The 44,311-nt window shown below is 65.9% G+C and carries 32 protein-coding genes; 30 read left to right on the top strand and 2 right to left on the bottom strand.

The genetic code is table 11. From position 1 onward, the window contains the following. Positions 1-236: 236 nt before the first annotated feature. Both DK254_RS08775 and DK254_RS08770 read right to left on the bottom strand, forming a co-directional pair. Entirely contained in the window at positions 237-1,637 is a 1,401-nt protein-coding gene (locus DK254_RS08775; RefSeq protein ID WP_109933470.1) for an amino acid permease, read from the bottom strand. A 119-nt stretch (positions 1,638-1,756) separates the two neighbouring features. Further along, positions 1,757-3,223 (bottom strand): glyceraldehyde-3-phosphate dehydrogenase, encoded by a 1,467-nt coding sequence (locus DK254_RS08770; protein WP_109933469.1) that lies wholly within the window; start codon positions 3,221-3,223, stop codon positions 1,757-1,759. A 139-nt stretch (positions 3,224-3,362) separates the two neighbouring features. Here DK254_RS08770 and mfd point away from each other — a divergent pair, with 139 nt between their 5' ends. From mfd to fleR, 30 genes are all read left to right on the top strand, one after another. Continuing rightward, the gene (gene mfd, locus DK254_RS08765) at positions 3,363-6,821 is read left to right on the top strand and encodes a transcription-repair coupling factor (RefSeq protein WP_109933468.1); all 3,459 of its coding nucleotides are present in this window, start codon (positions 3,363-3,365) and stop codon (positions 6,819-6,821) included. Between the two features lie 9 nt (positions 6,822-6,830). Continuing rightward, the gene (locus DK254_RS08760) at positions 6,831-7,484 is read left to right on the top strand and encodes a CsiV family protein (RefSeq protein ID WP_109933467.1); all 654 of its coding nucleotides are present in this window, start codon (positions 6,831-6,833) and stop codon (positions 7,482-7,484) included. Positions 7,485-7,505: 21 nt separating this feature from the next. Then, positions 7,506-10,796 (top strand): DEAD/DEAH box helicase, encoded by a 3,291-nt coding sequence (locus tag DK254_RS08755; RefSeq protein ID WP_109933466.1) that lies wholly within the window; start codon positions 7,506-7,508, stop codon positions 10,794-10,796. Positions 10,797-11,505: 709 nt separating this feature from the next. Next, positions 11,506-11,913: a flagellar basal body rod protein FlgB gene (flgB, locus tag DK254_RS08750; RefSeq protein WP_089391803.1), complete on the top strand. Its 408-nt coding sequence runs from the start codon at positions 11,506-11,508 to the stop codon at positions 11,911-11,913. A gap of 5 nt (positions 11,914-11,918) precedes the next feature. Next, the gene (gene flgC, locus DK254_RS08745; protein WP_089391802.1) at positions 11,919-12,359 is read left to right on the top strand and encodes a flagellar basal body rod protein FlgC; all 441 of its coding nucleotides are present in this window, start codon (positions 11,919-11,921) and stop codon (positions 12,357-12,359) included. 16 nt (positions 12,360-12,375) lie between these two features. Next, positions 12,376-13,077 carry a flagellar hook assembly protein FlgD gene (gene flgD, locus DK254_RS08740; protein ID WP_089391801.1) on the top strand — a complete coding sequence of 234 codons (702 nt, stop codon included), beginning with the start codon at positions 12,376-12,378 and terminating at the stop codon, positions 13,075-13,077. 27 nt (positions 13,078-13,104) lie between these two features. Further along, positions 13,105-14,412, top strand: coding sequence for a flagellar hook protein FlgE (flgE, locus tag DK254_RS08735; protein WP_109933465.1), 1,308 nt, complete (start codon positions 13,105-13,107; stop codon positions 14,410-14,412). A gap of 193 nt (positions 14,413-14,605) precedes the next feature. Next, positions 14,606-15,349, top strand: a complete 744-nt coding sequence (flgF, locus tag DK254_RS08730) for a flagellar basal-body rod protein FlgF (RefSeq protein ID WP_089391799.1) — start codon at positions 14,606-14,608, stop codon at positions 15,347-15,349. Between the two features lie 46 nt (positions 15,350-15,395). Beyond that, the gene (flgG, locus tag DK254_RS08725) at positions 15,396-16,181 is read left to right on the top strand and encodes a flagellar basal-body rod protein FlgG (protein WP_074976357.1); all 786 of its coding nucleotides are present in this window, start codon (positions 15,396-15,398) and stop codon (positions 16,179-16,181) included. Positions 16,182-16,239: 58 nt separating this feature from the next. Continuing rightward, positions 16,240-16,932, top strand: coding sequence for a flagellar basal body L-ring protein FlgH (gene flgH, locus DK254_RS08720; protein WP_109933464.1), 693 nt, complete (start codon positions 16,240-16,242; stop codon positions 16,930-16,932). Positions 16,933-16,946: 14 nt separating this feature from the next. Further along, the gene (locus DK254_RS08715; protein WP_109933463.1) at positions 16,947-18,056 is read left to right on the top strand and encodes a flagellar basal body P-ring protein FlgI; all 1,110 of its coding nucleotides are present in this window, start codon (positions 16,947-16,949) and stop codon (positions 18,054-18,056) included. Between the two features lie 10 nt (positions 18,057-18,066). Next, positions 18,067-19,287 carry a flagellar assembly peptidoglycan hydrolase FlgJ gene (gene flgJ / locus DK254_RS08710; RefSeq protein WP_109933462.1) on the top strand — a complete coding sequence of 407 codons (1,221 nt, stop codon included), beginning with the start codon at positions 18,067-18,069 and terminating at the stop codon, positions 19,285-19,287. A 23-nt stretch (positions 19,288-19,310) separates the two neighbouring features. Beyond that, entirely contained in the window at positions 19,311-21,317 is a 2,007-nt protein-coding gene (gene flgK / locus DK254_RS08705; protein ID WP_109933461.1) for a flagellar hook-associated protein FlgK, read from the top strand. Between the two features lie 10 nt (positions 21,318-21,327). Next, the gene (locus tag DK254_RS08700) at positions 21,328-22,917 is read left to right on the top strand and encodes a flagellar hook-associated protein 3 (protein WP_109933460.1); all 1,590 of its coding nucleotides are present in this window, start codon (positions 21,328-21,330) and stop codon (positions 22,915-22,917) included. A gap of 469 nt (positions 22,918-23,386) precedes the next feature. Next, on the top strand, positions 23,387-24,505 hold the full coding sequence (locus DK254_RS08695) for a DegT/DnrJ/EryC1/StrS aminotransferase family protein (protein ID WP_109933459.1): 1,119 nt from the start codon (positions 23,387-23,389) through the stop codon (positions 24,503-24,505). Then, the gene (locus DK254_RS08690) at positions 24,502-25,197 is read left to right on the top strand and encodes a WbqC family protein (protein WP_089391793.1); all 696 of its coding nucleotides are present in this window, start codon (positions 24,502-24,504) and stop codon (positions 25,195-25,197) included. Before DK254_RS08695 ends, DK254_RS08690 begins: the two co-directional genes overlap by 4 nt. After that, positions 25,194-26,585, top strand: a complete 1,392-nt coding sequence (locus DK254_RS08685; RefSeq protein WP_109933458.1) for a bifunctional cytidylyltransferase/SDR family oxidoreductase — start codon at positions 25,194-25,196, stop codon at positions 26,583-26,585. Before DK254_RS08690 ends, DK254_RS08685 begins: the two co-directional genes overlap by 4 nt. Before the next feature lie 13 nt (positions 26,586-26,598). Continuing rightward, positions 26,599-27,441, top strand: a complete 843-nt coding sequence (locus tag DK254_RS08680) for a phosphorylcholine transferase LicD (protein ID WP_158546411.1) — start codon at positions 26,599-26,601, stop codon at positions 27,439-27,441. 15 nt (positions 27,442-27,456) lie between these two features. After that, positions 27,457-30,537 (top strand): CDP-glycerol glycerophosphotransferase family protein, encoded by a 3,081-nt coding sequence (locus tag DK254_RS08675; RefSeq protein ID WP_158546410.1) that lies wholly within the window; start codon positions 27,457-27,459, stop codon positions 30,535-30,537. A gap of 36 nt (positions 30,538-30,573) precedes the next feature. Further along, entirely contained in the window at positions 30,574-31,380 is an 807-nt protein-coding gene (locus tag DK254_RS08670) for a methyltransferase domain-containing protein (RefSeq protein WP_109933455.1), read from the top strand. Further along, positions 31,377-32,645: an ATP-grasp domain-containing protein gene (locus DK254_RS08665; protein ID WP_109933454.1), complete on the top strand. Its 1,269-nt coding sequence runs from the start codon at positions 31,377-31,379 to the stop codon at positions 32,643-32,645. Before DK254_RS08670 ends, DK254_RS08665 begins: the two co-directional genes overlap by 4 nt. 64 nt (positions 32,646-32,709) lie before the next feature. Then, the gene (locus DK254_RS08660) at positions 32,710-36,240 is read left to right on the top strand and encodes a glycosyltransferase (RefSeq protein WP_109933453.1); all 3,531 of its coding nucleotides are present in this window, start codon (positions 32,710-32,712) and stop codon (positions 36,238-36,240) included. A 227-nt stretch (positions 36,241-36,467) separates the two neighbouring features. Next, the gene (locus DK254_RS08655) at positions 36,468-37,586 is read left to right on the top strand and encodes a flagellin (RefSeq protein WP_109933452.1); all 1,119 of its coding nucleotides are present in this window, start codon (positions 36,468-36,470) and stop codon (positions 37,584-37,586) included. Positions 37,587-37,662: 76 nt separating this feature from the next. Then, the gene (locus tag DK254_RS08650; RefSeq protein WP_158546409.1) at positions 37,663-38,034 is read left to right on the top strand and encodes a flagellar protein FlaG; all 372 of its coding nucleotides are present in this window, start codon (positions 37,663-37,665) and stop codon (positions 38,032-38,034) included. 75 nt (positions 38,035-38,109) lie between these two features. Then, positions 38,110-39,522: a flagellar filament capping protein FliD gene (gene fliD / locus DK254_RS08645; RefSeq protein ID WP_109933450.1), complete on the top strand. Its 1,413-nt coding sequence runs from the start codon at positions 38,110-38,112 to the stop codon at positions 39,520-39,522. A 124-nt stretch (positions 39,523-39,646) separates the two neighbouring features. Next, positions 39,647-40,027: a flagellar export chaperone FliS gene (gene fliS, locus DK254_RS08640; protein WP_109933449.1), complete on the top strand. Its 381-nt coding sequence runs from the start codon at positions 39,647-39,649 to the stop codon at positions 40,025-40,027. Positions 40,028-40,053: 26 nt separating this feature from the next. After that, a complete protein-coding gene (locus tag DK254_RS08635) occupies positions 40,054-40,350 on the top strand; it encodes a flagellar protein FliT (protein ID WP_109933448.1) in 297 nt (98 codons plus the stop codon). 221 nt (positions 40,351-40,571) lie between these two features. Further along, complete coding sequence (locus DK254_RS08630; RefSeq protein WP_089391784.1) at positions 40,572-42,047, top strand: sigma-54 dependent transcriptional regulator; 1,476 nt, start codon at positions 40,572-40,574, stop codon at positions 42,045-42,047. Positions 42,048-42,166: 119 nt separating this feature from the next. Next, positions 42,167-43,375 carry a PAS domain-containing sensor histidine kinase gene (locus DK254_RS08625; protein WP_371921110.1) on the top strand — a complete coding sequence of 403 codons (1,209 nt, stop codon included), beginning with the start codon at positions 42,167-42,169 and terminating at the stop codon, positions 43,373-43,375. A gap of 4 nt (positions 43,376-43,379) precedes the next feature. After that, the coding region (gene fleR, locus DK254_RS08620; RefSeq protein WP_109933961.1) for a sigma-54-dependent response regulator transcription factor FleR at positions 43,380-44,311 on the top strand (932 nt) is incomplete at its 3' end.

Here is a 44,311-nt window from a genome sequence, read left to right as displayed (position 1 = left end):
CGTAGGAGCGGACTCTGTCCGCGATTTGACGGATAACGCCGTAGGCGTTATGCGCCCTACGAACTATCGCGAACGCGGAAACCCAGGGTTCGCGAGCAAGCTCGCGCCTACAAGAGCGTTTTCCAGCGAAACATCGGTGCGTAGGGCGCATAACCGTTCGCGGTTATCCGCCGTTGCAAACAAAAAGGCCGCACCCCGGTAGGAGTGCGGCCCTTTCTCGTCCAGCGCCGGCGGCATCAGGCGGTAGCCCGGGCCTCGCCCTTGCGCTTGACCAGGTAGCACAGGCCCATCAGCACCACCCACACCGGGATGGCATACACCGACACGTCGATGCCCGGGATCTGCAGCATGATGCCGAGGATGAACACCACGAAGGCCAGGCACAGCCAGTTGCTGAACGGATAGAACAGCGAACGGAACGAGGTCTTCACGCCCTCACGGTCCTTGGCGCGGCGGAACATCAGGTGGGCCAGGCTGATCATCGCCCAGTTGATCACCAGCGCCGCCACCACCAGGGACATCAGCAGCTCCAGCGCCTGGTGCGGGATCACGTAGTTGACCACCACGCAGGCCAGGGTGATGAAGGCCGAGACGCCGATGGCCAGCAGCGGCACGCCGCGGTCGTCGACCTTGGCGAAGGCGCGCGGGGCGTCGCCCTGCTCGGCCAGGCCGAAGAGCATGCGGCTGTTGCAGTACACGCAGCTGTTGTAGACCGACAGCGCCGCGGTCAGCACCACGAAGTTCAGCACGTTGGCCGCCACGTCGCTGCCCAGTAGCGAGAACACCTTCACGAAGGGGCTGCCGCTGTAGGGGTCGCCGGAGCTGTTGATACTCTGCAGCAGCGCGTCCCACGGGTACAGCGAGAGCAGCACGGCCAGGGCGCCGATGTAGAAGATCAGGATGCGGTAGATCACCTGGTTGATCGCCTTGGGGATCACCTTCTTCGGTTCCGCGGCCTCGGCCGCGGTGATGCCCACCAGCTCCAGGCCGCCGAAGGAGAACATGATGATCGCCAGGACCATCACCAGGCCGGAAATGCCGTTGGGGAAGAAGCCGCCGTGGCTCCACAGGTTGCTCACCGAGGCCTGCGGGCCGCCGTGGCCGCTGGCCAGCAGCCAGATGCCGAGCAGGATCATGCCGATGATGGCGGCGACCTTGATGATGGCGAACCAGAACTCGGTCTCGCCGAAGGCCTTCACGTTGAACAGGTTGATGGCGTTGATCAGCACGAAGAAGATCGCCGCGGTGGCCCAGGTGGGGAAGTCCGGCCACCAGAACTGGATGTACTTGCCGACCGCCGTCAGTTCCGACATGCCGACCAGGATGTACAGCACCCAGTAGTTCCAGCCGGACATGAAGCCGGCGAAGCCGCCCCAGTACTTGTGGGCGAAGTGGCTGAAGGAGCCGGCGACCGGCTCCTCGACGATCATCTCGCCGAGCTGGCGCATGATCAGGAAGGCGATGAAACCGCCGATGGCGTAGCCGAGGATCATCGACGGGCCGGCGGATTGCAGGACACCGGCCGAGCCCAGGAACAGGCCGGTACCGATGGCGCCACCCAGGGCGATCAGCTGGATGTGGCGGTTCTTCAGGCCGCGCTTGAGCGAGCCTTCGTGCAGATGGGGGTGTCCATCCATTGCGGGGTTCCTCGGTAGAGGGGTTGGCTTTCTTTTTATGCTTATGGGTCGCGGGGTACGCGGAAGACTAACGAAAAACGGGAGCCCGAGAGCTCCCGTTTTCCATTTTCAGACCTGGCTTAGCGCGGGAAGGCCGGCGGGTTGACCCCTGCCATCTCTTCCATCACGCGGATCACCTGGCAGCTGTAGCCGAACTCGTTGTCGTACCACACGTACAGCACGACGCGGTTGTCGTTGCAGATGGTGGCTTCGGCATCGACCACGCCGGCGTGGCGGGAGCCGACGAAGTCGGTGGAGACCACTTCCTGGGAGCTGACGAAGTCGATCTGCTTCTGCAGGTCCGAGTGCATGGCCATCTGGCGCAGGTACTCGTTGATCTCCTCGCGGGAGGTCGACTTGTTCAGGTTCAGGTTGAGGATGGCCATGGACACGTTCGGGGTGGGAACGCGGATGGCGTTGCCGGTCAGCTTGCCCTTCAGTACCGGCAGGGCCTTGGCGGCGGCGGTGGCGGCACCGGTCTCGGTGATCACCATGTTCAGCGGAGCGCTGCGGCCGCGGCGGCTGCCCTTGTGGAAGTTGTCGATCAGGTTCTGGTCGTTGGTGTACGAGTGAACGGTCTCGACGTGGCCGTTGACGATGCCGTACTGGTCATCGACAGCCTTCAGCACCGGCACGATGGCGTTGGTGGTGCAGGAGGCGGCGGAGACGATCTTGTCGTCGGCGGTGATGTCGCCATGGTTGATGCCATGGACGATGTTCTTCAGCGCGCCCTTGCCCGGGGCGGTGAGGATCACGCGGTCGACGCCCGGGCACTTCAGGTGCTGGCCCAGGCCCTCGGCGTCGCGCCACTTGCCGGTGTTGTCGACCAGCAGGGCGTTCTTGATGCCGTACTGGGTGTAGTCCACCGAGGACGGATCGTTGGAGTAGATCACCTGGATCAGGTTGCCGTTGGCGGTGATGGTGTTGTTGGCCTCATCGATGGTGATGGTGCCGTTGAACTTGCCATGCACGGAATCGCGGCGCAGCAGGCTGGCGCGCTTGACCAGGTCGTTCTCGGCGCCCTTGCGCACGACGATGGCGCGCAGGCGCAGGCCGTCGCCGCCACCGGTCTTCTCGATCAGGATGCGCGCCAGCAGGCGGCCGATGCGGCCGAAGCCGTACAGCACGACGTCGGTGCCTTCGCGGGCGGCGCCGTTCTGCTTGCCGACCACGTCGGCCAGCTCGTCCTTGGTGAACTGCTCGATGCTGCGGCCGTTACCCTCGGACTTGAACTTGGCGACCATCTTGCCCAGGTCGACGGAAGCTGCGCCGAGCTTCAGGTCGCTCATGGCCTTGAGGATGGGGAAGGTGTCGTGGACCGACAGCTCGGCTTCGCCGGCCAGGCGGTGGCGGGCGAAACGGTGAGCCTTGAGGATGTCGATCACCGAACGGTTGATCAGGCCACGGCCGTAGATCGAGGTCACCACGTTGTTGTTGCGGTAGAGCTGGCCGATCAGCGGAATCATGGCTTCCGCGAGGGCTTCACGATCGATCCACTCACCGAGACACTGGTCGGGCTTCTGATTCACGGGCATTACCTTCCACATGTAGGAGAAGAAAAAAGGGGCTACATTATGACGGTGCAGGCCATCGTCGGCAATCTGCAGCGCTGCAAAGACTGACAGCCGTCAATCGGGATAGTTACAATCCACCCGGTCAAATTTCCGACCGGAGCCCGCTACGCCCGTGTCCGTATTGCGTATTCCCGCCCTGCCGGCCGCGGCCGGCAAGCAAGCCTGGGGCAACCTGCCCGGCGCCGCCCTGAGCCTGGCGATCGCCGAAGCCGCCGCCCCGGCGAAACGATTCACCCTGTTGCTCACCGCCGACAGCCAGAGCGCCGAACGGCTGGAGCAGGAGCTGCATTTCTTCGCCCCGGATTTGCCGGTGCTGCAGCTGCCGGACTGGGAAACCCTGCCCTACGACGTGTTTTCACCGCACCAGGACATCATTTCCCAGCGCGTCGCCGCCCTCTACCAACTGCCCGGCCTCAAGCACGGCGTGCTGGTGGTGCCGATCAGCACCGCCCTGCACCGCCTGGCGCCGGCCAGGTTCCTGCTCGGCAGCAGCCTGGTGCTGGACGTCGGCCAGAAGCTCGACGTCGAGCAGATGCGCCTGCGCCTGGAAGCCGCCGGCTACCGCTGCGTGGACACCGTCTACGAACACGGCGAGTTCGCCGTGCGCGGCGCGCTCATCGACCTGTTCCCGATGGGCAGCGAGCTGCCCTACCGCATCGACCTGTTCGACGACGAGATCGAGACGCTGCGCACCTTCGACCCGGAGAACCAGCGCTCCATCGACAAGGTGCAGAGCATCCGCCTGCTGCCGGCGCGCGAGTTCCCGCTGCGCAAGGAAGCGGTCACCGGCTTCCGCAACCGCTTCCGCGAGCGCTTCGACGTCGACTACCGGCGCTGCCCGGTCTACCAGGACCTGGCCAGCGGCCTGACCCCGGCCGGCATCGAGTACTACCTGCCGCTGTTCTTCGAGGACGGCGAGACCTCGACCCTGTTCGACTACCTGCCGCAAGACACCCAGGTGTTCTCCCTGCCGGGCATCGAGCAGGCCGCCGAGCAGTTCTGGAACGACGTGCGCAGCCGCTACGAGGACCGCCGCTACGACCCCGAGCGGCCGCTGCTGCCACCGGCCGAGGTGTTCCTGCCGGTGGAAGACTGCTTCGCCCGGCTGAAGCACTGGCCGCGCGTGGTGGTCAGCGCCGAGGCCATCGAACCGGGCGTCGGCCGCGAGAGCTTCCCCGCCGAACCGCTGCCGGACCTGGCCATCGAGGCCAAGGCCAGCGAACCGCTGGCGCGCCTGCGCCGCTTCATCGAGGAATTTCCCGGGCGCATCCTGTTCAGCGCCGAATCCGCCGGGCGCCGCGAGGTGCTGCTGGAACTGCTGGCGCGGCTGAAGCTGCGGCCCAGCGAGGTCGACGGCTGGCCGGCCTTCCTCGAACACCCGGAACGCCTGGCCATCACCATCGCCCCGCTGGACGACGGCCTGCTGCTGCAGGACGGCGCCCAGGGCGTGGCGCTGATCGCCGAGAGCCCGCTGTTCGGCCAGCGCGTGATGCAGCGCCGGCGCCGCGAGAAGACCCGCGACGGCGGCGAGAACGTCATCAAGAACCTCACCGAGCTGCGCGAAGGCGCGCCGGTGGTGCACATCGACCACGGCGTCGGCCGCTACATGGGCCTGATCACCCTGGAGATCGACGGGCAGAGCGCCGAGTTCCTGGCCCTGGAGTACGCCGACGAGGCCAAGCTCTACGTGCCGGTGGCCAACCTGCACCTGATCGCCCGCTACACCGGCAGCGACGACGCCCTGGCGCCGCTGCACAAGCTCGGCTCCGAGGCCTGGCAGAAGGCCAAGCGCAAGGCCGCCGAGCAGGTCCGCGACGTCGCCGCCGAGCTGCTCGACATCTACGCCCGCCGCGCCGCGCGCAAGGGCTACGCGTTCAAGGACCCGCAGGCCGACTACGCGACCTTCTCCGCCGGCTTCCCCTTCGAGGAAACCCCGGACCAGCAATCGGCCATCGACGCGGTGGTCGCCGACATGCTCGCCGACAAGCCGATGGACCGCCTGGTCTGCGGCGACGTCGGCTTCGGCAAGACCGAGGTGGCCATGCGCGCCGCCTTCGTCGCGGTGCACAGCGGCAAGCAGGTGGCGGTGCTGGTGCCCACCACCCTGCTCGCCCAGCAGCACTACAACAGCTTCCGCGACCGCTTCGCCGACTGGCCGGTGAACGTCGAGGTGATGAGCCGCTTCAAGTCCGCCAAGGAAGTCGAAGGCGCGGTCGGGCAACTGGCCGAGGGCAAGCTGGACATCGTCATCGGCACCCACAAGCTGCTGCAGGGCGACGTCAAGTTCCAGAACCTCGGCCTGGTGATCATCGACGAGGAGCACCGCTTCGGCGTGCGCCAGAAGGAACAGCTCAAGGCCCTGCGCAGCGAGGTGGACATCCTCACCCTCACCGCCACGCCGATCCCGCGTACCCTGAACATGGCGGTGGCCGGCATGCGCGACCTGTCGATCATCGCCACGCCGCCGGCGCGCCGCCTGTCGGTGCGCACCTTCGTCATGGAAGAGCAGAACGCGGTGATCAAGGAAGCGCTGCTGCGCGAGCTGCTGCGCGGCGGCCAGGTCTACTACCTGCACAACGAGGTGAAGACCATCGAGAAGTGCGCCCGCGACCTGGCCGAACTGGTCCCCGAGGCGCGCATCGGCATCGGCCACGGGCAGATGCACGAGCGCGACCTGGAACGGGTGATGAGCGACTTCTACCACAAGCGCTTCAACGTGCTGGTGGCCTCGACCATCATCGAGACCGGCATCGACGTGCCCAGCGCCAATACCATCCTCATCGAGCGCGCCGACAAGTTCGGCCTGGCCCAGCTGCACCAGCTGCGTGGCCGCGTCGGCCGCAGCCACCACCAGGCCTACGCCTACCTGCTCACCCCGCCGCGCAAGCAGATGACGCCCGACGCCGAGAAGCGCCTGGAAGCCATCGCCAACGCCCAGGACCTCGGCGCCGGCTTCGTCCTGGCCACCCACGACCTGGAAATCCGCGGCGCCGGCGAGCTGCTCGGCGAAGGCCAGAGCGGGCAGATCCAGGCGGTCGGCTTCATCCTCTACATGGAAATGCTCGAACGCGCGGTCAAGGCCATCCGCAAGGGCGAGCAGCCGAACCTGGAGCAGCCGCTGGGCGGCGGCCCGGAGATCAACCTGCGGGTGCCGGCGCTGATCCCCGAGGACTACCTGCCCGACGTGCACGCCCGGCTGATCCTCTACAAGCGCATCGCCAACCAGGTGGACGAAGACGGCCTGCGCGAACTGCAGGTGGAAATGATCGACCGTTTCGGCCTGCTGCCGGAGCCGGTGAAGAACCTGGTGCGTCTGACACTCCTGAAACTGCAGGCGGAGAAGCTCGGTATCGTCAAGGTGGATGCCGGACCGCAGGGCGGCCGGGTAGAATTCGCCGCCGATACCTGCGTCGACCCGCTGGTGCTGATCAAGCTGATCCAGAGCCAGCCGAACCGCTACAGGTTCGAAGGCGCGACCCTGTTCAAGTTCCAGGTGCCCATGGAGCGCCCGGAAGAACGCTTCAACACCCTCGAGGCGCTGTTCGAGCGCCTCGCGCCCAACGCATCCTAAAGGACCAGTATGTTCCGCTACCTGCCGCTGCTGCTTGCCCTTATCGCCCCGGCGAGCTTCGCCGACGACCTCTACCAGGTCGAACTGATCCTGTTCCAGCAGGAAGGCGACGTCGTCTATTCCAGCCAGCCGGCCCCCGACGACTGGGCCAAGGGCGCCCAGCCGCTGGACGAGGACGCCCGCCGCCCGACGGCGATGGACGCCCAGGCCAACAAGCTGGCCCAGGCCCAGGGCTACCACGTGCTGATGCACAAGGCCTGGAAACAGGCCATCGGCGATGCGCCGGTGAAGATCGCCCTCGACGAGGGCCGCCAGCAGGACGGCCACTTCCCGGTGGAAGGCACCCTGACCCTGCGCCAGCAGCGTTTCGTCGACACCCAGGTGGACTTCTGGATCAACCAGTTCGGCGGCGACGGCCTGCTCGCCGGCAGCCAGCACATGGTCCAGGACGTCAGCCTGAAGAACGACGTGCTGGCCTACCTCGACCATCCCAGCCTGGGCATGCTGATCCGCGTCAGCCCGCTCAACGCCAAGCCCACCACCCCGCCGCCGGCGGAGATGCAGGAAGAGGCGCCGGCCGGCCAGCCGCAGCAGGGCGCGCCGGAAGCCCCGGCCAACGGCGGCTTCGACGCCCCGCCGGCGAGCGAGCCCGACCAGCAGTAACCCCGCCACGAAGGCCGCGCCATGGTCCCCTTTGCCGAGCACCTGCGACGCATCCCCTGGCGCCGCCTGTTCCCCGCCATCACCCTGGTCCGCGGCGAAGCCTATGCCCGCGAGGGCCGGGTGCAGATCATCCGCCTGACCGAGCGCACGCTGGATAGCCTGTGCGATGGCTCGGGCAGCAATCGCTACCGCCAGCACATCAGCCTTTCCGCCAGCGGCGATACCCTCGACTGCAACTGCGATTGCCCGGTCGGCTTCGACTGCAAGCATTGCGCGGCGGCGCTGTCGCACCTGCTGGAAGGAGCGAATGCCCCGACCTCCCCGGCGCCTGAGCCAGCCGTCCGCCCGCCCCACAGGGTAGCCACCGAGCTGTCCCCCGACCTGCAGCACTGGCTGAGGAAGCTGCCCAGCGCCCTCAAGGAGCAGCCGCCCAGCGCAGCGAAGCACCAGTCCCCCCTGTACTACCGCCTGACCAAGAGCGGCCGGATAATGATCCACACGGCCGCCCACACGGCAGACGGCAAGTTCCAGGGCTACCTGCGCATCGCCTCGATAGCCCTGAGCCTGCCCCACGTGGATGCCGTGGACCAGCAGATCCTGGCCCTCGCGCTGGATACCTCGGGCACCCAGCCCCACGTCAACGAAGTAGCGCCCAAGGGCCGCAAGGGCGCCGAACTGCTGGAGCTGATCCTGCGCAGCGGGCGCCTGTTCCTCGAACTGGGCCCACCGGCCAGCCAACTGCTCCCAGGCCCGGAGTTGCCCGCACGGCTCGCCTGGCGCAGGGACGAGTACGGTGACTACAGGGTCGCCTGGGATACCGACGCCGAACCCCGGCCGCAACTGCTGACGCAACTGGCGCCACCCTGGTACCTCGACCGCAGGAACCTGCGCGTGGGCCCGCTGCACCACGGCCTGCCCGAGGCCCTGGCCAGCTACCTGCCGAGCGCCCCGCCGGTGAGCGAGGAAGAAGCCACGCTGTTCGCCCTGCAACTGAAGGAACTGGCGCCCCAGGCGCCCCTGCCGGTGAGCCACGAGGAACGGCGCCTGGAAGACGTCCACCCCGTTCCCCACTTGTACCTGACCAGCCGGACGCAGCGTTCCTACAACATGGAACGCTATGGATTCGTCGACGAACTGCACCACCTGGCTGCGCTGAACTTCGTCTACCAGGGGCAGCAGGTGCACGGCCCGGCGCGCAAGGGCGAACCGATCCGCTACCACGCCGATGGCACCTTCGTCACCATCGAGCGCCAACCCAAGGTCGAGCAGGCCTTGCGCAAGGCCCTGCAGAAGCTGGGCCTGGAGAAACTCGGCAAATACGACGCCCCCGGCACACTGAACCACAAGCACGAAGTCTTCTCGGCGGATGCCGATCTCTGGCCCACCATCTTGCGCGGCCTGCCCAAGCTGCGCGAACAGGGCTGGGTGGTCGAGATGGCCGACGACTTCCTCCTCGACTTCAGCGAGGTCGAGGACTGGTACGTCCACATAGAGGAAGAGCCCGGCAACGCCTGGTTCGACCTGGAGCTGGGCATCCGCGTCGACGGCCAGGAGGTCAGCCTGCTGCAACCGCTGCTGGAACTGCTCCGCCAGCGCCCCGAGGCGCTGCGTAACGGCACCGCCACCGAGTTGCCCCTACAGCTCGACGCGCACCGCCAGGCCGACGGCAAGCCGCTGAAGGTCAGCCTGCCGCTGGAGCGGGTCAAGGCGATACTGCAGGTCCTGGAAGGGTTGTTCCTCGCCAGCCCGGAAAACAACGGCAACAGCCTGCGCCTGTCGAGCGCCGATGCCGGCCTGCTCGCCCAGCTCGACGAACATCCCCTGCACTGGCAGGGCGGCGAACGCCTGCTGCGCTTCGCCCGCCGCCTGCGCGAACACCCGCAGCAGCCATGCCGGGCCCCCGAGGGCCTGCGCGCCGAGCTGCGCCCCTACCAGCTGCAGGGCCTGGCCTGGATGCAGGCGCTGCGCGAACTGGAAGTGGGCGGCATCCTCGGCGACGACATGGGCCTGGGCAAGACGCTGCAGGTACTGGCGCACATCCTCGCGGAAAAGCGCGCCGGGCGCCTGGACCGCCCGGCCCTGGTGCTGATGCCCACCAGCCTGGTGGCCAACTGGCAGGACGAGGCCGCGCGCTTCGCCCCGGAGCTGCGCGTGCTCACCCTGCACGGCAGCGACCGCCACAAGGGCTTCGACGAACTCGGCCGCTACGACCTGCTGCTCAGCACCTACGCCCTGCTGCCGCGGGACATCGGGGCCCTGGGTCGGCAGCCGCTGCACCTGGCGGTGTTCGACGAGGCGCAGTACCTGAAGAACGCCAGCAGCAAGTCGGCCCAGGCCGCGGCGAAGCTCGACGCCCGGCAGCGCCTGTGCCTGACCGGCACGCCCCTGGAGAACCACCTGGGCGAGCTCTGGGCGCTGTTCGACCTGGTGATGCCCGGCTGGCTGGGCGATGCGCGCAGCTTCACCCGCCTGTACCGCAACCCCATCGAAAAGGCCGGCGACAGCCAGCGCCTGGCCCACCTCAATGCCCGCATCCGGCCCTTCCTGCTGCGCCGCCGGAAGGACCAGGTGGCCGGCGAACTGCCGCCCAAGAGCGAGATCACCCACTGGGTGGAACTCAGCGACGCCCAGCGCGACCTCTACGAGACCGTGCGCCTGGCCATGGACAGCAAGGTCCGCGCGGAAATCCGGCGCAAGGGCCTGGCGCGCAGCCATATCGTCGTGCTGGAGGCCCTGCTCAAGCTGCGCCAGGTCTGCTGCGACCCGCGCCTGCTGGGCGAGGCCGTGCCGACGGCGGCCTCGGGCAAGCTCGGCGGCCTGCTGGAGATGCTCGACGAACTGCTCGACGAAGGCCGCCGGGTGCTGCTGTTCTCGCAGTTCACCTCGATGCTCGAACTGATCCAGGCGGAACTGGACGCGCGCGGCATCCGCTACGCCCTGCTCACCGGCGACACCCGCGACCGCCGCGGGCCGGTGGAGGACTTCCAGCAGGGCCGCGTGCCGCTGTTCCTGATCAGCCTGAAAGCCGGCGGCACGGGCCTCAACCTCACCGCCGCCGACACCGTGATCCACTACGACCCCTGGTGGAACCCGGCGGTGGAACAGCAGGCCACCGACCGCGCCTACCGCATCGGCCAGGACAAGCCGGTGTTCGTCTACAAGCTGATCGCCCGCGGCACCCTGGAAGAGAAGATCCAGCAGTTGCAGGCGAAGAAGGCGGCCCTGGCGGCCGGCGTGCTGGAGGAAGGCAAGGACAGCGGCCTGCAGCTGCAGGACAGCGACATAGACGCGCTCTTCGCGCCGCTGCCGTAGGAGCGCGCCCTGCGCGCGAAATCGCGGACGGAATCCTACGGTCGTACCCAACCGTAGGGCGAATAACCGTTCGCGGTTATCCGCCGCCATTCGTGCCGCCGGGGTGTCCGGTGTGGCCGGTGAGTCCAATCGCGGACGGAGTCCGCTCCTACGACCGTGCTTCCTGGAACCGTAGGAGCAACTGTCTTGCAGGCTGCGCCGCCTCTTTCCAACCCGTAGGGCGCATAACGCCTACGGCGTTATCCGCCGCGGCCGTCGGGCACCGGCGTTCCGGCCAACGGCGGATAACCGCGAACGGTTATTCGCCCTACGGTCGAGCACGGACCGTAGGAGCGGGCCCTGCCCGCGAATCGCGCGCAGGGCGCGCTCCTACAGGTGGGACAGCGGTGGCGGGGTAGGCGGACCTTGTCCGCGATTGGATTCACCGGCCACGCCGGACGCCCCGGTGGCGCGGACAGCCCCCTCTCCCGCTTGCGGGAGAGGGCCGGGGAGAGGGCGCTCTTGAGCCCAATACCTACGTCACCGGCAACCACTTCGAATGGGCAGAACGCTTTGCCGCCGGGCGGTAAGGCCTTGCCGCTTGCCGCGGTTTGCCGCTCTTTGCCGCTTGCGGATCATCGGCAATTCATTGATCTATAAGGATTTAACGTTTTGGCACGCACCTTGCTGAAGTGCTGGCAAGCCCACACCGGCAAACAGGTTCGTGACCATGAGCATCAGCTTCGACTCCGCCCTCGGCATCCACGCACAAGCCCTCAGCTTCCGCTCGCAGCGCGCCGAGGTGCTGGCCAATAACCTGGCCAACGCTGACACCCCCAACTACAAGGCGCGCGACCTGGACTTCGCTTCGGTGCTCGCGGCCCAGGCCGACAAGGCCAAGAGCGGCACCTTCAGCACCGCCGTCACCAACGCCCGGCACATCGAGGCCGATGGCGCGGCCATGGGCGACGACTCGCTGAAGTACCGCATCCCGACCCACCCCTCCATCGACCAGAACACTGTCGACGAGCAGGTCGAGCAGGCCAACTACGCGCAGAACGCCGTGCAGTTCCAGGCCAGCTTCACCTTCCTCAACAGCAAGTTCAAAGGCCTGATGGGCGCCCTGCGCGGAGAGTGATAGCCATGTCCCTTGCCAGTGTCTTCAACATCGCCGGTAGCGGCATGAGTGCCCAGACCACCCGTCTGAACACCACCGCCTCGAACATCGCCAACGCCGAGAGCGTGTCCTCGAGCATCGACCAGACCTACCGCGCCCGCCACCCGGTGTTCTCCGCCATGTTCCAGCAGGCGCAGAACGGCCAGGGCTCGCTGTTCCAGGACACCGACCAGGCCGGCACCGGCGTGCAGGTGCTGGGCGTGGTCGAGGACCAGAGCCCGCTGGTGCCGCGCTACGAGCCGAACCACCCGGCCGCCGACGCCAATGGCTACGTGTACTACCCCAACGTCAACGTGGTGGAGGAGATGGCCGACATGATGTCCGCCAGCCGCTCCTTCCAGAGCAACGCGGAAATGATGAACACCGCCAAGCAGATGATGCAGAAGGTCCTGACCCTGGGTCAGTAAGCGCAGAGGACGCCCCATGAGCATCGACAACACCAGCAGCACCTCGAACTCGATCCTCTCGTCGCTCAACGCCGGGTCGAGTTCCTCGTCTTCCACCTCGGAAACCGGCACCAGTGCGCTGGGCAAGGACTCGTTCCTGCAACTGCTGGTCACCCAGCTGAACAACCAGAACCCGCTGGACCCGCAGGACAACACCCAGTTCGTTTCCCAGCTCGCCCAGTTCAGCAGCCTGGAGAGCATGGAGAACCTGGATACCACCCTGGGCAACTTCTATTCCTCGTTCCAGTCGTCCCAGGCGCTGCAGGCCTCGTCCCTGGTCGGCCGCTCGGTGATCGTCAACTCGAGCAAGGTCCAGGTCGACGACCCCAGCGCCGGCGTGCAGGGCTCGCTGGTGATGCCGTCCAACGGCGATGGCGTGACCCTGAAAATCTATGACGACGACGGCGAGCTGGTGCGCACCATCGACATGGGCAGCCAGAAGAGCGGCAACATCGACTTCACCTGGGATGGCAAGGACGACAGCGGCGAGCAGGTGGCCTCCGGCACCTACACCGTCAAGGCCAGCGCCACCCTGGATGGCACCAGCACCGCGCTGACCACCTACCTGCCGGCCACGGTCAACAGCGTCACGCTGGGCCAGAGCGGCGGGGAAATGACCCTCAATCTCGCTGGCATCGGCAGTGTCTCCGCCTCCAGCATTCAGACCATCGGAAAATAACGCCGTCCTTCGGCACGGGAGCTGACCATGTCTTTCAATACCGCCCTGAGTGGTTTGAACGCCGCTAGCACGGACCTGAACGTGACCGGCAACAACATCGCCAACGTCGGGACCACCGGCTTCAAGTCGTCGCGCACCGAGTTCGCCGACCTGTACGCCGCCTCGATGCTCGGCACCGGGCGCAATGCCGTCGGCAGCGGCGTGATCACCCAGTCGGTCTCGCAACAGTTCACCCAGGGCAACCTGACCTCCACCGGCCGCAGCCTGGACCTCGCCATCAGCGGCAACGGCTTCTTCATGGTCAGCGACAACGGCAGCCGCCTGTACACCCGCAACGGCTCCTTCAACACCGATGCCAACGGCTTCATCGTCGATGGCTCGGGCAACCGTCTGCAGGGCTATGGCGTCAACGGCAACGGCTCGGTCGTCAACGGCGTGATCACCGACCTGAAGGTGGACACCTCCAACCAGCCGCCGAGCCCGACCTCGAAGATCACCTCGACCCTGAGCCTGAACTCGGCGGCCACCACGCCGACGAACGCCACCTTCGACCCCGCCGATTCCGACAGCTACAACTGGTCGACCTCGGTGGACATCTACGACTCCCAGGGCAACTCGCATACCATGACGAACTACTTCGTCAAGGACAGCAGCAACAACTGGACCATGCACACCCTGGTCGACGGCCGCTCGCCGACCGACCCGACCAGCACCACGCCGCTGGATAGCCAACTGAGCTTCAACAGCGCCGGCCAGTTGACCGGCATCACCTCCACCGGCATGACGGTCAATGCGGACAACACCATGACCCTCACCGGCTGGGTGCCGGCGGCGGTCGCCGACTCCACCACCGACCCGGTGACCTGGGGGCCCAATGGCGCGGCCGGGGCCGCCGCCGGCATCAACCTCGACCTGACCAAGACCACCCAGACCAACGCCGCCTTCGCGGTCACCGCGGTGACCCAGGACGGCTACGCCACCGGCCAGATGTCCGGCCTGGCGGTGGACGTGGACGGGCAGATGTACGCCACCTACACCAACGGCCAGTCGAAGGTGATCGGCCAGATGGTGCTGGCCAACTTCGCCAACACCCAGGGTCTGACCCCGGTGGGCAGCACCGCCTGGAAACAGTCGCTGGCCTCGGGCGAGGCGGTGATCGGCACGCCCACCTCGGGTACCCTGGGTTCGGTGGGTTCCGGCTCGCTGGAAGAGTCCAACGTCGACCTGACCGCGCAACTGGTCAACCTGATAGTCGCCCAGCGCAACTACCAGGCCAACGCCAAGACCGTGCAGACCGAAAGCACCATCTCCGACACCATCATCAACCTGCGTTGATGGCGGCAAAGGCCGCTTGCCGCAGGCGGCAGTCCGTCGCCGCCTGACGGCCACCAAGGCTCCTCCGGGAGCCTTTTCTTTTTGATTCCTCCTTTCGAATCAGCGCCTTGCGCTGATTTTTCAATTCTGGCACAGCCCTTGCTGAGGTCCCTTCAGCACCGCCGGGAATCCGACCCGGCACTGGAGGAATGCCTTGGACAGAATGCTGTATGTCGCCATGAGCGGCGCGAGCCAGAACACGCAGGCCATGCAGGCTCACGCCAACAACCTGGCGAACATTTCCACGACCGGTTTCCGTCGCGACTTCGAACAGGCGCGGGCCATGCCGGTCTTCGGCGACAGCTTTCCGGCGCGCGTATTCGCCATGAGCGAACGCCCGGCCACCGATTTCACCGCCGGCGCCCTGCAGGAAACCGGGCGTGACCTGGACGTCGCCGCCAAGGGCGACGCCTGGATCGCCGTGCAGGCCCCGGATGGCGGCGAAGCCTACGTGCGCACCGGCAGCCTGGAAATCGACGCCCTCGGCCAACTGCGCACCGGCGACGGCTTGCCGGTGCTCGGCAATGGCGGGCCCATCGCCATTCCGCCGGAAGAGAAGGTCGAGATCGGCGAGGACGGCACCATCACCGTCCGCGGCCAGGGCAACAATCCCAACGCGCTGGCCACCGTCGACCGCATCAGGCTGGTCACCCCGGACCCGAAGCAGCTGGAGAAGGGCACCGACGGCATGATCCGCATGAAGCAGGGCCAGCCGGCGCCGCAGGCTGACGCCAACGCCAGCGTGCAGTCGGGTTTCCTGGAGGCGAGCAACGTCAACGCGGTGGAAGAGATGACCTCGATCCTGGCGCTGTCCCGCCAGTTCGAGCTGCACGTGAAGATGATGCGTACCGCCGAGGACGATTCCCAGGCCATGGCGCGGGTTTTGCAATTTAGCTAATTACCAGATCGAGGCGTCATGAATCCGACGCCCGAGGAGAATCGATATGCTTCCGGCACTGTGGGTCAGCAAGACCGGCCTGTCCGCCCAGGACATGAACCTGACCACCATTTCCAACAACCTGGCGAACGTCTCGACCACCGGCTTCAAGCGCGACCGCGCGGAGTTCCAGGACCTGCTGTACCAGATCAAGCGCCAGCCCGGCGCCCAGTCGACCCAGGACAGCCAGCTGCCCTCGGGCCTGCAGCTGGGTACCGGCGTGCGTATCGTCGGCACCCAGAAGAACTTCACCGCCGGCAGCCTGCAGACCACCGACAACCCGCTGGACATGGCGGTCAACGGCCGTGGCTTCTTCCAGGTGCTGACCCCGGACGGCACCGTCGCCTACACCCGCGACGGCAGCTTCCACCTGAACTCCGACGGCCAGATCGTCACCTCCAACGGCAACGCCCTGGAGCCGGCCATCGTGGTCCCGGCGGAAACCCAGACCTTCACCGTCGGCAACGACGGCACCGTGTCGGTGACCGTGGCCGGCAACTCGCAGCCGCAGATCATCGGCAACATCCAGACCGCCGACTTCATCAACCCGGCGGGCCTGCAGGCGACCGGCAACAACCTGTTCCTGGAAACCGCCGCCAGCGGCGCCCCCCAGGTCGGCACCCCGGGCCTGAACGGCCTGGGCACCGTGCAGCAGAACACCCTGGAGAACTCCAACGTCAGCGTGGTGGAGGAGATGGTCAACATGATCACCACCCAGCGCGCCTACGAGATGAACTCCAAGGTGATCTCCACCGCCGACCAGATGCTGTCCTTCATCACCCAGAACCTTTGATGCATGACGCGGGCCCCATGGCCCGCGAGTTAGTGGCTCTCCCCGAGAGGTAGTTGCAATGAACCGTTCCCATCTTCTCCCGCTGCTGGCGCTCGCCGCGCTGGCCGGTTGCGTCAGTCCTCCGCCCAAGCCGGATGACCCGTACTACGCGCCGGTCATGCCACGCACGCCCATGCCCGCGGCACAGAACAACGGTTCCATCTACCAGGCCGGGTTCGACAACAACCTCTACGGCGACCGCAAGGCCTTCCGTATCGGTGACATCATCACCATCACCCTCAACGAGAAGACCCAGGCGAGCAAGAAGGCCAACTCGGACATCTCCAAGGACAGCAGCAACAAGATGGGGCTGACCTCGCTGTTCGGCGGCAGCGCCACCACCAACAACCCCTTCGGTAGCGGCGACCTGAGTCTCAGCGCCGAGTACAGCGGCAACCGCGAGACCAAGGGCGACAGCGCGGCGGGGCAGAGCAACAGCCTGACCGGCTCGATCACCGTGACCGTGGCCGAAGTCATGCCCAACGGCATCCTCGCCGTGCGCGGCGAGAAATGGATGACGCTGAACACCGGCAACGAGCTGGTGCGCATCGCCGGGCTGATCCGCGCCGACGACATCGCCACCGACAACACCGTGTCCTCGACCCGCGTGGCGGATGCGCGCATCACCTACTCGGGCACCGGCGCCTTCGCCGACGCCAGCCAGCCCGGTTGGCTGGACCGCTTCTTCCTCAGCCCGCTGTGGCCGTTCTGAGCAGGTGAACTGAGATGTCGATCTTCTCCCGCCTGCTCATGGTGCTTGGCCTGTCCTGCGTGGCGCTCGCCGCCCAGGCCGAGCGCCTGAAGGACATCGCCAGCATCCAGGGCGTGCGCAGCAACCAGCTGATCGGCTACGGCCTGGTGGTCGGCCTCAACGGCACCGGCGACCAGACCACGCAGACGCCCTTCACCCTGCAGACCTTCAACAACATGCTGGCGCAGTTCGGCATCAAGGTGCCGGCCGGCAGCGGTAACGTGCAGTTGAAGAACGTCGCCGCGGTGTCGGTGCACGCCGACCTGCCGCCCTTCGCCAAGCCGGGCCAGGCCATCGACGTGACCATCTCCTCCATCGGCAACGCCAAGAGCCTGCGCGGCGGCAGCCTGCTGATGACCCAGCTCAAGGGCATCGACGGCCAGACCTACGCCATCGCCCAGGGCAACCTGGTGGTGGGCGGCTTCGACGCCGAGGGCCGCGACGGCTCGAAGATCACCGTCAACGTGCCCTCGGCCGGCCGCATCCCCTCCGGCGCCACTGTCGAGCGCGCGGTGCCGAGCGGCTTCGACCAGGGCAACAGCCTGACGCTGAACCTCAACCGCCCCGACTTCACCACCGCCAAGCACATCGTCGACCGCATCAACGACATGCTCGGCCCGGGCGTGGCCCAGGCCATCGATGGCGGCTCGGTGCGCGTCAGCGCGCCGCTGGACCCGAACCAGCGGGTGGACTACATGTCGGTGCTGGAGAATCTGGAGATCCAGTCCGGCGAGGCGGTGGCCAAGGTCATCATCAACTCGCGCACCGGCACCATCGTCATTGGCCAGAACGTCCGCGTGTCGCCGGCCGCCGTGACCCACGGCAGCCTCACCGTGACCATCACCGAGGACCCGATCGTCAGCCAGCCCGGCCCGTTCTCCAACGGCCAGACCGCGGTGGTGCCGCGCTCGCGGGTGAACGCCGAGCAGGAGGCCAAGCCGATGTTCAAGTTCGGCCCGGGCACCACCCTGGACGAGATCGTCCGCGCGGTGAACCAGGTGGGCGCGGCGCCCAGCGACCTGATGGCCATCCTCGAAGCCCTCAAGCAGGCCGGCGCGTTGCAGGCCGAGCTGATCGTCATCTGAGGACGCCGCCATGGACGCACGACTGCTCAATTCCGGCACCAGCGCCAGCGACAGCCAGGCCTACACCGACCTCAACCGCCTCAGCCAGCTGAAGAGCGGCGACCGCAACAGCCAGGGCAACATCCGCAAGGTGGCCCAGGAGTTCGAGTCGCTGTTCCTCAACGAGATGCTCAAGTCGATGCGCTCGGCCAACGAGGTGTTCGCCAAGGACAACCCGCTCAACAGCGAGACCGCCAAGCAGTACCAGGACATGTACGACCACCAGTTGTCGGTGTCCCTGGCGCGCGAGGGCCACGGCGTCGGCCTGGCCGACGTGCTGGTCAAGCAGATGGAGAAGATGCAGGGCGTGCGCCACACCGGCGACAACCCCTTCGCCCAGGTCCAGGCGCAGGCCGACACCCAGGCCACCCAGGCGGTGGCGGGGCAGGACCGGCAGCGGGCGAAGAGCCTGTGGTCCGCCAGCGGCAAGCCGCTGCCGCAGCCCGAGCCCGGCCGCGACGACCGCCAGGCGCTGAATGCGCGGCGCCTGGCCCTGCCGGGCAAGCTGGCCCAGCGCATCGCCGCCGGCATAGTGCCGGACGCCAATGCCACCAGCGCCAGCCAGCCGACGCAACTGGCCAGCAGCGACTGGCGCAACGGCAGGGGCTACACCCGCCAGGACGACAGCGCCACGAGCAGCGCTGCCGTCGCCGATGCCTCGGCCATTTCGACCAAGCCGGGCAAGTCCATGTTCGCCTCGGCCGACGACTTCGTCGCCACCATGCTGCCGATGGCCGAGCGCGCAGCCAGGCGCATCGGTGTCGACCCGCGCTACCTGGTGGCCCAGGCCGCGCTGGAAACCGGCTGGGGCAAGAAGATGATCGCCCAGCGCGACGGCAGCAGCAGCCACAACCTGTTCGGCATCAAGAGCGGTTCGAGCTGGAAGGGCGACTCGGCGCGCGCGGTCACCAGCGAGTACGAGAACGGCAGGCAGGTGAAGGAAGTGGCCTCGTTCCGTGCCTATAACTCCTTCGAGCAGAGCTTCCAGGACTACGTCAGCTTCCTGCAGAACAACGACCGCTACCAGGACGCCCTGGACTCCACCGCGCGCCCCGAGCAGTTCATGAAGGAACTGCAGCGCGCCGGCTACGCCACCGACCCGCAGTACGCGCGCAAGGTGTCGCAGATCGCCAGGCAGATGCAGGTCTACCAGACCGTGGCCATGGCCGACGGCCCGACCCGTACGCTTTGAATGGAACGCTCTAAGGAAAGCCCATGAGCCTGTTATCCATAGGACTGTCCGGCCTCAACGCCTCGCAAACGGCGCTGAGCACCACCGGCAACAACATCACCAACGTCGACACCGCCGGCTACACCCGCCAGCAGTCGATGCAGGTCAGTTCGGCCGCGCAGTTCTCCGGCCGCTACTACGTGGGCACCGGCACCACGGTGCAGGACGTGCGCCGGATGTACAGCGAGTTCCTGGCCAACCAGCTGCGCGGCGCGACGGCGGTGAACAGCGATGCGCAGACCTACCTGAGCCAGGTCAACCAGGTCGACTCGCTGCTGTCGGACAGCACCACCGGCCTGTCCTCGGTGATGCAGAACTTCTTCGCCTCGCTGCAGACCGCGGCCGGCACCCCGACCGACGCCGCCTCGCGTCAGCTGGTGCTGACCCAGGCGAGCAACCTGGCGCAGCGCTTCAACTCCATCTCCACCCAGCTGGGCACCCAGAACAGCTACGTCAACACCCAGATGAGCAGCCTGGCCGGGCAGGTCACCGACCTGGCCAAGACCATCGCCCAGTACAACCAGGCGATCACTGCTGCCGAGTCCGCCGGCGCCAGCGCCAACGACCTGCAGGACAAGCGCGACCAGGCGGTGGTGCAGCTGTCGGACATGATCGGCGTCAGCGTGGTCAAGCAGGGCAGCAGCTACAACCTCTACCTGGGCTCCGGCCAGCCGCTGGTGGTGGGCAGCAACGCCTCGACCCTGAGCGCCGCCCCCAGCGCCAGCAACCCGTCGCAGTACAGCCTGTCGCTGAACTCCAGCACCAGCGGCGTGGCCATGGACGTCACCTCGGTGGTCACCGGCGGCCAGATGGGCGGCCTGCTGCGCTACCGCAGCGAGGTGCTGAACACCACCCAGAACGAACTGGGGCGCATGGCCATCGTCCTCGCCGACACCTTCAACAGCCAGTTGGCCCAGGGCCTGGACCTCAACGGCAACTTCGGTGCCCAGCTGTTCAAGGACATCAACGACGCCAGCGTGATCGGCAACCGCAGCCTGGCCAACGGCCACAACACCGGCACCGGCAACCTCAACGTCAGCATCGACGACAGCAGCGCGCTGACCACCAGCGACTACGAGGTGACCTTCACCTCGGCCACCGGCTACACCGTCAGGCGCCTGTCCGATGGCGAGGTGATGGGCAGCGGCGATCTCACGGACGACCCGCCCAAGGAATTCGACGGCTTCAGCCTCAGCCAGCAGAGCGTCGGCACCATCCAGGCCGGCGACCGCTTCACGGTGATCCCGACGCGCACCGCCGCGGCGGACATCTCCGTGGCGATGACCGACTCCAACCGCCTGGCGCTGGCTTCGCCGCTGGTCTCCACCGCCACCACCGGCAACATCGGCAGCGGCACCATCAGCGGCACCAGCCTGACCACCCAGCTCGACGCCAGCAACAGCGCCGACCTGTCGGCGGCGATCAAGGCCGGCACGCCGGTCAAGCTGGTGTTCGACGCCGCCGCCAGCGACGGCACCCAGGGCTACACCCTCTACGATTCCGCCGGCAATTCGCTGGGCACCGGCAGCATAGTGCCGGGGCAGAGCAACGACATCAGCATCACCGTGCCCGGCACACCGTCGTTCAGCTTCCAGACCAGCATCGGCGGTTACCCCGGCAAGGGCGACAGCTTCACTGTCGGCTTCAATTCCGATGGCGATGCCGACAACGGCAACGCGCAGAAGCTCATCGACCTGCAGAGCGCCAAGACCGTCGGCAGCGGTATCGGCAGTGGCAGCGGCATGAGCCTCACCGGCGCCTACAGCAGCCTGACCGAGACCGTCGGCGCCCAGGCCAACCAGGCCAAGCTGGACGCCACCGCCACCGACGCGGTGCTGACCCAGGCGCAGAACACCCGCGACTCGCTGTCGGCGGTCAACCTCGACGAAGAGGCGGCCAACCTGGTGAAGTTCCAGCAGTACTACACGGCCTCCGCGCAGATCATCAAGACCGCGCAGACGCTCTTCGACACCCTGATCAACAACATCTGAGGCGGCCGTGATGCGTATTTCCACCCCGCAGATCTTCAGTTCCAATATCGACAACTACAACCGCGGCTACGCCAGCCTGGCCAAGACCCAGGAGCAGATCTCCAGCGGCGTGCGCATCCAGACCCCCGCCGACGACCCCGTCGGCGCTGCGCGCCTGCTGCAGTTGCAACAGCAGCAGGCGTTGCTGACCCAGTACAGCAGCAACATGACCACCGCACAGAACGCCCTGAACCAGGAAGAGAGCGTGCTGTCCTCCATCACCAACGTGCTGCAGCAGGCTCGCGAGGTCGCGGTACGGGCCGGTGACGGCTCCCTCACCGACGATGACCGCAAGGCCCTGGCCGACCAGCTCGGGCAGATCCAGCAGCAGCTGCTGACGCTGATGAACAGCAAGGACGCCAGCGGCAACTACCTGTTCTCCGGCAGCAAGAGCACGGTGCAGCCGTTCATCCAGAACGCCGACGGCACCTACAGCTACCAGGGCGACCAGAGTTCGCTGAACCTGCAGATCGCCGACAACCTGTTGCTGCCGACCAGCGACAACGGCTGGAGCATCTTCGAGATGGCGGCCAACGCCAGCCGCACCACCAGTTCGCTGGGCAGCGACCCGAACACCGACGGCGTGCAGCGGGCGTTCCTCTCCCAGGGCACGGTGACCAGCGACAGCACCTACAACGCCAGCTTCCGCGATGGCGCGCCCTACACCCTGAACGTGCTCAGCGGCACCCAGTACCAGATCCTCGACAAGGACGGCAACGACGTCACCAGCGAGGCCAACACCAACGGCACCTACGACGCCACCTCGGCGGACAGCAACGCCATCAGCTTCCGCGGCGCGCAGTTCCAGCTCGACGTCTCGCTGCCCAGCAGCGACGACGCCAGCGACATGGACAGCCTGGTCGGCGGCTACAGCTTCAGCTTCGGCATGGCGGCCGACGACGTTTCGATCAAGCGCAGCGCCAGCAACACCTCGGGCGCGCAGATCACCAGCGGCACGGTCAGCAACCAGACCGCCTACACCACCCAGTTCCCGGCCAACGGCGTGCAGCTGAAGTTCACCAGCGCCACCGACTACGAGGTCTACGCGCTGCCAGCCACCCAGGGCGCCACGCCGATCTCCAGCGGTACCCTCGGCGGCACCTTCCCGCAGACCATCAGCGTGGCCGGCGTCGACCTCTCGATCAGCGCCTCGCCGGCGACCGGCGACCAGTTCAGCGTCACCACCAGCTCGCCGGAGCGGCAGAACATCCTCAACACCATCGGCGACCTGCGCACCGCGCTGAGCGCCTCCACCGCCAACGATCCGCAGGCCCAGCTGAACATCCGCAACATGGTGGCCTCGGCGCTGACCAACATCGACAATGGCATGAATCAGGTGATGAACGTGCAGTCGTCGGTGGGCTCGCGGTTGAACACCATCGACGTGCTCAGCCAGGAAAACCAGAGCCTGAGCCTGACCAACAGCACCACCCAGTCGTCGATCCGCGACACCGACATGGCCGAGGCCACCTCCAAGCTGGTCCTGCAGCAAACCATGCTCGAAGCGGCCCAGGCGGCCTTCGCCCGGGTCAGCCAGTTGAGTCTGTTCAACAAGCTCTGAGCCTGCTCGATCGCCGTGCGTCTTTCGTCGGAGGGCGTGCGGCGTTTCTTTCGGCGGCAATCCCTTGCCGCTGCCTTCCGCTTTCTCCTGCCAGCGCTTCAAGCCTTCCCCAATCCCCCATACACCGCGCCCCGCGCACCTTCGCGGAAGATGGCATTCAATTTGCTGAGGTCCTGTCGGGGCGCTTCTTTCAGTCAGCGAATTGACGCCCCGTCCACTGGCTGGATTCCTACGGGAGCTCAACCGCCAGTGCTTTCGGAACCTTCGCCAGACCTTGCCGTAGCGGCAGACGGGGTGAGAGCAGCATGTCGAACACGATCATTCCCTACGGAGCCCCGGCCAGGTCCGGTATTGGCCTGGTGCCTTCGAGCCTCCTTCTCATGAACGGTGGATACGGGAGGAAGCCCGACTTCCCCCTGTCGTATTCCCGTCGCTGCGTCTGCCCGATGTCGATCGGCAGGGAGTAGTCATGACCAAGATCATCCCGGTCACCCGGCCCCTGCTGCCGCCCCTCGAAGAGTTCCTGCCCTACCTGGAGCGGGTCTGGGCCAGCGGCATCCTCACCAATGGCGGTGACATGCACCGTGCGCTGGAGAAAGCGCTGTGCGAATACCTTGGCGTCGAGCACATCGCCCTGTTCGCCAACGGCACGCTGGCGCTGGTCACCGCCCTGCAGGCGCTGCGCATCACCGGGGAAGTGATCACCACGCCCTATTCCTTCGTCGCCACCGGCCATTCGCTGCTGTGGAACGGTATCCGCCCGGTGTTCGTCGACATCGACCCGCAGACGCTCAGCCTGGACCCGGCGAAGATCGAGGCGGCGATCACCCCGCAGACCACCGCGATCATGCCGGTGCACTGCTACGGCAATCCCTGCGACGTCGAGGCCATCCAGGCTATCGCCGACAACTACAACCTGCGGGTGATCTACGATGCGGCCCATGCCTTCTCGGTGCGTGACGCCGGCGGCAGCATCCTGCGCCACGGCGACCTGAGCGTGCTCAGCTTCCACGCCACCAAGGTGTTCAACACCTTCGAGGGCGGGGCGATCATCTGCCCCGACGAGAAAACCTACCGGCGCATCGGCCATCTGAAAAACTTCGGCTTCGTCAACGAAACCACGGTGGTGGCCCCCGGCATCAACGGCAAGATGAGCGAGATCAACGCCGCCTTCGGCCTGTTGCAACTGCGGCACATCGACCGTGCGCTGGCGCGGCGCAAGGAAATCGATAGCCTCTACCGTGAGCGCCTGGCCGGCTTGCCGGGGCTGAACTTCATCGAGTTCCGTACCGGGTGCGTGTCCAACCACGCCTATTTCCCCGTGCTGATCGACGAGGATTTTGCCGTGGAGCGCGACCGGCTGTACGAGCTGTTGCGCGAGCAGGGCATCGTGGTGCGCCGCTACTTCTACCCGCTGATCAGCGACTTCCCGATGTACCGCGGCCTGCCGTCGGCCGAGCCGAGCAACCTGCCGGTCGCCCGCCAGGTGGCGAGCCAGGTGCTGTGCCTGCCGATCTACCCGGACCTGGCCGACGAGGATGTCGAGCGCATCTGCGACCTGGTCATCAGTGCGGGAGTCCGGGCGTGATTCTCGCGGTCATGCAACCCTACTTCTTCCCTTACCTGGGCTACTTCCAGTTGGCGGGGAGCGTGGACCACTTCGTCTTCCTGGACGATGTGGCTTTCATTCGCCGGGGGTTCATCCACCGCAACAGCATCCTGCTCGATGGCCAGCCATTCCGCTTCACGCTGCCGGTGGAAGGGGCCAGCCAGAACCTGCGAATCGACCAGCACCATTTCGTTGGCGATCACGACAAGTTTCTCCAGCTGATACGCCATGCCTACCGGCGGGCTCCATTCTTCGACGTGGTTTTCGCCCTGGTCGAATCCATCTGCCGGATGCCCGAGCAGAATGTCGCTCGCGTCTGCGCCGCTTCCGTCCAGGCGGTCTTCGCCTACCTCGGCAGGCCGCTTTCGGTTTCCTTCGCCTCGCAGATGCCCAGCTCGCTTCAGGGGCAGGAACGCATTCTGGAGCTTTGCCGGCTCTTCGGGGCCGACGCCTACCACAACGCCAGCGGTGGTCGTTCGCTATACAGCGCCACCGCGTTTCGCGAACAGCACGTGCAACTGCGTTTCGTACATGGCTGCTTTCCAGCCTACCAGCAACAGAAAGTGGAGAACTTCATGCCAGGCCTGTCGATGATCGACGTGCTGATGCACAACCCGCCCGAGACCGTCGAGCGGATGCTGTCGATGGGCGAGTTGGAGGAGGTCGCATGACTACCCGTGCAGTCGAATCCCCGGTCATCGCCGTAGTGCTCGCTGGAGGGCGTGGCCTGCGCTTCGGCAGCGAGCTGCCCAAGCAGTTCGTCAAGTTGGCCGGGCGCATGGTCATCGAGCATACCGTCGAAGTCTTCGAGCACTCGCCGGCAGTGGAGCAGATCGTGCTGGTGGTGCCTGGCGGCTACGAAAGCGTGCTCTGGGAGGCGGCCACCCGCAATGGCTGGCGCAAGGTGGCGAAGATCGTCGCCGGTGGCCGGGACCGTGCCGACTCCACCGCTTCGGCAATCGCCGCTCTGGACGGGCAGCCGGAGCAGGCGCGGATACTCATTCATGATGCTGCGCGCCCGCTGCTGGACCAGCCGACCATCGTCCGCTGCCTGGACGCGCTGGAGCGGTACGACGCAGTGGATGTGGTGGTGCCCGCCAGCGACACCATCGTCGAGGTGGCGGGGGAGGGGCATATTCGCGACATCCCTGACCGCAGCCGGCTACGCCGTGGACAGACGCCGCAGGGGTTCCGCCTTGGCATCCTGCGTGAGGCCTATCGACTCGCCGAACGCAGAGGGCTGGAGGGCGTGACCTGCGATTGTGGCGTGCTGCGCCGGGAAATGCCCGAGGTGACCATCGCTACCGTAGCCGGCTCGCCCTCCAATCTGAAAATCACCGACGGGGTGGATCTGTATATCGCCGAAAAGCTGATCCAGATCCGCAGCACCCAGGCTGCGCAGGATGATGGCCTGCAGGACCTGTTGCGTGACCGCGTGGTGGTGGTGATCGGCGCAAGCTACGGCATTGGCGCTTCGGTGGCCGAGCTGGCCAGGGCCCATGGCGCTCGCGTACATGGCGCCAGCCGTGGCGAGGGCAACATCGATATTTCCCGCCGCAGCGACGTGGAGCGCTTCCTCGCCGAGGTGGCGCAGCGTGAAGGACGAATAGACGCGGTGGTCAATACCGCCGGCATGCTGCTGCACAAGCCATTGGCCCTGCTCAGCGAATCCGAGGTGGAGCAACTCATCGCCACCAACCTCACCGGCACCATCCACCTGGCCCAGGCTGCCCATGGGTACCTGCGCGAAAGCCGCGGTTGCCTGGTGAACTTCGCCTCCAGCTCCTACACCCGGGGGCGTGCATTCTATGCCGCCTACAGCGCCACCAAGGCTGCGGTGGTCAACCTCACCCAGGCACTGGCCGAGGAATGGGCGAGCGAAGGAATCCGCGTGGTCTGCATCAATCCCGAACGGACCCGCACGCCCATGCGTACGCGGAACTTCGGTGCCGAACCGGTCGAGAGCCTGCTGGATCCCTCGGCAGTGGCGCTCGCTACCCTGCAGGCGCTGGGCTCGACCCTGACAGGTATGGTGTTCGATGTGCGCCGCCATGGTTGAGGAGGGGGCCGCGATGGTCGCCGGCGTTCCGCTGGCACGGATCCAGCAACGGGCCTTTGCCGTGCTGGGCGCGCTAGTCGACTTCTTCCAGGCCCATGCCATCGACTACTACCTGGTCGGCGGAACGCTGTTGGGCGCTGTGCGCCATGGCGGCTTCATTCCCTGGGACGACGACATCGACATCGTGGTGCCGCGCAAGGATTACCGCCGCCTGCTCGGCCTGCTGGATCGATTGCCGCCGACGTTGCGGGCGATCCACCCGTCCATCGACGCCTATACGCCTTATCCGTTCCTGGTGGTGAGCGATCGCCATTCGCGTTGGGTGGTGGACTACGCGCACCCGTTCGACCGGGGCATCGGGGTGGACGTATTCCCGTTGGACGGCGTTCCGCCTCCCGGCATGCGTCGCCGGCTGCTGCGCAAGTCCATCGCGCTGCTGCGCTCGATGACCATGAACAAACAGAAGGGCTACTACCCGCGACCCGTACCCCCAGCCCAGCGCTGGCGCTTCGCGCTGGTGGCGCTGGCGACGAGCCTGGTGCCCCGTGCCTTGCTTTTCGCCCTGTATGACCGGGTGGTGTCTTCGTTGCCGGCCTCCAGCGATGGCCTGGTGGGGAATCTCTATGGTCTGTATGGCGACCGCGAGGTGGTGCCTGCGCAAGTGTTCGGCAAGGGCGCCTCGGTCGTATTCGAGGGGCGCAGCTTCAACGCGCCTGAACAGACCCAGGCCTACCTCACCAGCATCTACGGCGACTTCCGGCAACTGCCCCCACTGGAACGGCGCCACTCCGGCCATCGCATAGCCCTGGCCTCCTTGAATTTCGCCGATGGCGCATGTGCGCCCGCAACAAGCTGACCAATGGACCGCACCATGTCTCAGAACAGCAGAAACGACAGCATCTGGGTGTTCAATGCCGGGATGAACTTCGCCGGCAATCCGAAGTGGTTGTTTGCCTATATCCAGTACAAGCGACCCGATATCCAGGCGCACTGGCTATGCGATGACGACGAGACCATTGCGTTGGTCCGTCGGCAGGGCGGGAGCGCCCATCGCTACGACTCGCCAGCTGCACGCCGGATCATGCGGCAGGCCGGCGTCTATGTGGTGGAGAACTTCAAGGAAGTCATCCAGGAGGAGCTGCGCGGGGCCACTCTCCTCAACCTGTGGCACGGCGTGGGCTGCAAGACGGTCGAGCGGGGCGTCAATAGCGGCTTCCTGCATGAAAGGATCGTCAAGAAGCACATCGTCCATCACGAAACCTATCGCAATCACCAACTGTTTCTGACCACCTCGCCGCTGATGGAGAAGCACTTCATCGAGCAGTGCGCTCTGGAGCCTCATTCGATACTGCGGGGCGCCTATCCCCGCTGCCATGAGAAGGTCTCGGTCAAGACCTTCGATCACGACCTGCTGGGACGCAGGAACCTGCCGCCGGACACCCGGATCGTCGCCTATTGCCCCACCTACCGGGAAAAGTCGCATAACGACTTCTTCAATCGTGCCCTGCCGGACATGGATAGGCTGCTCGGCACGCTGGAAGAGCAGGGGTTGCTGTTCATCCTCAAGGTCCATCCGATGATCGAGGGGTATCAGAAGTACAAGGCGCTCAAGCAGCGCTATGCCGACCAGCCTCGCCTGCTGTTCTGGGACAACCACGAGGACTTCTACGAGGTCATGGACCAAGTCGATGGGGCGATCGTCGATTATTCGTCGATCTTCTACGACTTGTTGGCAGCGGGGGTTCCGTATTTCATCCGTTATTTCTTCGACTACGGCACCAATGGCAATTGCCGCGATTTCGTCTACGACTGCCGGGAAATGACCTGCGGTATCGAATGTGATGATTTCGACCAGCTTCTGCTGGCGCTTGGGTGCTACCGTGAGCAGCCTGATCATGGGCGTGCGGCCATTTCCGAGCTGTTCTGGTCGTACTCCCGGAAAGACAACAATGAATACCTGATCGAGTCGGCACGCGCCTTCCGCACGCCGGCCCTGGTGTCTCCTACCCTGTATTCGTTCGACGTGTTCGATACCCTGATTCAGCGTACGACGCTGGAGCCCGCGGGGGTGTTCTTCCGGGTGCAGCGGGCGATGCGCGATTCGGGTCTGGGCTTCCCTCACTCGCTGCTGTCCGATTACCCGAAAGCGCGCATGGGCGCCGAATCCAATGTTCGCTACATGTACAGCGCCACGAAGCTTCAGCGTGGCAGCGACTTGTTGGAAATCACCTTTGACGAAATCATCGAGCGCCTGGCCGATGTCTATGGGCTGACGCCGGAGCAGGCGGCGTTCTTGCGCGAGCAGGAGCTGGAAAGCGAGTTCGTCTCCTGCCAGCCATGCCCGGACAAGATCGCTGACGCTCTCGAGCTCTTGCAGCGCGGCGAACGGGTGATCCTGCTGTCCGACATGTACCTGCCCGAGGACTTCATCCGGCGTTTGCTGGCCAAGGCCGAGCCGCGCCTGGCCGAGCTGCCGCTGTTCCTTTCGTCCACGCGAGGCACCCAGAAAAGCACCCGTACCCTTTATCTGGATGCGTTCCGGGAGGCGGGATATCGTTTCTCCAGATGGGTCCACTATGGCGACAACCCCAACGCCGACGGCAAGAGTGCCGCTGCGCTGGGAATCTCTCCGGTACTGCATGAACTACCGCAGTTCGATGCATTCGAGCGGGAGATCGTCGAGAGCCTGGGCAGCTATGACGCCTATTGCGTCGCTGCGCTCATGGCTCGCTTCCGCCATCGGAATCAGGATGGCAAGGCCCGCTATGCCTACACCCGGGCCTCCCTGTATCTGGTTTGCTATGCGATGTGGGTGGTGCGCGATGCGCTGGCGCGCGGTATCGAGTGCCTGTACTTCGTCGCCCGCGATGGCCACCATCTCAAGCGCATCGCCGATGCGATCATCGAGGAGTGCGGTTTGCCGTTGCAGACCCGCTATCTCTATGGCTCGCGCCAGGCCTGGTGGGTGGCGTCCTATGTCGATGAGATCGATCCGGAGTTCTTCGCCAGCATTCTCGCCTACACGGGGGCGATTTCCTTCGACGGCCTGCTGGAAGGGCTGCGGCTTGACGCCGGCCAGTTCGCGGAGTTCTTCCCCGACCTGAGCGTGCCTGCCAGGCGGGATGATCTGCCGACGACCTTCGTCACCCTGGTGGTGCACGAAGCGAAGAACGCCGAGCGATACCGTCGGCACTTGCTGGAGGTGGGGAACCGGGAGCGCCCCACGGCGATTGGTTACCTGCGTTCGCAGATCGACTTCGATCAACGCTTCGCTTTCGTCGAGTACTGGGGGCGGGGCTATACCCAGGATTGCCTGGCGCGGCTCCTGGAGTTGGCCGCGGGCAGTCCCGTGCCTGCCGATTTTTACTACGCGCGAAGCATCTACCGCAGCCAGCCCGGCAGGGCGCGGTACAACCTGACGGTGAGCAGGGCATCGCTACTGTTCGTGGAGACCCTCTTCGCCAACCTGCCCTATGCGAGCACCAGCGGCTATGAGCAGCGTGACGGAGACTTCATACCGGTGATTCCGCCGCGCGACTGCGACATGGCATTGCACGAGGCCATGGAGCGAGAACTGCCGAAGTTCGCCCGCGAACTCTGCCGGCTGCCGCTGCAGGACGAAGTCGACGCCATGCGCACATTGTTCGACTGGTCGATCGATCACTTCGCCCGCAACAGATTCAACCCCGAGGTGGTCAAGGAGATTTCCCACCTGACCGACTCCATGTACAGCCATGGAAGCAACACCGAGTACTCGCCTGCGCTCACGCTGGCGGACATCGTGCGCAACCTGCGAGGGGAGCCGATCAGGTCCCAGTCGCTGGACACGTCCCTGGCTCGTTCGCCGCGCTGGCTGGCATTGCTCTACGTCATCACCAGCCTACCGATACTGCAGCGCCCGCCGAAGTCGCCCGTCGGGCACTCGGCCGAGTTGCGCCGCCCCCTGCCATAAGCGAAACAGGTTGCCAGAAGCGTAAGGATCAGAATCATGACCACTCCACAATGCAACGCGTGCGGAAGCACCGAGCTTTCCTTCGAAACCGTTACCTGCACCATCCAGAAGTGGCTGGGCAAGACCTGCGACTTCGTGATCTGCGGCTGCTGCGGCTATGCAGGCAATCCGGGCAATACCCATGACTACCGTAGCGCTCCCTTCGACCCCGGCAGCCAGCCCGAGACCAGCGTACGGGCCGGCGATGGGGTCACGCCGCGCCGTGAGTACCGCATGGCGGAGATGGGGCTCGAAATCCTGCGGAATCACTTCGGCGAAGCCTTCGCTCCCGATGTGGTGGTCTATGGCGCCGGCTTGTCGCAGGACCATGCGTTGATCCAGCAGCAGTTGCCGGTTTCCAGGGTCGCCGTATCCGACCTGGGCAATTTCCAGGAAGCGCTGGATTTCGTCCCCTTCGATTCACGCGAGGCAGAATTCGACCTGATGGTCGCCTGCGAGGTGGTGGAGCATTTCACCGACCTGGACGAGGACTTCGCCAACCTGCTGCACAAAGTGCGCGATAGCGGGCTGGTCATCGCCAGTACCAACCTGCGCGATGGCCTGCCGCTGGAGACTGTCACCTATCCGTTCGAAGAAGGGCACACCTCCTATTATTCCGGTCGCTCGCTCATCGAGATCGGCAGGCGCTTCGGCGTGAAGGTTGATTTCCGCACCCCCGCCATCGCGCTGAAGATGAGTACTGGCGGCCCGCGCAAGCGCTACGTGTTCTTCTACCGCGATCCGGCTATCGGCGAATGCATTTCCCAATACTTCGCCGACCATCACCTGGCGCCGTCGGAATGAGCAAGGTCCGGGTATTGGTGTTTCCCTGCGGCACCGAAGTGGGGCTGGAGATCGCCCGTGCCCTGGAGCACTCGCTGCACGTCGAGCTGCACGGTGCCTCCAGCCGTGTCGACCACGGCGAGCAGGCCTATGTCCGGCACGCACACTTGCCCAACATTGCCGATGCGACCTTCGATGAGTGCTTCGCGCACTTGCTGGCGCAGTGGAACATCGACCTGGTGTTCGCCACCCACGACAGCGTGCAGGACTACCTGGCGCCCCGTGTCGAAGGCCTTGGCGTGCAACTGGTCAACGGCGACGCTCGAACGGCGCGCATCGCCCGGCGCAAATCGTTGACCTATGAGTTGCTGGACGATACGCCGTGGGGGCCGCGTCGATATGCCAATGCCGCGGCCGTGGAGGCCTGGCCCGTGGTGGTGAAGCCCGACCAGGGGCAGGGCGGGCAGGGGGTGACCCTGGTCGCCGATGCCGATGAACTGGCCGTGGCGCTGGCTGTCGTGCAGCAACCGCTGGTCTGCGAGTACCTGCCGGGCGAGGAGCTGACCGTCGATTGCTTCACCAGTCACCGCGGCCAGCTGCTGTATGTCGGGGCGCGTTCCCGCGAGCGTGTGGTGGGCGGCATCGCCATGCGCTCGGGACCTCGGCCCACCGATACGCAACTGAACGACATTGCCACCACGCTCAACGCCCGGCTCGCCCTGCGCGGGCCCTGGTTCTTCCAGGTTCGCCGGGACCGCCAGGGCGACTGGAAACTGCTGGAGTTCAGCAGTCGCTTGTCCACCGGCTCGGTCGTGGCGCGCGCCCTTGGCGTCAACCTGCCATTGCTGGCCGTGCAGGACTACCTCGGGCGAGACTTGCTGCTGTTGCCGGAGCCGCGCCTGCAACTGGTCGAACGCCGCCTGGAGAACAAGGCGGTGCTCGATTACGACTTCGATACCTGCTACCTGGACCTGGACGACACCCTAGTGTGCGCCGGCCGCGCCAACCCACAGGCGATGCGCCTTGCCTACCGGTTGCTGCAACTGGACAAGCGGCTGGTGCTGCTCACGCGCCATGCCGGTGATCTGACGGCCACCCTGGAAGCGGCGCATATCCCGTTGACGATGTTCGAACGGATCGTCCATCTGCGTGAAGGCGAGCCCAAGTCCGACCATGTGCGTGCGCCGGCGATCTTCATCGACAACCATTTTCCCGAACGTCTGGACGTGTCCCGACGCCATGGCATTCCCGTATTCGACGTGGATGCGATGGATCTGCTGTTTTGACGAACTCCACTCACGAGCCGTGGGCATGGCGCCTGCGGATCGCCTGAAGCCAAATTGAGGTGCGATGGTGAACCAACCAAACGACATTAACCCGCTGGTCAGCGTTGTGATGCCGGCCTACAAGGCGGCCTACCTCAAGGAGGCCCTGCAGAGCCTGCAGGATCAGACCTATCGCCCGCTGGAGCTGGTGATCTGCGATGACTGCCGGACGGACGAAGTCCGGGCGGTCGTGGACGAGTACCGCGGCATTCTCGATTTCCCCGTGCACTACTCGTACAACGAGACGCGCTTGCACGAATCGAAGAACCTGGCCAAGTGCGTCAGCCTGGCCAGCGGCGAATACCTGAAGTTCCTGTATGACGACGACGTCTTGCATCCGGAGTGCGTCGAACGCATGGTCGACGCCATGCGGGAGCGGCCGGGGATTGAGCTGGTCAGTTCGCGGCGGCGGCGCATCGACGATCAGGGGCGTCAACTGCCGGACATCCTGGCCACCGCATTGCCGTTCGTGGAGGATGCGCTGGTCGATGGTATCGGCCTGACGTCGTTCCTGGCCGAACACACGGTCAACTTCATCGGCGAGCCCAGCACCGTGCTGTGCCGCCGCGAGGCGGTGGCAGCGTTCGGCGACCAGGTCATGGCGCTCAATGGCGTACCCATCCGCTGGGTGGGCGACCTGGCGCTCTATGTCAAGCTGCTGCAGAAGGGGGACCTGGCGTTCCTCTCCGCCCCCCTGGTGGACTTCCGCGTCTCCCGCGAGCAGTTCAGCCAGCTCGGCCGTGACAAGCCGGGCATCGGTGACAAGGGGCACCAGGACTTCCGCCAGGCCGTGCGTGACCTGGGTTGGTACATCGAGGGTGGCGACCAGTTGGTTGGTGTTTCGCCGCTGCATCGGGAACAAGCTCCGGAGCGCGTCGACCTGCTTGCCGCCTTGCGCCAGGCCCATGCCCTGAGCGAAATGACCGAGCGCTTCGATGAGTGGCTGGTGGCACGCAAGCCGAGCCCGATCCAGAGGCGGCTGATCGATGAGCACCTGCGGGCCAATGGCCTGGGCGTGCATATAGATGTGCTGTTGCCGGTAGGCGGGGATAGCGCAGCGCTGCAGGCGACGCTCGACAGCCTGGCGGCGGCCGCCGAACTCTACCCGAATGTCAGTGTGACGCTGCTGGGCGCCCAGGCGCAGGCCGTGGATAGCGGGCTTCGCCTGCGCCATCAGCCTGTGGGGGGCGATGGCCTGGCCGCCGCAGTCAACGAGGCGCTGCGCAGCAGCACCGCCCACTGGGTGGTGTTGGCTGGCGCCGGTGACCTCTTCACCGCGTCCGGGCTGATGGTCGCCGGCCTCGAACTGATGGGGGCGGGCGGTTGCCGCGCGGTATCCACCGACCTGGTGCTGCGTGGCGAAGATGGCCGCGAAGGGCCGGCCATGCGTCCGGATTTCAACCTCGACCTGCTGATCAGCTTCCCCACCTCCCAGGCGCGCCATTGCCTGTTCAACCGCGAGGCCATCCTCGAGATGGGCGGTTTCGACGGGGAGTATCCTCGGGCGCTGGAACTGGACCTGCTGCTGCGCCTGGTGGAGCAGGGCGGCCTCGATGGCCTGGCGCACCTGTCCGAGCCGTTGCTGTCGACCGCCGCGCCGAGCCTGCAGGCCAACCCCGACGAGGAGCGCACCCTGCAGCGTCATCTCGCCGCACGCGGCTACGGGCAGGCGCGGGTGCAGAGCCATCTGCCGGGGCGCTACCACATCGACTACGGTCATGCGGCACAGCCGCCGGTGTCCATCCTCATCGTCCTGCGCGACCAGCTCGCCGCCGTGCAGCGTTGCGTGATGAGCCTCCTCGAGCACACGGCCTACCCCAACTACGAAATCCTGCTGGTGGACAACGCCAGCGAGAACCCGGCCACCCGCCAGTGGCTGGAGGGCGTCGAGCAGATGGCCGCCGAGCGCGTCCGTGTGCTGCGCTCGGGCGAGCCGCTGGCCGACGCGCGGCTGAAGAACCTGGCTGCCGCTCATGCGCGTGGCGACTACCTATTGTTGCTGCGCCCGGAGGCCGCGGTCTTCCAGGGCGACTGGCTGGGCGAACTGGTCAACCAGGCGCAGCGTCCCGAAGTGGGGATCGTCGGCGCGCGCACGGTCGATGGCGAGGGGCGCATCACCCATGCCGGGCTGGTGCTGGGCCTGCGCGGCATCGCCGGGCACGCCTTCATCGGCGAGGACATGAACGCCACCGGCTACATGAACCGCCTGCAGGTGGCACAGAACTACAGTGCGGTCTCCGATGGTTGCCTGATGATCCGCAAGGCACTGTTCGACGAACTGGGTGGCCTCGATGAGGGCGACTTCGCCGAGCGTGGCGCCGATGTCGACCTCTGCCTGCGCACCGGTGCCTCCGGTTACCTGATCGTCTGGACGCCCCACGCAACCCTGTTGCACAACCAGGCCCTGGAAGCCGAGCCGACGGAACTGCAGGACGCCTTCTACGCTCGCTGGCTGCCACGTCTGGCTCGCGACCCCGCATACAACCCGAACTTCTCCCTGGTCCGCGCCCGTGGGGGCTTCGTCCTCACCGACACCCAACTGACCTTCCGCCCCCTGGCCTGGCAACCGCTGCCGACGGTACTGGCACATTTTGCCGACACCTTCGGTTGCGGCCACTACCGGGTCATCCAGCCGTTCCTGGCGCAGCGCGAGCAGGGGTTGATCGAAGGCGTGGTGACCCACGGCCTGCTGCACGTCGCCGACCTGGAGCGCTTCTCCCCGGACGTGGTGCTGCTGCAGCGCCAGATCGGTGACGAGCGCCTGGATGCCATGCGCCGCATGAAGGCCTTCTCCCGTGCCTTCAAGGTCTACGAACTCGACGACTACCTGCCGAACCTGCCGTTGAAGAACCAGCACCGCGAGCACATGCCCAAGGACATTCTCCGCTCCCTGCGCCGCGGCCTGGGCTACGTCGACCGCTTCGTGGTTTCCACCGAGGCGCTGGCCGAGGCCTTCTCCGACCTGCATCCGGATATCCGTGTCGCCTATAACCGCCTGGCTCCCGGCTGGTGGGGCGGCCTGCAGCCGAGCCAGCGGCGGCGTTCGGCGAAGCCGCGGGTAGGCTGGGCGGGTGGCGTCAGCCACACCGGTGACCTCGAACTGATCGCCGACGTGGTCAAGGAGCTGGCCAACGAGGTCGAGTGGGTCTTCTTCGGCATGTGCCCGGAGCAGATTCGCCCGTACGTGCATGAGTTCCACTCGGGCCTGCCGATACACCTGTATCCGGCCAAGCTCGCCAGCCTGGACCTGGACCTTGCCCTGGCGCCGCTGGAAGACAACCTGTTCAACCAGTGCAAGAGCAACCTGCGCCTGCTGGAGTACGGCGCCTGCGGCTTCCCGGTGGTGTGCAGCGACAACCGCGCCTATGCCGGCGACCTGCCGGCCACCCGGGTGAAGAACCGTTTCCGCGACTGGGTGGAGGCGATCCGCATGCACCTGGACGACCTCGACGCCACCGCCCGCATGGGCGACAGCCTGCGCGAGAAGGTGCGCAGCGATTGGATGCTGCAGGGCGACAACCTGCAGGCCTGGCATCGCGCCTGGCAGCCGGACTGAGCGCCCGGGTACCGCTGCCTGAATGCTGAAAGCCCCGCCAAGCGGGGCTTTCAGCATTTTCCTGGGGCAAGATGCAAGAGGGGCTTGAAAAAAAATCGAAAATCGCCCTAAAGCAAAATCCGCCACGGACGATAACCCTAACGAAGGTTCTCCAGGCCATACCGGGCGGCACTAGCCAAGGGCCAGGAACCAACTGAAAGCAGTCGCCTATCCACGAGGATCTCGTCATGGCCCTTACCGTAAATACCAACATCTCTTCGCTGACCGTTCAGAAGAACCTGAACAACGCCTCGAAAAACCTGAACACTGCCATGACCCGGCTCTCCACCGGCCTGCGCATCAATAGCGCCAAGGACGACGCCGCCGGTCTGCAGATCTCCAACCGCCTGAGCAGCCAGATCAACGGCCTGAACAAGGCAGTGGACAACGCCAACGACGCCATCTCCATCGCCCAGACCGCTGAAGGCGCCCTGCAGGAATCCACCAACATCCTGCAACGCATGCGTGTCCTGGCCGTGCAGTCCGCCAACGGCTCCAACAGCGAAGACGACCGCACCTCGCTGAACCAGGAGTTCAAGTCGCTGACCGCCGAACTGACCCGTATCTCCGAAACCACCACCTTCGGTGGCGGCAGCACCGCCGTGACCCTGCTCAACGGCAAGGCTGGCACCAACGGCACCATGACCTTCCAGGTCGGCGCCAACGCCAACGAAACCGTCAGCTTCACCCTGAACGACATGAGCGCCAAGGCCCTGAACGGCAGCTACACCCTGGCCAGCGGCACCATCGCGGTCACCGGCGTCAACGACACCACCACCGCCGCCGCCTCGGGCAGCATCACCGTCAACGGCGTCGAAGTCGACTACGCCAAGGGCGCCAGCCTCAACGACATCGTCGCCTCGATCAACACCAACGTCAGCGGCATCACCGCGGTCGCCAGTGGCAGCAGCATCAAGGTCACCTCGCAGGACGACATCACCGTCACCGCGGGCGGTACCCTGACCGGCGGCACCGCCACCGTGGCTTCCGGCCAGACCGTGCAGTCGCTGAACATCGGCACCGCCGACAAGGCCCAGGCCGCGATCCAGGTGATCGACGATGCCCTGAAGCAGATCGACACCCAGCGTTCGGCCCTGGGTGCGGTACAGAACCGTCTGGACAGCACCATCTCCAACCTGCAGAACATCGCGGAGAACGCCACCTCGGCACGCAGTACGATCCAGGATGCCGACTTCGCCGCGGAAACGGCGGAGATGACCAAGCAGCAGACCCTGCAGTCGGCAGCCACCGCTGTACTGGCCCAGGCCAACCAGCTGCCCTCTGCCGTACTCAAGCTGCTGCAGTAAGGTCATCGGCGGTTGATACGAAGGAAGGGCGCACTGCGCCCTTCCTGCATTTGTCCAGAATAATGAGGAGTCGATGATGAGCGTGACTTTCTCTACGATCGGACTGGGCGCCCCCGCCAGGGCGGATCAGGCCCAGGCGGCCACGCCCATCGCGGCCGGCGGCAAACCCGTTGCCGTCGACGGCAAGGGCTCGCCGTCCACCGGCAGCACCCAGGCTGCGCCGGACAAGGCTACCCTGGATCGTGCGCTGGACAGCCTGCGCAGCAATGCCCAGGTCATCCACCGCAACCTGGAGTTCTCGGTCGACCAGGAATCGGGCATCACCGTGGTCAAGGTGGTGGACAGCACCAGTGGCGACGTGATCCGGCAGATTCCTTCGGAGGTCGCGGTGAAGCTGGCGGAGAGCATCAAGGAAGCCGGCAACCTGTTGTTCCGGGAGCAGGCCTAGAAAGCTGGCCTGCTTCTTGCTCGAAGGCTCTGGCACGAGCAATTGCGTCAAGAAACCGTTTAAAGGAGCGCGGCAATGACTACGATCAGTTCTTCCTCGTCGGGCAGCATCGCCTCTACCGGCCTGGGGTCCGGCCTGGACATCGACTCGATCGTCAGCGCCCTGGTGAAGGCACAGACCAGTGCCAAGCAGACGCAGATCACCAACCTCACCAAGTCGAGCACCACCCAGCTGTCCGCCGTGGGCTCGCTCAAGAGCGCGCTCTCGACCTTCCAGCTGGCCGTGGCAACGCTCAACACCGCCGACTCCTTCTCCGGGCTCAAGGCGACTTCGTCGGACGACACGAAAGCGACTGCCACCGCCAGCGCTTCGGCCACCGCCGGTACCTACACCCTGGAAGTCGACAAGCTGGCGACCGCCTCCAAGGTGGCCAGCCAATACGTCGGTAGCTCCGACAAGTTCGGCGCCGGTCGTCTTACCCTCAGCCAAGGCAGCAGCAACTATTACGTGACGGTGTCCGCTGGCGATTCGTTGTCGACCATCCGCGACAACATCAACAAGCTCAGTTCCACCAGTGGCATCTCCGCCAACATCGTCACCGACTCCAGCGGCTCGCGCCTGGTGCTCAGCTCCACCACCACCGGCGCCGGCACCGATATCAGCGTCAAGGCCTCGGGCGACAGCACCCTGGGCAAGCTGGCGATCGACGGCTCGGCAGCCTACAGCAGCTCTACCGGCGGCTATCTGGTTCAGGCCGGCGATGCCGAGTTCAAGCTCGACGGCCTGTCGATGACCAGTTCCAGCAATACCCTGGACAAGGCCGTCAGCGGCGTGACCTTCAACCTGCTGGCGACCGGCAGCTCCACCGTGACGGTGGCGACCAACACCGACGACCTGACCGCCAACATCCAGAAGTTCGTCGACGCCTACAACACGATGATCAAGTCGATCTCCAGTCTGACGGACATCACCACCACCACCAACGAGGACGGTACCACCAGTACCAGTGCGGGGCCGTTGTCCAGTGACGCCACCACCCGCACCCTGCTCAACAGTCTGCGCAACGAGTTCGTCAACCTGTCCAGCAGCAGCGGTACTCTGCAGGTGCTGTCGCAGCTCGGCATCACCAGTCAGAAGGATGGCACCCTGAGCGTCGACAGCAGCAAGCTGAGCAAGGGGCTGGAGACCTATTCGGGCAACATCCAGAGTTTCTTCACCGGCAGCGACGGCTTCCTCAAGCGCATGTACAACGCCGTCGACAGCTATGCCAAGACCAACGGCATCCTCGATCAGCAGACTGACTCGATCAACTCCACCATCAGCAGCCTGAAGAAGCAGCAGACCGACCTGGACGACCGCACCGCCAAGCTGACTGACATCCTGTACGCCAAGTACAACGCCATGGACAGCCTGGTCGCCCAGCTCAACGCCACCAGCAGCAGCGTGATGACCACGCTGAATGCGCTGAACAAGAGCTCCGACGACTGATGCCGGTGGCGCTTAGCCGCCCGGCAGCGGCCGAGGTAGACGCAATTCGCGATTAAAGTCTGGCGCCGCCGCGCCGATACCCTGGACATCGGATATGAAACCTTCCACACCAGGGGATCTCGAAATGAATGCGATGGCAGCGCTTCGCCAATACCAGAACGTGGGTGTCCAGGCACAGCTCCACGAGGCGAGCCCGCACCGTTTGATCCAGATGCTCATGGAAGGCGGCCTGAGCCGCATCGCCCAGGCCCGTGGCGCCATGCAGCGCGGCCAGATGGCGGAGAAGGGCCAGCTGATCGGCAAGGCCGCGGCCATCATCGGTGGCCTGCGCGACGGGCTGAACCTCGAGGCCGGCGGCGACTATGCCGAGCGCCTGAACGCCCTGTACATCTACATGGGCCGCCGCCTGCTTGAGGCCAACCGGCAGAACGACGAACATATGCTCGACGAAGTGGCCAACCTGCTTCGCAGCATCAAGGAAGGCTGGGACGGTATCCCGCAGTAATACCGCCCCTCCAGGAGACACGAAGCATGACCCTCGCCGTCGAGCGTATCGAACAAACCCGCACCGCCCTGGGCACCGCCCTGGCGGAGCAGGACTGGGAAGCCATCGCCCGGCTGGACCTGGAGTGCCGCCAGCACGTGGATGCCGCCATGCACGAGCCGCTGGACGACGACAGCGAGCTCAAGCGCAGCCTCGAAGGGCTGCTCATGCTGTACCGCGAACTGGTCCAGGAAGTCACCCGCCAGCGCCAGGGCGTGGCCGAGGAGATCATCCGCGTCAATCGGTCGCACAAGGGCGCCAAGGTCTATCAGCTTTTCGGCTGAGCCCCGCGGGTCGCCCGTTCGGCGCGACCCCCCGTTTCCGGCATTGCCGCCGTTCGTTCCAGCAGGTAAGTTCTTCCGTCGGAAACAACGAATAAATCACGCCATAAATTTGACTCCTGCCACAATTTTGACTTTACTTGGTGGCTAAATGATGGCGGCCTGTTTCCGCCCCTCTCCGTTGCCGTTCGCCGGCCCACATGCCTTCGGAAGATAAGAGCAATATGTGGCGTGAAACCAAGATTCTGCTGATTGACGACGACCTGGAGCGTTGCCGCGAACTCTCCACCATCCTCAACTTCCTCGGCGAGGACCAGTTGTCCTGCCGCAGCCGCGACTGGCGCCTGGCGGTGGACGACCTGCCCAACGGCAGCCGCGGCGTGCTCTGCGTGCTGCTCGGCAGCGTCGAGCACAAGGCTGGCGCCCTGGAGCTGCTCAAGCAGCTCGCGGCCTGGGACGAATACCTGCCGGTGCTGCTGATCGGCGAACCGGCGCCCAACGACTGGCCGGAAGAGCTGCGCCGCCGCGTGCTGGCCAGCCTGGAGATGCCGCCCAGCTACAACAAGCTGCTCGATTCCCTGCACCGCGCCCAGGTCTACCGCGAGATGTACGACCAGGCCCGCGAGCGCGGCCGCCAGCGCGAGCCCAACCTGTTCCGCAGCCTGGTCGGCACCAGCCGCGCCATCCAGCAGGTGCGGCAGATGATGCAGCAGGTCGCCGACACCGACGCCAGCGTGCTGATCCTCGGCGAGTCCGGCACCGGCAAGGAAGTGGTGGCGCGCAACCTGCACTACCACTCCAAGCGCCGCGACGCGCCCTTCGTGCCGGTGAACTGCGGGGCGATCCCCGCCGAGCTGCTGGAAAGCGAACTGTTCGGCCACGAGAAGGGCGCCTTCACCGGCGCCATCACCAGCCGCGCCGGGCGTTTCGAACTGGCCAACGGCGGCACCCTGTTCCTCGACGAGATCGGCGACATGCCGCTGCCGATGCAGGTCAAGCTGCTGCGCGTGCTGCAGGAGCGCACCTTCGAGCGCGTGGGCAGCAACAAGACGCAGAACGTCGACGTGCGTATCATCGCCGCCACCCACAAGAACCTCGAGAAGATGATCGAGGACGGTGGCTTCCGCGAAGACCTGTACTACCGCCTCAACGTCTTCCCCATCGAGATGGCGCCGCTGCGCGAGCGGGTGGAAGACATCCCGCTCTTGATGAACGAACTCATCTCGCGCATGGAGCACGAGAAGCGCGGCTCCATCCGCTTCAACTCCGCCGCCATCATGTCGCTGTGCCGCCACGATTGGCCGGGCAACGTGCGCGAACTGGCCAACCTGGTCGAGCGCCTGGCGATCATGCACCCCTACGGGGTGATCGGCGTCGGCGAGCTGCCGAAGAAATTCCGCCACGTCGACGACGAGGACGAGCAACTCGCCAGCAGCCTGCGCGAGGAACTGGAAGAGCGCGCCGCCATCACCGCCGGGTTGCCGGGCCTGGACTCGCCGGCGATGCTGCCGGCCGAGGGCATCGACCTCAAGGACTACCTGGCCAACCTCGAGCAGGGGCTGATCCAGCAGGCCCTGGACGACGCCAACGGCGTGGTCGCCCGCGCCGCCGAGCGCCTGCGCATCCGCCGCACCACCCTGGTGGAGAAGATGCGCAAGTACGGCATGAGCCGTCGCGAGGAGGAAGTGGCGGAGGATTGACGCCACTTGCCTTGGGCTTTTTGCAAGTGCCTGAAAATAAAGGACTAATTTTTAGGCACGCAGATTGCTAAGACTCTGCCAGCCGACGCTTTCACGACGTCGGATGGAAGAGAGACAGCATGATGCCAGCCGTACCCCAGCAGCCCCAGCCGGACTCCAGTGAACACCTGGAGGAGAACGGCCGCGCCGGCCTCGACCAGGCCTTCGCCCTGTTCAACCAGATGTCCACCCAGCTGAACCAGTCGTACAGCATGCTGGAGGCGCGGGTCAGCGAACTGAAGGGACAGCTGGCCCTGGTCAGCGCCCAGCGCATGCAGGAGCTGGCGGAGAAGGAACGCCTGGCCAACCGCCTGCAGAGCCTGCTGGACCTGCTGCCCGGCGGCGTCATCGTCATCGACGGCCAGGGCGTGGTGCGCGAAGCCAACCCGGCGGCTCGCGGCCTGCTCGGCCAGCCCCTGGTGGGCATGCTGTGGCGCCAGGTCATCGCCCGCTGCTTCGCGCCGCGCAAGGACGACGGCCACGAGATTTCCCTGCGCGACGGGCGCCGCCTGTCCATCGCCACCCGCTCGCTGAACGGCGAGCCCGGGCAACTGGTGCTGCTCAACGACCTCACCGAGACCCGCCGCCTGCAGGACCAGTTGGCCCGCCACGAGCGGCTCTCGGCCCTGGGCCGGATGGTCGCCTCCCTGGCCCACCAGATCCGCACGCCGCTGTCCGCGGCCATGCTCTATGCCGGACACCTGAGCGAGCAGGCGCTGCCGCTGGAACAGCAGCAACGCTTCGCCGGGCGCCTCAAGGAGCGCCTGCAGGAGCTGGAGAACCAGGTACGCGACATGCTGGTGTTCGCCCGGGGCGAGCTGCCGCTGCCGGACCGCCTGAGCCCGGCGGAACTCTTCGCCAGCCTGCGCGCCGCCGCCGAGGCCCACGTCGCCGGCCTGCAGCTGCGCTGGCAGTGCGACGTGCGCGGCGGCGAACTGCTGTGCAACCGCGACACCCTGGTCGGCAGCGTCCTCAACCTGCTGCACAACGCCATCCAGGCCGGCGGCCAGGACGTGCGCCTGAAAGTCCACCTCTACGCCCGCGGCGACAGCCTGCGCCTGGCCATCAGCGACAGCGGCCCGGGCATGGACGCCGCCACCCTGGCGCGCCTTGGCGAGCCCTTCTTCACCACCAAGACCACCGGTACCGGCCTCGGCCTGGCGGTGGTCAAGGCCGTGGCCAAGGCGCACCACGGTGAACTGCGCCTGCACTCGCGCCCGGGCCGCGGCACCTGCGCCAGCCTGGTCCTGCCGCTGATCGCGGCGCCCGTCCGTGAACACAAGGAATAACCCCATGCCCGCCCGAATCCTGCTCGTCGAAGACGACCGCGCCCTGCGCGAAGCCCTCTCCGATACCCTGCTGATCGGCGGCTGCGAGTTCACCGCCGTGGACAGCGCCGAGGCGGCCCTGGTCGCCCTGCAGCGCGAGGCCTTCGGCCTGGTGGTGAGCGACGTCAACATGCCCGGCATGGACGGTCACCAGTTGCTCGGCCTGATCCGCGCCCGCTACCCGCAACTGCCGGTACTGCTGATGACCGCCTTCGGCGCCGTCGAGCGTGCCGTCGACGCCATGCGTCAAGGCGCCGCCGACTACCTGGTGAAACCCTTCGAACCCAAGGTGCTGCTGGAACTGGTGGCCCGCCACGCCCAGGGCCAGGTCCCCGTCGCCGAAGGCGAGGGCCCGGTGGCCGTGGAACCGGCCAGCCGCCAGTTGCTGGAACTGGCCGCACGGGTGGCGCGCAGCGATTCCACCGTGCTGATCTCCGGCGAGTCCGGCACCGGCAAGGAGGTGCTGGCGCGCTACATCCACCAGCAGTCGCCGCGCGCCAACAAGCCCTTCATCGCCATCAACTGCGCGGCCATTCCCGACAACATGCTCGAGGCCACCCTGTTCGGCCACGAGAAGGGCGCCTTCACCGGCGCCATCGCCGCGCAGCCGGGCAAGTTCGAGCTGGCCGACGGCGGCACCATCCTGCTCGACGAGATTTCCGAGATGCCCCTGGCGCTGCAGGCCAAGCTGCTGCGCGTGCTGCAGGAGCGCGAGGTGGAGCGGGTGGGCGCGCGCAAGCCGATCGAGCTGGACATCCGCGTGCTGGCCACCACCAACCGCGACCTGCTCGGCGAGGTGGCGGCGGGGCGCTTCCGCGAGGACCTGTACTATCGCCTGTCGGTCTTCCCCCTGGCCTGGCGCGCCCTGCGCGAGCGCCCGGCGGACATCCTGCCGCT

Origin of the sequence: Pseudomonas sp. RW407, assembly GCF_003176655.1 — a bacterium.
In the GTDB taxonomy this organism is placed as follows: Bacteria; Pseudomonadota; Gammaproteobacteria; order Pseudomonadales; family Pseudomonadaceae; genus Pseudomonas; species Pseudomonas delhiensis.
The sequence above is the reverse complement of the archived record's forward strand: the minus strand, read 5'-3'. Positions and strand labels throughout refer to the sequence as shown.

What these genes read in the sequence shown, in the direction of transcription:
- DK254_RS08775 (WP_109933470.1), bottom strand. Translation starts at nt 1,637, where the DNA reads ATGGATGGACACCCCCATCTGCACGAAGGCTCGCTCAAGCGCGGCCTG.
- DK254_RS08770 (WP_109933469.1), bottom strand. Translation starts at nt 3,223, where the DNA reads ATGTGGAAGGTAATGCCCGTGAATCAGAAGCCCGACCAGTGTCTCGGT.
- DK254_RS08760 (WP_109933467.1), top strand. Translation starts at nt 6,831, where the DNA reads ATGTTCCGCTACCTGCCGCTGCTGCTTGCCCTTATCGCCCCGGCGAGC.
- DK254_RS08755 (WP_109933466.1), top strand. Translation starts at nt 7,506, where the DNA reads ATGGTCCCCTTTGCCGAGCACCTGCGACGCATCCCCTGGCGCCGCCTG.
- flgB (WP_089391803.1), top strand. Translation starts at nt 11,506, where the DNA reads ATGAGCATCAGCTTCGACTCCGCCCTCGGCATCCACGCACAAGCCCTC.
- flgC (WP_089391802.1), top strand. Translation starts at nt 11,919, where the DNA reads ATGTCCCTTGCCAGTGTCTTCAACATCGCCGGTAGCGGCATGAGTGCC.
- flgD (WP_089391801.1), top strand. Translation starts at nt 12,376, where the DNA reads ATGAGCATCGACAACACCAGCAGCACCTCGAACTCGATCCTCTCGTCG.
- flgE (WP_109933465.1), top strand. Translation starts at nt 13,105, where the DNA reads ATGTCTTTCAATACCGCCCTGAGTGGTTTGAACGCCGCTAGCACGGAC.
- flgG (WP_074976357.1), top strand. Translation starts at nt 15,396, where the DNA reads ATGCTTCCGGCACTGTGGGTCAGCAAGACCGGCCTGTCCGCCCAGGAC.
- flgH (WP_109933464.1), top strand. Translation starts at nt 16,240, where the DNA reads ATGAACCGTTCCCATCTTCTCCCGCTGCTGGCGCTCGCCGCGCTGGCC.
- DK254_RS08715 (WP_109933463.1), top strand. Translation starts at nt 16,947, where the DNA reads ATGTCGATCTTCTCCCGCCTGCTCATGGTGCTTGGCCTGTCCTGCGTG.
- flgJ (WP_109933462.1), top strand. Translation starts at nt 18,067, where the DNA reads ATGGACGCACGACTGCTCAATTCCGGCACCAGCGCCAGCGACAGCCAG.
- flgK (WP_109933461.1), top strand. Translation starts at nt 19,311, where the DNA reads ATGAGCCTGTTATCCATAGGACTGTCCGGCCTCAACGCCTCGCAAACG.
- DK254_RS08700 (WP_109933460.1), top strand. Translation starts at nt 21,328, where the DNA reads ATGCGTATTTCCACCCCGCAGATCTTCAGTTCCAATATCGACAACTAC.
- DK254_RS08695 (WP_109933459.1), top strand. Translation starts at nt 23,387, where the DNA reads ATGACCAAGATCATCCCGGTCACCCGGCCCCTGCTGCCGCCCCTCGAA.
- DK254_RS08685 (WP_109933458.1), top strand. Translation starts at nt 25,194, where the DNA reads ATGACTACCCGTGCAGTCGAATCCCCGGTCATCGCCGTAGTGCTCGCT.
- DK254_RS08680 (WP_158546411.1), top strand. Translation starts at nt 26,599, where the DNA reads ATGGTCGCCGGCGTTCCGCTGGCACGGATCCAGCAACGGGCCTTTGCC.
- DK254_RS08675 (WP_158546410.1), top strand. Translation starts at nt 27,457, where the DNA reads ATGTCTCAGAACAGCAGAAACGACAGCATCTGGGTGTTCAATGCCGGG.
- DK254_RS08670 (WP_109933455.1), top strand. Translation starts at nt 30,574, where the DNA reads ATGACCACTCCACAATGCAACGCGTGCGGAAGCACCGAGCTTTCCTTC.
- DK254_RS08665 (WP_109933454.1), top strand. Translation starts at nt 31,377, where the DNA reads ATGAGCAAGGTCCGGGTATTGGTGTTTCCCTGCGGCACCGAAGTGGGG.
- DK254_RS08660 (WP_109933453.1), top strand. Translation starts at nt 32,710, where the DNA reads ATGGTGAACCAACCAAACGACATTAACCCGCTGGTCAGCGTTGTGATG.
- DK254_RS08655 (WP_109933452.1), top strand. Translation starts at nt 36,468, where the DNA reads ATGGCCCTTACCGTAAATACCAACATCTCTTCGCTGACCGTTCAGAAG.
- DK254_RS08650 (WP_158546409.1), top strand. Translation starts at nt 37,663, where the DNA reads ATGAGCGTGACTTTCTCTACGATCGGACTGGGCGCCCCCGCCAGGGCG.
- fliD (WP_109933450.1), top strand. Translation starts at nt 38,110, where the DNA reads ATGACTACGATCAGTTCTTCCTCGTCGGGCAGCATCGCCTCTACCGGC.
- fliS (WP_109933449.1), top strand. Translation starts at nt 39,647, where the DNA reads ATGAATGCGATGGCAGCGCTTCGCCAATACCAGAACGTGGGTGTCCAG.
- DK254_RS08635 (WP_109933448.1), top strand. Translation starts at nt 40,054, where the DNA reads ATGACCCTCGCCGTCGAGCGTATCGAACAAACCCGCACCGCCCTGGGC.
- DK254_RS08630 (WP_089391784.1), top strand. Translation starts at nt 40,572, where the DNA reads ATGTGGCGTGAAACCAAGATTCTGCTGATTGACGACGACCTGGAGCGT.
- DK254_RS08625 (WP_371921110.1), top strand. Translation starts at nt 42,167, where the DNA reads ATGATGCCAGCCGTACCCCAGCAGCCCCAGCCGGACTCCAGTGAACAC.